The organism is Pseudomonas sp. 51_B, from assembly GCF_017491595.1.
In the GTDB taxonomy this organism is placed as follows: Bacteria; Pseudomonadota; Gammaproteobacteria; order Pseudomonadales; family Pseudomonadaceae; genus Aquipseudomonas; species Aquipseudomonas promysalinigenes.
The window spans coordinates 1-55,012 of sequence record NZ_JAFGYW010000015.1; the positions used below are offsets into that span (position 1 = coordinate 1).

Consider the following 55,012-nt stretch of genomic DNA (forward strand, 5'->3'; position numbering starts at 1 on the left):
TTCATACGACGCTATCTCGCGCCATGCACCAAGGCGTCCGCGCGCAAATCCCGCAGGATCAATTGGCCCGAAACAAACGTAGGAGCGAGCGCAGCTCGCGATGCGCCGCGCGGGCGGCGCTCGATCTACGCCACACCACAGTCCTCGAACGATTCACCCTCGCACGATTCACCCCCGAGCATTCCCCCGTCCCCGGCACGGCTATTGCTACAACCCTGGCATCACACCGTTTTTATGACGGTCAGCCACGCGAGAGAGCAAGATGCCCCAGGCCGCCCACTTTTCCCGAGCCCCCGATCAGCAGTCGAGTACCCCGGTCGAGCAGGAGAGTCGACAAGGCCTTGAGCAGGCATTTGCCCTGTTCAATCAGGTATCCAGCCAGCTCAACCAGTCTTACGGCATGCTCGAAGCCCGGGTCAGTGAGCTCAAAGGCGAGTTGGCGGTGGTCGGTGCACAGCGCATAGCCGAGCTGAACGAAAAGGAGCGCCTGGCCAACCGCCTGCAAAATCTGCTCGACCTGCTGCCAGGTGGGGTGATTGTGATCGATGACCAAGGCAGAGTGCGAGAGGCCAACCCGGCGGCCTGCCAAATGCTCGGTGAGCCTGTGGTCGGCCAGTTGTGGCGCCAGGTGATTGCGCGCAGCTTCGCCCCGCGCAAGGACGATGGCCACGAGGTCTCGCTGCGCGATGGCCGCCGCCTGTCTATCGCCACCCGCTCGCTGGACGCCGAGCCGGGCCAACTGGTGTTGCTCAACGACCTCACTGAAACCCGCCGCCTGCAAGACCAACTGGCCCGGCACGAGCGCCTGTCTTCCCTGGGGCGTATGGTTGCTTCGCTGGCGCACCAGATTCGCACGCCGCTGTCGGCGGCCATGCTCTATGCCAGCCACCTGGCCGATGGCGAGCGCGAGCTCGCGCCAGAAACCCGCCAGCGCTTTGCTGGCAGCCTCAAGGAGCGGCTGCACGAATTGGAACACCAGGTGCGCGACATGCTGGTGTTTGCCCGTGGTGAACTGCCACTGGTGGATCGGTTGACCCCCAAGGCTCTGTTCCAGGCCCTGCAGCAGGCGGCTCAGCCTCATGTGCAAGGGCATGCCGTGCGCTGGCAGTGCGATAGCCACCTGGGGGAGTTGCTGTGCAACCGCGACACCCTGGTGGGCGCTTTGCTCAATCTGATCGAAAACGCACTACAAGCCAGTGACAATCCGGCGCGGCTCAAGGTGCACCTGTTCCGCCGCGAGCGCACCTTGCATTTGAGCATCAGCGATGCCGGCAGTGGCATCGATGCCGAGCTGCTGGGGCGCTTGGGCGAGCCATTCCTGACCACCAAGGCCACCGGAACCGGGCTTGGGCTGGCGGTGGTCAAGGCCGTTGTGCGTGCCCATCAAGGTTCATTGCACCTGCGCTCCAAGGTTGGGCGTGGCACCTGTGTGAAGGTTGAATTGCCGTTGATCGACGGGCAGGCAACGGAGGTTATGTAATGGCGATCAAGGTGCTGCTGGTCGAGGATGACCGCGTATTGCGCCAGGCCCTGGGCGATACCCTGGAAATCGGTGGCTTCGCATTCGATGCAGTGGGCAGCGCCGAGCAGGCGCTGGAGGCGGTGGCCGGTGAGGTTTACAGCCTAGTGGTCAGTGACGTGAACATGCCGGGTATGGACGGCCATCAATTGCTGGTGCAGCTGCGCCGTCATCATCCTCAATTACCAGTGTTGCTGATGACCGCCCACGCCGCTGTGGAGCGGGCCGTGGAGGCCATGCGCCAAGGGGCCGTGGATTATCTGGTCAAGCCGTTCGAGCCACAGGCCTTGCTGAGCCTGGTCGAACGCCACGCCGCCGGGCGTTTGACGGTGGCCGACGATGAGGGGCCGGTAGCGTGCGAACCCGCCAGCCTGCAGCTGTTGGAGCTGGCAGCACGGGTAGCTCGCAGCGATTCGACCGTGCTGATATGTGGTGAGTCAGGTACCGGCAAGGAAGTGCTTGCCCGTTACATCCATCAGCAGTCGCCACGTGCAGCGCAGCCATTCGTGGCGATAAACTGCGCGGCCATTCCGGACAACATGCTCGAGGCCACGCTGTTTGGTCACGAGAAAGGCGCCTTCACCGGGGCAATCGCGGCCCAGGCTGGCAAGTTCGAACAGGCCGAAGGCGGTACCTTGCTGCTCGACGAGATCTCCGAAATGCCCCTTGGCTTGCAGGCCAAACTATTACGTGTACTGCAGGAGCGCGAAGTGGAACGGGTAGGGGGGCGCAAGCCCATCGCGCTGAATATCCGCGTTTTGGCTACCAGCAACCGGGATATGGCGAGCGAAGTGGCAGCAGGGCGTTTTCGCGAGGACCTTTACTACCGGCTGTCGGTGTTCCCACTGGCGTGGCAACCGTTGCGCGAGCGCCGTGGCGATATTCTGCCGCTGGCAGAGCGCTTGCTGGCGCGGCACGCTGCGAAGATGCAGCATGCGCCAGTACGCTTGTCTGTCCAGGCGCGTGATTGCCTGCTGGCGCACACGTGGCCGGGTAATGTGCGAGAACTGGACAACGCGCTGCAGAGGGCGTTAATTCTGCAGCAGGGCGGCGTCATTGAGGCGGCGGATTTTTGTCTGGCGGGCGCCATTCCATTGTCGGCGCTGGGCCAGGCTGCTGCACCGCCACTGCCTGCTGAAGGGCTTGTCGAGTCCGCAGGCCTGGGCGACGACATGCGTCGCCATGAGTTTCAGAAAATCATCGATACCCTGCGCGCCGAGCGTGGGCGGCGCAAGGAGGCAGCCGACAAACTCGGCATCAGCCCGCGTACCCTGCGCTACAAGCTCGCGCAGATGCGTGAAGCCGGGCTCGATGTGGAGGCCAGCCTGTTCGGCTGAAACATTCATTTAAGAGTTGGCGCTGCGGGCTGGCACACGTGTTGCTAGTTCAGGGCTATCCGCCGCATGACTGTCAAAAAAATGCGGCCGCCGGAGAGAGAAGTTCATGAGCCAAGGTGTTGAATTCAACCGTCTGATGCTGGACATGCGGGCCATGCAGGCCGATGCCATGTCGCTGCCTAAAGCCACCGCCGCCGCCGAGCTGGCGCCTGGCCAGAGCACCTTTGCCGATATGCTCGGCCAGGCCATCGGCAAGGTCAATCAGACCCAGCAGGCATCGAACCAGCTGGCCAACGCCTTTGAAATCGGCAAGAGCGGTGTGGACCTCACTGACGTGATGATCGCCTCGCAGAAGGCCAGCGTGTCCATGCAGGCCTTGACCCAGGTGCGCAACAAGCTGGTTCAGGCGTACCAAGACATCATGCAGATGCCGGTTTGAGGGCGGAAGTAAGTCATGGCTGATGCAGTCGTCGATAACGCACCTGCCAAGAGCGGCGCGTCAGGTTCCAAACCGCCACTGTTGAACATGGCGTTTCTGGAAAACATCTCGCAGATGCCCATGCTGCGTCAGGTCGGCCTGCTGGTCGGCTTGGCGGCGAGCGTGGCGATCGGCTTTGCCGTGGTGCTCTGGTCGCAGCAGCCTGACTACCGGCCGCTGTATGGCAGCCTGGCCGGCATGGATACCAAACAGGTCATGGATACCCTGGCCTCTGCAGATATTCCCTACCGTGTCGAGCCCAACTCCGGTGCGTTGCTGGTCAAGGCCGACGACCTCTCCCGTGCGCGCCTGAAGCTGGCAGCGGCAGGCGTGGCGCCGAGCGATGGCAATGTCGGCTTCGAGTTGCTCGACAAAGAACAAGGCCTGGGCACCAGCCAATTCATGGAGGCCACCCGCTATCGCCGCAGCTTGGAAGGCGAGTTGGCGCGTACCGTTTCGAGCCTGAACAATGTGAAGGCCGCGCGCGTGCACCTGGCCATCCCAAAGAGTTCGGTGTTCGTGCGCGACGAGCGCAAGCCCAGCGCTTCTGTGCTGGTAGAGCTCTACCCTGGCCGTTCGCTGGAAGCAGGCCAGGTCATGGCCATCGTCAACCTGGTCGCCACCAGCGTGCCTGAGTTGGACAAATCGCAAGTCACGGTGGTTGACCAGCGTGGCAACCTGTTATCCGAGCAGTTGCAGGACACAGCCCTGACCATGGCTGGCAAGCAATACGATTACAGCCGCCGCATGGAAGGTATGCTGACCCAGCGTGTGCACAACATCCTGCAACCGGTGCTGGGCAATGACCGCTACAAGGCCGAGGTGTCGGCCGACCTGGACTTCAGCGCGGTCGAGTCCACCTCCGAGCAGTTCAACCCCGACCAGCCGGCGCTGCGCAGCGAGCAGGCGGTCAACGAGCAGCGCGCCAGCAGTCAGGGCCCGCAGGGTGTACCAGGTGCGCTGAGCAATCAGCCGCCAGGCCCTGCTTCCGCGCCGCAGACCACCGGCGCTGCGGCAGGTGCGGCCGGAGCCATCCAGCCTGGTCAGCCGCTGGTCGATGCCAACGGTCAGCAGATCATGGACCCGGCCACCGGGCAGCCAATGCTGGCGCCGTATCCTTCCGACAAGCGCGAGCAGACCACCAAGAACTTCGAACTCGATCGCTCGATCAGCCACACGCGCCAACAGCAGGGTCGCCTGACTCGGCTGTCGGTGGCAGTGGTGGTCGATGACCAGGTCAAAGTCGATGCCAATGGGCAAACCACCCGCGCCCCATGGGGTGCCGAAGACTTGGCGCGCTTCACCCGCCTGGTGCAGGACGCGGTAGGCTTCGACGCCAGCCGTGGTGACAGCGTGACGGTAATGAACGTGCCCTTCGCCGCCGACCGTGGTGAAGAGATCGCCGATATCGCGTTCTATCAGCAGCCGTGGTTCTGGGACATCGTCAAGCAAGTGCTCGGCGTGCTGTTCATCCTGGTGCTGGTGTTCGGCGTGCTGCGTCCGGTGCTCAACAACATCACAGGTGGCGGCAAGCAAGCTGCTGCGGACAACGACACGGAACTGGGCGGGATGATCGGTCTGGATGGCGAGTTGGCCAACGACCGTGTCAGCCTCGGTGGCCCGTCAAGCATTCTGTTGCCGAGCCCCAGCGAGGGCTACGAAGCACAGCTCAACGCAATCAAAGGCCTGGTGGCCGAAGACCCAGGCCGCGTGGCCCAGGTCGTGAAAGAGTGGATCAACGCCGATGAGTGACAATCGAGCCATTACCGCCAAGCTGAGCCGTGTCGACAAAGCCGCGATCCTGCTGCTGTCGCTCGGTGAAACCGATGCTGCGCAAGTGCTGCGGCACATGGGCCCCAAAGAAGTGCAACGGGTCGGTGTGGCCATGGCGCAAATGGGCAATGTGCACCGCGAGCAGGTCGAGCAGGTGATGAGCGAGTTCGTCGAAATCGTCGGCGACCAGACCAGCCTGGGCGTGGGCTCCGATGGCTATATCCGCAAGATGCTCAATCAGGCGCTTGGCGAGGACAAGGCCAACGGCCTGATCGATCGCATCCTGCTAGGTGGCAATACCAGTGGCCTGGACAGCCTCAAGTGGATGGAGCCCCGGGCCGTGGCCGACGTGATCCGCTACGAGCACCCGCAGATTCAGGCCATCGTGGTCGCATACCTGGACCCCGACCAGGCCGGTGAAGTGCTGAGCAACTTCGACCACAAAGTGCGCCTGGACATTATCCTGCGTGTCTCTTCGCTCAATACCGTGCAGCCTGCGGCCCTGAAGGAGCTGAACCAGATCCTCGAGAAGCAGTTCTCGGGCAACTCCAATGCCGCGCGCACCACCTTGGGTGGTATCAAGCGTGCCGCCGATATCATGAACTTCCTCGACAGCTCCGTGGAAGGCGCGCTGATGGATTCGATCCGCGAGATCGACAATGACCTGTCGGAGCAGATCGAAGACTTGATGTTCGTCTTCAACAACCTGGCCGACGTAGACGACCGTGGTATCCAGGCGCTGCTGCGTGAAGTATCGTCCGACGTGCTGGTGGTGTCGCTCAAAGGCGCGGACGAGCGGGTAAAGGACAAGATCTTCAAGAACATGTCCAAGCGTGCCTCGGAGCTTCTGCGCGACGACCTCGAAGCCAAGGGCCCGGTGCGGGTCAGCGATGTGGAGACGGCGCAGAAGGAAATCCTCACCATCGCCCGTCGCATGGCCGAGGCCGGCGAGATCGTGCTCGGTGGCAAAGGTGCCGAGGAAATGATTTAAGGCCACCGCTTGCTCCCCACTGGCTGCCCGTTGTGGGAGCGGGTTCACCCGCCAAGCCTCGGTGCGGGATATCGCGATTGTCGCTGCCGACGCATTGGCTGATACATCCGCGCTGACAAGCGTTGGCCTCGGCTGAACAGGGTTTTGAGAACAACACAGCATGCCCAGCAAAGAATCCCACCCTAGCGATCTGATCCGCGCCCGCGACCTAGAGGGCGTGGACGTCTGGGCGCTGCCCAGCTTCGACCCGCAGCCTGAGCCTGAACCTGAGCCGCAAGTGCTCGAGGAAGAAGTCGAGGAAGTGCCGCTGGAGGAAGTTCAGCCTCTGACCCTGGAAGAGCTCGAAGCAATCCGCCAGGAAGCCTACAACGAGGGCTTCGCCACCGGGGAGCGCGAGGGCTTTCACAGCACCCAACTGAAAGTGCGCCAGGAAGCCGAAGAAGCGCTCAGCGCCAAGCTGGCGAGCCTGGAGCAGTTGATGCAGCACCTGATGGAGCCGATCGCCGAACAGGACACGCAGATCGAACGCAGCCTGGTACACCTGGTCGCGCACATGGCGCGCCAGGTCATCGGCCGCGAACTGCGCAGCGACTCAAGCCAAATCACCCGTGTGCTGCGTGAAGCGCTGAAGCTGCTGCCGATGGGCGCCGACAATATTCGCATTCACCTCAACCCACAGGATTTCGAGCAAGCGCTGGCCCTGCGCGAGCGTCATGAGGAGCGCTGGAAGCTGCTTGAGGACGAAGCCTTGTTGCCCGGCGGTTGCCGGATCGAAACGCTGCACAGCCGCATCGATGCGACCATGGAAACACGTATCGACAAAGCTGTAGCGCAGCTGTTCGATCAGTTGCACGATCAGGCGCTGCACCCGGCGGCTGCGGACCTTTCGGTTGAGTTGGACAGCAACGATGCGCCTTGACCGCACCAGCTTCGCCAAGCGCCTGGGCGGCTACGCCGACGCGATCACGCTGCCGGTGCAGCCGGTGGTCGAAGGCCGCCTGCTGCGCATGGTCGGCCTGACCCTTGAAGCCGAAGGCCTGCGTGCGGCGGTAGGTGGGCGCTGCCTGGTCATCAACGACGACAGCTACCACCCGGTGCAGGTCGAGGCCGAGGTGATGGGCTTTGCTGGCAACAAGGTATTCCTCATGCCGGTGGGCAGCATTGCCGGCATCGCGCCAGGGGCGCGGGTGGTACCACTGGACGACAGTGGTCGTTTGCCCATGGGCATGAGCATGCTTGGCCGCGTGCTCGACGGCGCCGGGCGCGCCCTCGATGGCAAGGGTGGCATGCGCGCAGAAGACTGGGTGCCGATGGATGGGCCGATCATCAACCCGCTTAATCGTGACCCAATCAGTCAGCCGCTGGATGTGGGCATTCGCAGTATCAATGGCCTGCTGACCGTCGGCCGTGGCCAGCGCCTGGGCCTGTTCGCCGGTACCGGTGTGGGCAAATCAGTGTTGCTGGGCATGATGACTCGCTTCACCGAGGCGGACATCATCGTGGTCGGGCTGATCGGCGAGAGGGGCCGGGAAGTCAAAGAGTTCATCGAGCACATCCTCGGCGAGGAAGGGCTCAAGCGGTCGGTGGTAGTCGCCTCGCCCGCTGACGACGCACCGCTGATGCGTCTGCGTGCAGCCATGTACTGCACCCGGATTGCCGAATATTTCCGTGATAAAGGCAAGAACGTCTTGCTGCTGATGGACTCATTGACCCGTTTCGCCCAAGCTCAGCGCGAAATCGCGTTGGCTATCGGCGAGCCCCCGGCTACCCGTGGCTACCCTCCATCGGTGTTCGCCAAACTGCCCAAACTGGTGGAGCGCGCCGGTAATGGTGAGCCCGGTGGCGGGTCGATCACCGCGTTCTACACCGTGCTTTCCGAAGGGGATGACCAGCAGGACCCTATTGCCGACTCGGCTCGGGGTGTGCTCGACGGTCACTTTGTGTTGTCCCGGCGGCTGGCCGAGGAAGGCCATTATCCGGCAATCGACATCGAAGCCTCGATCAGCCGGGTCATGCCCCAGGTGGTGGATGCCGACCACCTGCGCCAGGCGCAGAAGTTCAAGCAGCTGTGGTCACGGCTATCGCAAAGCCGCGACCTGATCAGCGTGGGTGCCTACGTCGCCGGTGGCGATCCGGAAACCGACCTGGCAATTGCTTTGCAGCCTCGGCTGGTCGACTTCCTGCGCCAGGGGCTGGATGAAAATGTCGGCATGCAGCAAAGCCGCAGCGAGCTGGCGGCGATCTTCACGCCTCCGGCCAAGGGCTGATGAGCCATGAGCCTGCCCGGACGCGCTGCCCGCCTGGCCCCTGTGGTCGACATGGCCGAAGAGGCCGAACGCAAAGCTGCTCAGCGCGTGGGGCACTTCCAGCAGCAGGTGGTACAGGCCCAGGCCAAACTGGCTGAGCTGGAGTCGTTCCGCGAAGGCTATCAAGCGCAGTGGATCGACCGCGGCGGGCAGGGTGTGAACGGTAGCTGGCTGCTCAACTACCAGCGCTTTCTGGCCCAGCTGGAAACTGCCATGACCCAGCAGCGCCAGAGCCTGATCTGGCACGAAAACAACCTCAAAAACGCCCGAGGCACCTGGCAGCAGGCCTACGCTCGGGTCGAGGGCCTGCGCAAGCTGGTGCAGCGCTACATGGACGAGGCTCGCCGCGCCGAAGACAAGCGCGAGCAGCGGTTGCTGGATGAGTTGTCGCAGCGGTTGCCCAGGCAAGGTCATTTGTAGCCTGGGCCGCGCGTCGCGCTATTAGCGAAGTGCCGTCCTCCTCGCGGCTTAAACCTCTACCACAGGTTTGAGCTCACATCCGAGTGAGGCGGGTGGACCCGCGAACAAGCCGCTGCAGGCTAGCTTGCTACCCCTGCGTTGGCCTGCTAAACCTTGAAGAGTTGCATTCGCCATCATCGAAGGAATCGCTAGCATGGCAGTCGAGACTGATTTTTCGCAGGACGGCAAAAAACTCACGATCAAGGTCAAGGGCCGTTTCGACTTCGGCAAGCATCAAGAATTTCGTGATGCCTACGAACGTCAACCGCAAAAGCCCGACTCTGTGGTGGTAGACCTCAAGGATGCTACCTACTTGGACAGCTCTGCGCTGGGCATGCTGCTGTTGCTGCGCGACCACGCCGGCGGTGACGATTCGGACGTGCGTGTGGTGCATGCCAGTTCCGATGTTCGCAAGATCCTGGCCATCTCCAATTTCGAAAAATTGTTCGATATCAGTTGAGTGCCCAGATGCCGGCCGAACAGGCGTTGACCGTGCTGGTGGCAGAGGATGGAGCAGTCGATCGTCTGCTGCTGGCACAGATTGTCCGTCGCCAGGGCCACCAGGTATTCACCGCGGAAAATGGTGAACAAGCCGTCGCGCTGTTTGCCCAGCAGCGCCCGCAGCTGGTGCTGCTCGATGCTCTCATGCCGGTGATGGACGGTTTTGAGGCCGCGCGGCAGATCAAGGCACTGGCGGGCGAAGCGTTGGTGCCGATCATCTTCCTGACCTCCCTCAGCGAGGAGGACGCCCTGGTGCGATGCCTGGAGGCCGGCGGTGACGACTTCATGGCCAAGCCCTACAGCGCAGTGATTCTGGGCGCCAAGATCCGCGCGATGGACCGCCTGCGCCGCCTGCAGGCCACAGTTCTGGAGCAGCGCGACCAGATCGCTCGCCACCATCATCACCTGCTCAACGAGCAGCGGGTGGCCAAGGCAGTTTTCGACAAGGTCGCACACTCCGGCTGCATCACCGCGCCGAACATCCGTTACCTACAGTCGCCCTATGCTTTGTTCAATGGTGACCTGCTGCTGGCCGCGTTCACCCCAGCCGGTGACATGCACGTGCTGCTCGGCGATTTCACCGGCCATGGGTTGCCCGCCGCTGTCGGGGCAATGCCACTGGCTGAAGTGTTCTACGGCATGACCGCCAAGGGCTACGGCCTGGCGCAGATGCTGCGGGAGATGAATGCCAAGCTCAAGCGCATTTTGCCGGTCGACATGTTCTGCTGTGCGCTGTTGCTCAGGATGAGCGTGCAGCGCGGCGCGGTCGAGGTATGGAATGGCGGCATGCCCGATGGTTACCGGCTGTCGGCCGATGGCGCGTTGCTTGGGGCGATGGCCTCGCGGCACTTGCCGCTGGGCATTTTGCCGCCTGAGCGCTTTGACGATAGCACCGAAGTGCTACCGCTTGCTGCAGGGGAGCGGCTATTGCTGCTCTCCGACGGTGTGGTCGATACCGCCGATGAGCACGACCGGCTTTTCGGCGTCGAGCGCCTGCGTGATGTGCTGGCCGCCAACCGCGTTCCGGCCCAGCTGTTCAACGAGGTGATGCAGGCGCTGGAGCAGTTCGGCGGGCGCCCCCGGGATGACATCAGCCTGTGCGACATTGCCATGTTCACGGCGCAAGACCGAGTGCCAGCGCCGACCTTGTACTCCGACAGTGGCCGTTCCAGTCCGCTGGACTGGTCGCTCGGCTTCGAACTGCGCGGCGAGAGCCTCAAACGGTTCAACCCGGTACCCTACCTGGTGCAGTTGTTGCAGGAGATTCACGGTCTACGGCCCAGCACCGGTGCCTTGCACAGCGTGCTCAGTGAGCTGTACTCCAATGCCCTGGAGCACGGTGTGCTAGAGCTCGACTCGCGGTTGAAACGTGATGTGCAAGGCTTCGCCGACTACTATCAAGAGCGTGCCCGGCGCTTGGCCGAGCTGACGCACGGGTTTGTGCGCATCGAACTTAAAGTTGAACCGCTAGGCGCAGGTGGGCGTCTGACCATCGAGGTGCGGGACAGTGGTGCAGGGTTTGATGTGTGCGGTGAATTGTCGCGCCCAGAAGCGGATCAGCAACTGAGCGGACGCGGGCTGAAACTGGTGCAGCGCCTGGGCAGGAACGCTAAATGGAGCGACGGTGGCCGCTGTGCCTGCGTCCATTTCGAGTGGTGAAGCGGCTGGAGAGCCGCCGCACGGCTCAGGCATAATCTGGCTTGATCAGGGAGTGAACAAGTGACTGACATGCATATTGACCACAAAGTACTCAGCGATTTGCAAGAGGTCATGGAAGATGGCTACTTGCAGTTGCTGGAAACCTTTCTGGAAGACTCCGAGCGGCGTCTCAGCCAGCTGCACGAGGCCAAGAGTGCCGACGAGCTGGGCATGGCTGCGCATAGCTTCAAAGGCAGCAGTAGCAACATGGGCGCGGTGGGCCTGGCCGACTTGTGCCAACAACTGGAGGAGCGGGTTAAGGTGCGCCCTTTGTATGGTATCGAAGACCTGATCAATCGGATCGATCTCGAATACCTCGAAGTGCAACACTTCTATCGCGCGGAGCGTGAACGGGTTTCAGCCAGCCAACTGTAGTTGGCGCGACTTTTGCCTATCTGTAGCCAGACAATAGTCCAGTTTCTGGCGCGGAGACCGTTTCATGCCTGTCGCACCCAACCCTTTGCTGCAAACCAACACCCCAAGCAAGCCTACAGGTGCTGGTGCCCCTCGGGCAGACAAAGCCCTGCAGCCGGTGGGTGAGCCAGGTGGCGGGTTCGATCAGGTCATGGCCCGGCAAAGCCACGAGCCTGTGTCTTTGCGTAAAGACAAGGCTGTGCAGGCCGGCCCCAAGGACAAGCCCGACTTCGCAAAAGATGGCAAGCCGCAGGCTGCCGACAAGCCAGCAATTGCCGATGACGGCAATAAGTTGCCGGCTGACGATGCGGCCCAAGCCGCTGCTGATCCTGCGCCCGCCAATGACTCAGGGTCGCTCGATGCCAATCTGGTCGCGGGCCAGGTAACCGATGCCCAACCTGGCGCACAATTGCTGCAGGCTCAAGCCGAAACCGTAGCGCCCATGTTGCAGGCCGCCAACCAAGCGCCAGCGGCTGACATCGCCGAGCCGTTGCCGGAGCAAGCCGAAACAGAGGCCTTTGACCCGGATGCCGACCCGCTGGCTAATCTGCCAGGGCTGCGCCTTGCCCTTGAACAAAATGCACAGGCCAAAGGCACCTCATCGGCGCATGCTAGCGATGGAGCCAGAGCACAGGGTCAGGAGACTCAGGCCGGCGTCAATCCATTGGCGACCTTGGTCGACAACATCGAAGAGCAAGCCGGTAAATCCGAAACTGGCGACAAGGCTTTTGGCGCCCTGCTCGAGGATGGGCTCAAAGACACCAAAACCGCCAGTAGCGATACTCGGGTCGATGACTTCGCCAACCGCCTCGCCAATCTGACCCAGGCCGTGACAGCCAAGGCTGCCAATGCGCTGCCGGCAAGTGCCAATCCGTTGCATCAGCCACTGCAAATGAACCAGAGCGCCTGGGCTGAAGGTTTGGTCAACCGGGTAATGTACTTGTCGAGCCAAAACCTCAAGTCGGCGGACATCCAGCTGGAGCCCGCCGAGTTGGGTCGGCTGGATATCCGCGTGAACGTTGCGACTGACCAATCCACCCAGATCACCTTCGTCAGCGGCCATGCCGGTGTGCGAGATGCTTTGGATAGCCAGGTGCACCGTTTGCGCGAGCTGTTCGCCCAGCAGGGGTTGGCGCAGCCAGACGTCAATGTGGCCGATCAGTCGCGCCAGCAACAGCAGCAGGCGCAGCAAGATGCCTCGCAACTTTCGGGGGTGGCCGCACGCCGTGCCCAAGTTGGTGGGGGCGAGCAGGGCGAGCTTGGTGAAACGGGCCGGCCGGTCGAGCAACAGGTGGTCATTGGTGACAGCGCTGTGGACTACTACGCCTAAGCAGACTATTGCCGGCTCAGGCTTCCTCTTGGGTAAACCCCCGCACAGGTTAGCCATCACCTAAAGCATGTGCTGGCTCAGTGTCAGCGGGTTTATCGGTGAAATCGCCATCACCGTAAAGCACTTGGTTATAGATCTGGCATAACACTTGCTCAAGCCACGTCATCCTCCTTTGAAACCCCGATGGACGACGGATTATTGGCATGGCGAAGAGCGAAGCAGTGAAAGACCCCGCCGCAAAAGGCAAACTCAAGTTGATCCTGCTGCTGGTACTGGCGCTGCTGCTGGCGGTCGGCCTGTCGGTGGGGGCCACCTGGTTCATCATGCACAAAAGTGAACCGGCCCCGGCCGCCGAAGCGGCTGCTTCCAACGTCAAGGCTCCCGCGATCTACGTGCCCTTGGCTCCGGCCTTCGTGGTCAACTTCAATCAGAACGGCCGTCAGCGCTACATGCAGCTGAGCATCACCCTGCAAGGCCGTAATCAGGCCGATCTGGATGCGCTCAGCGTGCATATGCCGGTGATCCGCAACAACCTGGTGATGATGTTCTCCGGTCAAGGTTTCGACACGTTGTCCGCCAGTTCGGTGGGCCAGGAGATGCTGCGTCAGAAAGCCACCGCAGTGGTCCAGGAAGTGGCGCAGAAAGAAGTCGGCAAGCCGGTGATCGACCAGTTGCTGTTCACCAATTTCGTATTGCAGTAGGAGTCCGCAATGGCCGTACAGGACCTGCTGTCCCAGGATGAGATCGACGCCCTGTTGCACGGCGTCGACGATGGGCTGGTACAGACCGAGAGCGTTTCCGAGCCTGGCAGCATCAAGAGCTATGACCTGACCAGCCAGGATCGGATCGTGCGTGGTCGCATGCCGACCCTTGAGATGATCAACGAGCGCTTCGCCCGCTATACCCGCATCAGTATGTTCAACCTGCTGCGCCGCTCAGCGGATGTGGCGGTCGGCGGGGTGCAGGTGATGAAGTTCGGCGAGTACGTGCACTCGCTGTACGTGCCGACCAGCCTGAACCTGGTCAAGATCAAGCCGCTGCGCGGCACCGCGCTGTTCATTCTCGACGCCAAGCTGGTGTTCAAGCTGGTGGACAATTTCTTCGGCGGTGACGGCAGGCATGCCAAGATCGAAGGCCGTGAATTCACCCCCACTGAACTGCGGGTGGTGCGCATGGTACTGGACCAGTGCTTCGTCGACCTCAAGGAAGCCTGGCAGGCGATCATGCCGGTCAATTTCGAGTACATGAACTCCGAGGTCAACCCGGCCATGGCCAATATCGTTGGCCCAAGCGAGGCGGTGGTGGTCTCGACCTTCCATATCGAACTGGACGGCGGCGGCGGCGACCTGCACGTGACCATGCCGTATTCGATGATCGAGCCCGTGCGGGAAATGCTCGATGCAGGCTTCCAGTCCGACCTCGACGACCAGGACGAGCGCTGGGTCAAAGCATTGCGTGAGGACGTGTTGGACGTCTCCGTGCCGCTGACCGCCACGGTTGCGCGCCGTCAGCTGAAGCTGCGCGACATCCTGCACATGCAAGCCGGTGACGTGATCCCGGTGGAGCTGCCCGAGCACCTGGTGTTGCGCGCCAACGGTGTGCCGTCGTTCAAGGCGCGCCTGGGTTCGCATAAAGGCAACCTGGCCCTGCAGATCATCGACCCGATCGAACGCCGCTAACGGCGTGCCGGTCGCTCTTTCCGAATTGAATGCCTGTCGAGGACATCATGGCTAACGAAAACGAGATCACTTCCCAGCAAGACCAGGCCTTGGCCGACGAGTGGGCCGCAGCCCTGGAAGAAACCGGTGATGCCGGGCAGGCCGACATCGATGCGCTGCTCGCTGCCGACAGCGGCAAACCGGGTGCCGGCCGCTTGCCCATGGAAGAATTCGCCAGCTCGCCGCGGCCCAACGAAAACGTCAGCCTCGAAGGGCCGAACCTGGATGTGATCCTGGACATTCCAGTGAACATTTCCATGGAAGTGGGCAGCACCGAAATCAATATCCGCAACCTGCTGCAGCTCAACCAGGGCTCGGTGATCGAGCTCGACCGCCTGGCAGGTGAACCGCTCGATGTATTGGTCAACGGCACACTGATCGCCCATGGCGAAGTGGTGGTGGTCAACGAGAAGTTCGGCATCCGCCTGACCGATGTGATCAGCCCCAGCGAACGTATCAAGAAGCTGCGCTGAGTGAAGAGCACGATGCGGGCCGTGATGGCATCAGCCGCGCTGCTGGCCAGCGAAGTGGCCATCGCCGCGGCAACGCCTTCTGCCAGCCCGGTGGCAACGCCAGCCGCTGCGCCCGGCAGTTTGGGTGGGCAACTGGCGCAAATGGTATTCGGGCTGTTGCTGGTAGTGGGGTTGATCTTCTTCCTGGCCTGGCTGCTGCGCCGCATGCAGGGCGCAGCGCCTAAGGGTGGGCAGGTGATCGAGGTGATCGGCAGTCGTGCCATCGGCCCGCGTGATCGGCTGTTGCTGGTGCAGGTCGGCAAGGAGCAGATTCTCATCGGCCATAGCCCAGGCAGTATCGAGGCCTTGCACGTGTTGGCCGAACCGGTCGACGTACCCGCCAGCGCCCGTCAGGCGACACCGGAGTTCGCCCAGCGCCTGATGGAGCTGATGGGCAAGGATCAGAAGGACAAGCAGTGATGACCCGCGCCTTGCGCCTGCTGTTGAAAACATCGTTCGGCACTTTGTTGCCCATTGCGCTGCTGTTGGCAGCCCCACTGGCCTTGGCCGCCGACCCGTTGTCGATCCCGGCCATAACCCTGTCAAACACCGCAGACGGGCAGCAGGAGTATTCGGTCAGCCTGCAGATTCTGCTGATCATGACGGCGCTGAGTTTCATCCCGGCGTTCGTCATTCTGATGACCAGCTTCACCCGTATCATCATCGTCTTCTCGATTCTGCGTCAGGCCCTGGGCTTGCAGCAGACACCTTCTAACCAGGTGCTGACCGGCATGGCGCTGTTTCTCACGCTGTTCATCATGGCGCCCGTGTTCGACCGGGTGAACCAGGATGCTCTGCAGCCCTACCTGAACGAGCAGATGACTGCTCAGCAGGCAATCGAGAAGGGCCAGGGGCCACTGAAAGACTTCATGCTGGCTCAGACCCGGCAGAGTGATTTGGACCTGTTCATGCGCCTGTCCAAGCGCACCGATATCGCCGGCCCCGATCAAGTGCCGCTGACGATACTGGTGCCGGCATTCGTCACGTCGGAGCTGAAAACCGCGTTCCAGATCGGCTTCATGATCTTCATCCCATTCCTGATCATCGACATGGTGGTGGCCAGTGTGCTGATGGCCATGGGTATGATGATGTTGTCGCCATTGATCATCTCGCTGCCGTTCAAGATCATGCTGTTCGTCCTGGTCGATGGCTGGGCGCTGATCATGGGCACATTGGCCGGCAGTTTCGGTGGCATTTGACGCCGCCAAGGGGAGCCCCGCATGACACCTGAAGTAGCTGTCGACCTGTTTCGTGATGCGCTATGGCTGACCACTTTGATGGTCGCCGTGCTGGTGGTGCCGAGCTTGCTGATCGGCTTGATCGTGGCGATGTTCCAGGCTGCCACGCAGATCAACGAACAGACCTTGAGCTTTCTGCCGCGCCTGCTGGTGATGCTAGTGACGCTGATCGTTGCAGGCCCGTGGCTGGTGCAGAAGTTCATGGAGTACATCACCGGCCTGTACACCAGCATCCCGCAGTTGATCGGTTGAGGCAGCCATGCTGGAACTGACCGATGCGCAGATTGGCACCTGGGTCGCCACCTTTCTGCTGCCGCTGTTCCGGGTGACCGCTGTGCTGATGACCATGCCGATCTTCGGCACGCGCATGCTGCCGGCACGCATCCGCCTGTATGTGGCCGTGGCCATTACCGTGGTGATCGTACCGGCACTGCCGCCGCTGCCCACGTTCGACCCATTGAGCTTGCGCGGCCTGCTGCTTTGCGGTGAGCAGATCATCGTCGGGGCACTGTTCGGCTTTTCCTTGCAGCTGCTGTTCCAGGCATTCGTGATCGCCGGGCAGATCATCGCCGTGCAGATGGGCATGGCCTTCGCCTCGATGGTCGACCCGGCCAACGGCGTGAACGTGGCAGTGGTGAGCCAGTTCATGACCATGCTGGTCAGTGTGTTGTTCCTGCTGATGAATGGGCACCTGGTGGTGTTCGAGGTGTTGACCGAGAGCTTCACGACCTTGCCGGTCGGTCAGGCGCTGGTGGTCAGTCATTTCTGGGAAATGGCAGGCCGCCTGGGGTGGGTGTTCGGGGCCGGCTTGCTGTTGATCCTGCCGGCGATCACCGCGCTCTTGGTGGTGAACATCGCTTTCGGCGTAATGACCCGTGCGGCACCTCAGCTGAACATATTTTCCATCGGTTTTCCGCTGACCCTGGTGTTGGGCATGGGTATCTTCTGGATCGGTTTGGCCGATGTGCTTTCGCACTATCAGGCCTTGGCCAGTGAAGCGTTGCAATGGCTGCGTGAGATGGCGAGGGCGCCCTGAGCATGGCTGAAAGCGAGAGCGGTCAGGACAAGACGGAAGACCCCACCGACAAACGTAAGCGCGACGCGCGCGAAAAAGGTGAGATCGCCCGTTCCAAGGAGCTCAATACCGTCGCCTCGACACTTGCCGGTGCCGGTGCGCTGCTGGCCTTCGGTGGCAACCTGGCGCAGACGTTGATGACGTTGATGCAGATGAACTTCTCCCTGAGCCGCGAGGTGCTGACCGACGAGCGCTCGATGGGCATGTTCCTGCTGGCTTCGGGAAAGATGGCGATCTGGGCAGTGCAGCCGATTCTGATGTTGCTGTTCGTGATTGCCTTCGTGTCGCCCATCGCCCTGGGCGGGTTCATTTTCTCGGGCAGTCTTTTACAGCCTAAATTCAGCCGCATGAACCCATTGTCAGGGATCAAGCGGATGTTTTCGCTGAACTCACTCACCGAACTGCTCAAGGCCATGGCCAAGTTTTTGGTCATTCTGGCGGTGGCACTGGTGGTTTTGAGCAACGACCGTCAGGCACTGCTGGCCATCGCTAACGAGCCTCTGGAGCAGGCGATCATCCATAGCGTCCAGGTGGTGGGCTGGAGCGCCTTGTGGATGGCCGCCGGCTTGCTGCTGATTGCCGCGGCAGACGTGCCGTACCAGCTGTGGCAAACGCAGAAGAAGCTGAAGATGACCAAACAAGAGGTCAAGGACGAATACAAGGACAGCGAGGGCAAGCCGGAGGTCAAGCAGCGCATCCGTCAATTGCAGCGTGAAGTGTCGCAGCGCCGCATGATGGCTGCCGTGCCCGAGGCCGACGTGATCATCACCAACCCCACCCATTACGCCGTGGCCTTGCAGTATGACCCGCAGAAGGGTGGGGTGGCGCCGTTGCTGGTGGCCAAGGGTACTGACTTCATCGCCTTGAAAATTCGTGAAATCGGCGCTGAGCACAAGATCCAGATTCTCGAATCGCCGGCCCTTGCGCGGGCCATCTACTACTCCACCGAGGTAGAGGGCGAGATTCCGGCAGGGCTGTACCTGGCGGTGGCGCAAGTGCTCGCCTATGTGTTCCAGATCCGACAGTACCGGGCAGGCAAGGGCAAGCGGCCGGAGCCGCTCAAAGAAGACCTGCCGATTCCTCAGGATTTGCGGCGTGACAGCTGACATAAGTTCGGTTACGGCAGGGGCCACGCTCTGCCCCTGAGGCTTCAAATCCCTGAAGGCCACCAAAGTTGGAAAGCTTCTTGCAAAGCCACGCCCAAGCGCTCCCTGGGCGTCAAAGTTTTGCATCAAGAGGACTCGCGGTGGATCGCACTCAGTTAATCAGCAATGCCCGCAACAACCTGGCCGGGCTCGGCCGGGGCAACCTGGGTGTGCCGTTGCTGCTGCTGGTGATGTTGGCAATGATGATGTTGCCGATACCGCCGTTCCTGCTCGACGTGTTCTTCACCTTCAACATCGCGCTGTCGATCGTGGTGTTGCTGGTCTGCGTGTACGCACTGCGCCCGCTGGATTTTGCCGCCTTCCCCACCATTCTGCTGGTCGCGACGCTATTGCGCCTGGCGTTGAACGTGGCATCCACCCGGGTGGTGATGCTCCATGGCCAGGAGGGCCATGGCGCCGCGGGTAAAGTCATCCAGGCATTCGGTGAGGTGGTCATCGGCGGCAACTATGTGGTCGGTGCCGTGGTGTTCGCCATCCTCATGATCATCAACTTCGTAGTGGTGACCAAGGGTGCCGGCCGTATTTCCGAAGTGAGCGCGCGCTTCACCCTGGACGCCATGCCCGGCAAGCAGATGGCCATCGATGCCGACCTCAACGCCGGCTTGATCGACCAGGCCCAAGCCAAGGCACGACGCTCCGAGGTGGCTCAGGAAGCCGAGTTCTACGGTTCGATGGACGGTGCCAGCAAATTCGTGCGCGGCGACGCGATTGCCGGCTTGCTGATCCTCTTCATCAACCTGCTAGGCGGCATGCTGATCGGCATGCTGCAACACAACATGTCGTTCAGCGATGCTGGCAAGGTCTACGCCTTGCTGACCATCGGTGACGGTTTGGTGGCGCAATTGCCATCACTGCTGTTGTCCACTGCCGCTGCGATCATGGTCACCCGTGCCTCGGGCTCCGAAGACATGGGTAAGCTGATCAATCGGCAGATGTTCGATTCGCCCAAGGCGTTGGGGGTGTCCGCCGCGCTGATGATCATCATGGGCCTGGTGCCCGGCATGCCGCATATCGCCTTCCTCAGCCTCGGCCTGCTGGCCGGCGGTGGGGCATACCTGGTTTGGAAGAAGCAGCAGAAGGCCAAGCTTGAGGCGCAGAAAGAGGCCCAGCGGCAACAGGACCTGCTGCCCTCACCGCAGCGCGCGCTGGACACCAAGGAATTGGGCTGGGACGACGTTACACCGATCGATATGATCGGCCTGGAAGTGGGCTATCGCCTGATTCCGCTGGTAGACCGCAACCAAGGTGGGCAGTTGCTGGCGCGGATCAAGGGGGTGCGCAAGAAGCTTTCCCAGGACCTGGGGTTTCTGATGCCTACCGTGCATATTCGCGACAACCTCGACCTGCAGCCCAGCGCCTACCGTTTGACGCTTATGGGCGTGATTCTGGCCGAAGCCGAAATCTACCCAGACCGCGAGCTCGCCATTAACCCAGGCCAGGTGTTCGGTAGCCTCAATGGCATCGCCGCGCGGGACCCGGCATTTGGCCTGGAGGCCGTGTGGATCGATATCGGCCAGCGTGCCCAGGCGCAATCACTGGGCTATACCGTGGTCGACGCCAGTACCGTGGTGGCAACCCACCTCAACCAGATTCTGCAGAAGCACTGCCATGAGTTGATCGGCCACGAAGAGGTCCAGCAACTGTTGCAGGTATTGTCCAAAGCATCGCCTAAACTTGCAGAGGAACTGGTGCCCGGTGTCATTTCCTTGTCGGGGCTGCTCAAGGTCCTGCAGGCGCTGTTATCCGAGCAGGTGCCGGTACGTGACATACGCAGCATTGCCGAGGCCATCGCCAACAACGCGAACAAGAGTCAAGATACCGCCGCGCTAGTTGCGGCAGTGCGCGTCGGATTGTGTCGCGCCATCGTGCAAAGCATTGTTGGCGTTGAGTCCGAGCTGCCTGTCATCACGCTTGAGCCAAGGTTGGAACAGATCTTGCTCAATAGTTTGCAAAGGGCCGGGCAAGGTCAGGAAGACGGTGTACTTCTTGAGCCAAGCATGGCCGAAAAGCTGCAGCGCTCGCTGATCGAAGCCTGCCAGCGCCAGGAGATGCAAGGCCAACCGGCCATCCTTCTGGTCGCTGGCCCGATCCGGGCAATGCTGTCGCGTTTCGGTCGCCTGGCTGTACCGAATTTGCATGTTCTGGCGTATCAGGAAATACCGGACAACAAGCAAGTTACCATCGTTGCCACAGTGGGCCCCAACGGCTGAGGTAGTGGGTTATGCAAGTCAAGCGTTTTTTCGCCGCCGATATGCGTCAGGCCATGAAGCTGGTTCGTGATGAGCTGGGCTCCGATGCCGCCATCATTGGCAACCGCCGCATCGCCGGTGGTGTCGAGCTGACCGCCGCGCTGGACTACAAGTTGTCCGCGCTGGCCCCGCGCGTGCCCAATGCGGAGCTCGAAGAGGAGCTGCGCAAGACTCAGTCGCGTATAGCCACTGCCCAGGCAGAGCTGGATAACCGCGCTGAGGCCAGCGAAGGTAATCGCCAATTGTTCGCCGGCCAGTCCTTGACCGCTGCCGAGCCTTTGATCGAGCCGCACGTCGACGTGCCGCCGCCAGCCCCGGCTGCAACGCAGCCGGCAGTCGACCCGCGCCTTTTCGATGCCATGCGTTCGGAGCTGTCTGGGCTGCGCGAGCTGCTGGAAGTGCAACTCGGTTCGCTGGCCTGGAACCAGCTGCAGGGCAGCAAGCCGGCCCAGGCCAACCTCTGGCGCCGCCTGCAACGCATCGGCCTGTCTGGCCCCATCGCCCGCGAGCTGCTCGAGCTGACCAATGGGATCGAAGAGCCCCGCCAGGCCTGGCGCATGCTGCTGGCGCACCTGGCGCGGATGATTGCCGTGCCGCAGGTCGAACCGATCGAGGAGGGTGGCGTCATCGCCATGGTCGGCCCGGCCGGCATGGGTAAAACCACTACCTTGGCCAAGCTGGCGGCGCGCTATGTGCTCAAGTACGGCCCGCAGAGCCTGGCGCTGGTGAGCATGGACAGTTTCCGCATCGGGGCTCAGGAACAACTTAAAACGTTGGGCCGCATCCTCAATGTGCCGGTCACCTACGTCGACCCGGGGCAGTCACTGGCCGCAGCGCTGGAGCCGCTGTTGCGCAAGCGTGTGGTGCTGATCGATACCGCCGGCCTGCAGGCCAGCGACCCCGCTCTGCGCATGCAGTTGGAAACCCTGGCTGGGCGTGGCATTGCTGCCAGGAACTACCTGGTACTGGCCACCACCAGTCAAAAGCAGGTGCTCACCGCTGCCTACCACAGCTACAAACGCTGCGGCCTGGCCGGCTGCATCCTGACCAAACTCGATGAAACGGCGAGCCTCGGCGACGTGCTGAGCCTGGCCATCAGTCATGAACTGCCCGTGGCCTACTTAACCGACGGCCCGCGTATTCCTGACGATCTGCACTTGCCGCGCCCCCACCAGTTGGTGACCCGCGCGGTCAATGTGCAGTTGCAGGACGAGCCCAGCGAGGAGGCTATGGCCGACATGTTCGCTGATCTCTACCACAATCCGCGGCGCGCGGGTTGAGGATGAAACGTATGCAAAGTACCTACATTTCGGGGGCTCAAGTGCTGCCCCGCGTGTGGCTTGGGACCAAGCGAAACAAGGTAAACAATAAACATGGGTAGCATGCATCCCGTACAGGTGATCGCCGTCACCGGTGGTAAAGGTGGCGTCGGCAAAACTAACGTTTCAGTGAACCTGTCTCTGGCGCTGGCCGAGCTCGGCCGCCGGGTGATGCTGCTGGACGCCGACCTAGGCCTTGCCAACGTCGACGTGCTGCTGGGCCTCACCCCGAAACGCACCCTGGCCGATGTCATCGAAGGGCGCTGCGAGCTGCGTGATGTGATTTTGCAGGGGCCTGGCGGTGTGCGCATCGTGCCGGCTGCCTCCGGCACCCAGAGCATGGTGCATCTGGCGCCGGCTCAGCATGCCGGGCTGATTCAGGCCTTCAGCGAGGTTGGCGACAACCTCGATGTGCTGGTGATCGACACTGCTGCAGGGATTGGTGACTCGGTAGTCAGCTTCGTCCGCGCCGCCCAGGAAGTGCTGCTGGTGGTGTGCGACGAGCCGACCTCGATCACCGACGCCTATGCACTGATCAAGCTGCTCAATCGCGACTACGGCATGAACCGCTTCCGGGTTTTGGCCAACATGGCGCAGAGCCCGCAGGAAGGGCGCAACCTGTTCGCCAAGTTGACCAAGGTCACCGACCGCTTCCTTGACGTAGCCCTACAATACGTGGGTGCCGTGCCTTACGACGAAAGCGTGCGCAAGGCGGTGCAGAAGCAACGCGCGGTTTACGAGGCCTTCCCTCGCTCCAAGTGCGCCCTGGCATTCAAAGCCATTGCGCAGAAGGTCGACAGCTGGCCGCTGCCAGCCAACCCGCGCGGGCACCTTGAGTTCTTCGTCGAGCGTTTGGTGCAGCCCACCAGTGCAGGGCCCGTGTTATGAATGCCAGCGGCTTCAAGATGTACAGCAAGGCGTCCAAGGATGCCCAGTTCGAACTGGTCGAGCGCTACGCGCCACTGGTCAAGCGCATTGCCTACCACTTGCTGGCAAGGCTGCCTGCCAGCGTCCAGGTCGAGGACCTGATCCAGGCCGGCATGATCGGGCTGCTGGAAGTGGCGAACAAGTACGACGCCAGCAAGGGGGCGAGCTTCGAAACCTACGCGGGTATTCGCATCCGCGGGGCGATGCTCGATGAGGTCCGCAAGGGCGATTGGGCACCCCGTTCGGTGCACCGCAATACGCGCATGGTCAGTGATGCGATGCGTGCCGTGGAAGCAAGAACTGGCCGTGACGCTAAAGATCATGAAGTTGCTGCCGAACTCCAATTGAGTCTCGATGATTACTACGGGATTTTGAACGATACCTTGGGAAGCCGACTGTTCAGCTTCGACGACCTGTTGCAGGACGGCGAGCATGAAGGGCTGCACGAGGACGGCGCCAGTGGCCAGATCGAGCCGTCGCGCGACCTTGAAGACGAGCGCTTCCAGGCTGCCTTGACCGATGCGATCGCCAACCTGCCGGAGCGTGAGCGGCTGGTGTTGGCGCTGTACTACGACGAAGAGCTGAACCTTAAGGAAATCGGCGAGGTACTGGGGGTCAGCGAGTCGCGTGTCAGCCAGTTGCACAGCCAATGCGCCGCGCGCCTGCGCAGCCGCCTGGGGGAATGGCGGGCGCGTTGAGCCCAGGTATCGTTGCAGTCGTTTCCACGTTGTACCGAATTAGATGAATACGCGTGCTCGGGGCCGAGCGCGTTTGAGACTGCTTGGAGGTCTACTTGAACAAAGACATGAAAATCCTCATCGTTGACGACTTCTCGACGATGCGGCGGATCATCAAGAACCTGTTGCGTGATCTGGGCTTCACCAACACCGATGAAGCCGATGACGGCACCACCGCGCTGCCGATGCTCGAAAGCGGCCATTACGACTTTCTGGTGACGGACTGGAACATGCCAGGTATGTCCGGCATCGACCTGCTGCGCAAAGTCCGGGCCCATGACCGCCTGAAAACCATGCCGGTGCTGATGGTGACCGCTGAAGCCAAGCGCGACCAGATCATCGAAGCGGCGCAGGCCGGCGTAAATGGTTACGTGGTCAAGCCGTTCACCGCCCAGGTGCTCAAAGAAAAGATCGAGAAGATCTTCGAACGCGTCAACGGCTGAGACACCTCAGGGGGGGCGCCATGGAATCAAAACAGTCGTCTTTGGGGGAGTTCGAATCGACCCTGAAGAAGCATGCCCAGGAATTGGTCGAGAGCCTGGAACGGGGCCGTTTCGGCGAGGCGGTGCAGCTGATCCATCAGCTCAACCAGACCCGCGATCGTGGCCTTTATCAGGAGGTCGGCAAGCTCACGCGTGAACTGCACAGCGCGATCGTCAGCTTCCAGATCGACCCGCGCATGCCGCAAGCCGAAGAAGTTTCGCAGATTACCGATGCCACCGAGCGCCTGTCCTATGTCGTCAAGCTGACCGAGGGCGCGGCCAACCGCACCATGGACCTGGTGGAGGAGAGCACCCCGGTGCTCAACGACCTGGCCAGCGAGGCTCAGAGCCTGAGCCTGGATTGGCAGCGCTTCATGCGCCGCGAAGTCGCCGCGCCTGAGTTCCGAGAGCTGGTCAAACGCGTCGACAGTTTCCTGACGCATAGCACCGAGGGTAACCGCAAAGTCGCAGGCCACCTGAACGACATTCTGCTGGCCCAGGACTATCAGGACCTGACCGGCCAGGTGATCAAGCGGGTGACGGCGCTGGTGACCGAAGTGGAAAGCAACCTGCTCAAGCTCGTGCTGATGGCCAGTCAGGTCGACCGGTTTGCTGGTATCGAACATGACCACCAGCAGCTTCGTGCTGAAAAAGATCAAGAAAAACATCCAACTCGGGGTGAAGGTCCGCAGATTCATGCCGATAAGCGTGAAGACGTGGTGTCCGGTCAGGACGACGTCGACGATTTGCTGTCCAGCCTGGGTTTTTAAGGAGCACGTTTAATGAGCTTCGGCGCCGATGAAGAAATCCTTCAGGATTTTCTGGTAGAAGCCGGCGAAATTCTTGAGCAACTGTCCGAGCAACTGGTCGAGCTGGAAAGCCGGCCTGACGATGCTGACCTGCTCAATGCAATTTTTCGCGGTTTCCACACTGTAAAAGGGGGCGCCGGCTTCCTTCAGCTGAACGAGCTGGTGGAGTGCTGCCATATCGCGGAGAACGTGTTCGATATCCTGCGCAAGGGTGAGCGCCGGGTCGACGCGGAACTGATGGATGTGGTGCTCGAAGCACTGGATACGGTCAACAGCATGTTCGGCCAAGTGCGTGAGCGCACCGAGGTGACACCGGCCACACCCGAACTGTTGGCAGCCTTGTCGCGCCTGGCCGAACCTGCCAGCGCCGATGCCCCTGCAGCGCCGGTGCCACAAGCAGCGCCCGAGCCCGAGCCTGCGGCCAGCGAAGCGGACATCACCGACACCGAGTTCGAACAGCTGCTCGACTCGCTCGACGCGGTGAAAGCCGAAGCTGCCGCCTTCGACGCACAGATGCAGGGCGAGACCTTGAGCAACTCGGGTGACGACATCACCGATGCCGAGTTCGAATCGCTGCTTGACCAGTTGCATGGCAAGGGCCAGTTCTCGCCAGAAGTTACCGCTACGCAATCGGTAGTCGTCGCCACGCAACCTGCGAGCGATGAGATCACCGACGAAGAATTCGAATCGTTGCTGGACCAGCTGCATGGCAAGGGCACCTTCCAGGCCGATGCCTTGCCAGCCGCCAGCGCTGGGGCACAGACCGCCAGTGCCGCCGCCGCTGGCGATGAGATCACCGAGCATGAGTTCGAAGCCCTGCTCGACCAACTGCACGGCAAGGGTAAGTTCACCGGCGAAACGGCTGCTGCCCAGGCACCTGCTGCGGTGGCTGCACCGGTTGCGCCCAAGGCGGCCAGCAAGCCGGTCGCCAAGCCTGCCCCAGCTGCGCCTGCCGAGGCCAAGCCTGCAGCTGCCGCGCCAGCTCGCTCCCCGGCACCGGTTGCAGATAAGCCTGCCAGCGAGGCGGAAACCACCGTGCGCGTCGATACCGCGCGCCTGGACGAAATCATGAACATGGTCGGCGAACTGGTGCTAGTGCGTAACCGCCTGGTGCGCCTGGGCCTGAACAGCGGCGACGAGGCCATGTCCAAGGCCGTGTCCAACCTCGATGTGGTCACTGCCGATTTGCAGACTGCGGTGATGAAGACCCGCATGCAGCCGATCAAGAAGGTCTTCGGCCGCTTCCCGCGCCTGGTCCGTGACTTGGCGCGGCAGCTTAAGAAAGAAATCAACCTTGAGCTGGTCGGCGAAGAAACCGACCTGGACAAAAACCTTGTCGAGGCCCTGGCCGACCCGCTGGTGCACTTGGTGCGCAACGCCGTCGACCATGGCGTCGAGATGCCGGACGAGAGGGAAGCTGCCGGCAAACCGCGTACCGGCCATGTGGTGTTGTCGGCCGAGCAGGAAGGTGACCACATCCTGTTGTCGATTTCCGACGACGGCAAGGGCATGGACCCGAATATCCTGCGCGCCAAGGCCGTGGAAAAAGGCCTGATGGACAAGGACGCGGCCGATCGCCTGAGCGAGTCGGACTGCTACAACCTGATCTTCGCCCCAGGCTTCTCGACCAAGACCGAGATTTCCGACGTGTCCGGCCGTGGCGTGGGCATGGACGTGGTGAAGACCAAGATCTCCCAGCTCAATGGCTCGATCAACATCTACTCGGCCAAGGGCCAGGGTTCGAAGATCGTCATCAAGGTGCCGTTGACCCTGGCGATCATGCCGACCTTGATGGTGATGCTGGGCAATCAGGCGTTCGCCTTCCCCCTGGTCAACGTCAACGAAATCTTCCACCTCGACCTTTCGCGCACCAACGTGGTGGACGGCCAGGAAGTGGTGATCGTGCGCGACAAGGCGCTGCCGCTGTTCTACCTCAAGCGCTGGCTGGTCCAAGGGCAGGTGCACGAGGAGCAGCACGAAGGCCATGTGGTGATTCTGTCGGTCGGTACCCAGCGCATCGGCTTTGTGGTCGACCAGCTGGTGGGCCAGGAAGAAGTGGTGATCAAGCCCCTGGGCAAGATGCTGCAGGGCACCCCGGGCATGTCTGGCGCCACCATCACTGGCGACGGCCGCATCGCGCTGATTCTTGACGTGCCGAGCATGCTCAAGCGTTACGCGGCACGGCGTATCTGATTTTCGGCGGAGCACCCTGGCCGGGTGCCCCGCCTAATGGAGTGTTTATGGCAGTCAAGGTCCTGGTGGTGGATGATTCCGGTTTCTTCCGCCGCCGCGTTTCGGAAATCCTCTCGGCGGACCCGACGATCCAGGTGGTCGGCACTGCGACCAACGGCAAAGAAGCGATCGACCAGGCACTGGCGCTCAAACCCGATGTCATCACCATGGACTACGAAATGCCCATGATGGATGGCATCACCGCCGTGCGGCATATCATGCAGCGCTGCCCCACGCCGGTGTTGATGTTTTCTTCGCTGACTCACGAAGGCGCGCGCGTCACCCTCGACGCGCTGGATGCCGGTGCGGTGGATTACCTGCCGAAGAACTTCGAAGACATCTCGCGCAATCCAGAGAAGGTCAAGCAGATGCTGTGCGAAAAGGTGCATACCATTTCGCGCAGCAACCGCCGTTTTGGCAGCTACGCAAGCCAAGCCCCAGCGGTCGCCGTGACATCTGCCAGTGCTCCGGCGCCGGCCAGCGTAGCGCCAGTGCGCAGCGCCATCCCCGCCCGTGCCCCGGCACCAGCTCCTGCTGCGGCGCATACCCCAGCGCCCAAGCGCAAGCCTTACAAACTGGTGGCGATCGGTACCTCCACCGGTGGCCCGGTGGCGCTGCAGCGCGTGCTGACTCAGTTGCCTGCTAACTTCCCGGCGCCCATCGTGCTGATCCAGCACATGCCTGCAGCGTTCACCAAGGCCTTCGCCGAACGCCTGGACAAGCTGTGCAAGATCAGTGTCAAGGAAGCTGAGGATGGCGACATGCTGCGCCCTGGGCTGGCGCTGCTGGCCCCAGGTGGCAAACAGATGATGATCGACGGCCGTGGCGCGGTGAAGATCTTGCCTGGCGACGAGCGCCTGAACTACAAGCCGTGCGTGGACATCACCTTCGGCTCGGCGGCCAAGTCCTATGGCGACAAGGTGTTGTCGGTGGTGCTTACCGGCATGGGTGCCGATGGCCGTGAGGGTGCCCGCCTGCTAAAGCAGGGCGGCAGCACCGTATGGGCTCAGGATGAGGCCAGCTGTGTGATCTACGGTATGCCCATGGCGATCGTCAAAGCCAACCTCGCCGATGCCGTGTACAGCCTGGACGAGATCGGCAAACACCTGGTCGAGGCGTGCGTCTGATGGACGTGCTGAGCCTGATTGGGCTGATTCTGGCCTTCGTCGCCATCGTCGGCGGCAACTTCCTCGAAGGCGGCCATGTCGGTGCCTTGCTCAATGGCCCGGCCGGGCTGATCGTACTTGGCGGTACACTGGCGGCGGCTTTGTTGCAGTCACCGCTGCCGGCGTTCAAGCGAGCGCTGCAGATATTGCGCTGGATTTTTTTTCCGCCGCGGGTCGACCTGGCTAGCGGCATCGACCGCGTGGTCAACTGGAGCCTGACGGCGCGCAAGGAAGGCCTGCTCGGCCTGGAAGGCGTGGCCGATGCCGAACCGGACCCCTATGCCCGCAAGGGCTTGCAACTGCTAGTCGATGGCGCCGAGCCTGAATCGATCCGTAGCATCCTTGAAGTCGACTTTCTGACTCAGGAGAGCCGCGATATACAGGCCGCCAAGGTGTTCGAGAGCATGGGCGGTTACGCGCCGACCATCGGCATCATCGGGGCGGTGATGGGCCTGATTCACGTGATGGGTAACCTGGCCGATCCTTCACAGCTGGGCAATGGTATCGCCGTGGCGTTCGTCGCGACCATTTACGGGGTGGCCAGTGCCAACCTGATCTTGCTGCCGATCGCCAACAAGCTCAAAGCCATCGTTTTGCGCCAGTCGCGTTATCGCGAAATGCTGCTCGAAGGCTTGCTGTCGATAGCCGAGGGTGAGAACCCGCGCTCGATCGAGCTGAAGCTGCAAGGCTTCATGGAGTAGCCATGCGCCGTCGCCGTCATACCGAGGAACATGAAAACCACGAACGCTGGCTGGTGTCGTATGCCGACTTCATCACCTTGCTGTTCGCCTTCTTCGTGGTCATGTACTCGATTTCCTCGATCAACGAAGGTAAGTACAAGGTCATATCCCAAGCGCTGCTTGGGGTGTTCAACGACCCCGAGCGAAGCATGAAGCCGATCCCGATCGGTGATGAGCAGCCGCTGAGCGTGAAACCGGCACAGCCATTGATCAAGGACAGCGAGCAGACCGATGCCGGGTTGGCGCAGACCAGCGTCGACCCGCTTAAGGCGATCAGCGAGGATGTGCGCGATGCCTTTGGCGACCTGATCAAGTCCGACCAGATGACCGTGCGTGGCAACGAGTTGTGGGTGGAGATCGAACTCAACTCCTCATTGCTGTTCGGCAGCGGCGATGCGATGCCCAGCGACCAGGCGTTCGACATCATCGAGAAGGTCGGCAACATCCTCAAACCGTTCGCCAACCCGGTGCATGTCGAGGGCTTTACCGACAACCTGCCGATCCGCACGGCGCAGTACCCGACCAACTGGGAGCTGTCAGCGGCGAGGGCGGCGAGTATCGTGCGGTTGTTGGCCATGCAGGGGGTCAACCCCGCGCGCATGGCCTCGGTGGGGTACGGCGAATACCAGCCGGTAGCCAGCAACGACACTGCTGAGGGGCGAGCGCGTAACCGCCGCGTGGTCCTGGTGATCTCCCGCAACCTTGAAGTGCGCCGCAGCCTGACCGGCTCGGGCACTGCCAATGCCACCCCGGATGCAGCGCTTCGCCGTGCTGGCACACAAAGTGCACCGCCAGCCCCAGCCGCGACGACGCGCCCGTGAGCCGTCAAATCTCTGTCATAGCAAACCAATTGGGGGCAGTTGTCTTGTTAGATTCATCGAAGCCTGCGCGATCATTGCGCGAGCGGGTTCATCGAGACGTCGAGCCGGTGCTTTCACAGGGGCCCTGCAACGCCTTTCAGACAAGAGTGGTGCCATGAGAGTCTGGGCAGTAGCCAATCAAAAAGGTGGCGTGGGCAAGACCACGACGACCATCGCCCTGGCCGGCCTGCTGGCCGAGGCCGGCAAGCGCGTGGTCGTCGTCGATCTCGACCCGCATGGCTCGATGACCAGCTATTTCGGGCACAACCCGGACGCGCTGGAGCACAGCTGTTTCGACCTGTTCCAGCACAAAGGCAGCGTTCCTGAAGGCCTGCCGGGGCAGTTGCTGTTGTCGACCAGCGATGAACGTATTTCGTTGTTGCCCTCTAGCACCGCGCTGGCTGTGCTGGAGCGCCAGTCGCCGGGGCAGAGTGGCCTGGGCCTGGTGATCGCCAAGAGTCTGGCGCAGTTGTGGCAGGATTTCGACTTCGCGTTGATCGACAGCCCGCCCTTGCTTGGCGTGTTGATGGTCAATGCCTTGGCGGCCAGCCAGCAGTTGGTGATTCCGGTGCAAACCGAGTTTCTCGCGGTCAAGGGCTTGGAGCGCATGATCGGCACCTTGGCCATGGTCAACCGCTCGCGCAAACAAGCGTTGCCCTACCAGATCGTGCCGACCCTGTTTGATCGCCGTACCCAGGCCTCGCTGGGCACGTTGAAGGTGCTTCGCGATACCTATGAGCAGCAAGTCTGGCAGGGTTACATCCCGGTCGACACGCGTCTGCGCGATGCCAGCCGCAATGGCGTCACGCCTTCGCAGTTCGACAACAAGAGCCGTGGTGTGATTGCCTACCGAGCACTGCTCAAGCATATGCTCACCTACAAGCCGGCCGCGCAGGTGGTTTCATGACTCTACTGGTTGGCACCAAGCCGCAAATGGCCCTGCAGTCCTACCTTGATGGGCTGTTGCAGGAGGCCACCGAGGCAGAGCAAGGCCTCGAACTGCCAGCGCTGGCCGAAGCGAGCCGCGCCGATGACGAATTTGCCGCAGCGGTGCGTGAAGAGCAGGCACGTGATGCCCGCCAGGCACCGCAGCTGGCGCCGCCTTTCGCCGAGCCCCAGCTAAGGGTGCTGCCCGCTGTGCTGCCGGTGCAAGAGCCGGTGGTGACAGTGGTCGAGGCCGACGTGCTGGCCGAGGCGAGCATTCCTGTGCTGACTGAAGTGCCTGAGCCTGCGCCGGTTGCGCCGCTGGTGGATGTGCACCTGCCGGCCGCGACCATGAACGACGCACCGATCCCGCCGGCCAGCGTCGATGGGCGCCCGGCCTGGGCCGCAGAGCCGTTCGAATGCCTGCTGTTCGACGTGGCCGGGCTCACCCTGGCGGTGCCGCTTGTGTGTCTGGGCTCGATCTACAGCCTGCAGGGCCAGGAGCTGACGCCGCTGTTCGGCCAGCCGGACTGGTTCCTCGGTATCCTCACCTGCCAGGCAGGCAACCTCAAGGTGCTGGACACTGCACGCTGGGTGATGCCCGACCGCTACCGCGAGGATTTCCGCCAGGGCCTCAATTATGTGATTTCCGTACAAGGCTACGAGTGGGGCCTGGCCGTGCATCAGGTCAGCCGTTCGCTGCGCCTGGACCCCGCTGAGATCAAGTGGCGCAGCCAGCGTGGCCAGCGGCCCTGGTTGGCCGGTACGGTCATCGAACACATGTGTGCACTGCTTGACGTCGCAGAACTGGCCGAGTTGATCGCCACCGGCGCGGTCAAGCAACTGCACGCCACACAGAAATAACTGCGAACACAACCGCCAACGGCGGATTAAGAGGGCTAGGGCAATGAAAAAGTCGTCTGGGCAAGGTTCTGAAGATCCGATCCTGCAATGGGTAACCTTCCGTTTGGACAATGAGTCCTACGGCATCAATGTGATGCAGGTGCAGGAAGTGTTGCGCTACACCGAAATCGCACCGGTGCCAGGCGCGCCGAGTTATGTGCTGGGCATCATCAACCTGCGCGGTAACGTGGTGACGGTGATCGACACCCGCCAGCGTTTCGGCCTGATGCCCTCGGATGTCACCGACAATACGCGCATCGTCATCATCGAGGCCGACAAGCAAGTGGTGGGCATCCTCGTCGACAGCGTCGCTGAAGTGGTGTACCTGCGTCAGTCGGAAATCGAGACGGCGCCGAACGTGGGTAACGAGGAGTCGGCCAAGTTCATTCAAGGTGTATGCAACAAGAATGGCGAACTGCTGATTCTGGTTGAGCTGGACAAGATGATGACCGAAGAAGAGTGGTCCGAGCTGGAGAACATCTGAGTTGATCTTCGAGGTAGCGGTGATCTTCCTGGCGCTGCTGTGGGCCCTGAGCCTGTGGTTCTTCCTCAACTACAGCAAACGCCAGCGTGAGCTGGCAGCGCAACAGGCCGTGGGCGACGCGCTGCGTGACCAGCGCATCAAGGACCTGGCCAAGCGCCTGGACGACTACCAGAACGGTACTGTGCGGATGGGGGAGGCCATCCATGAACTGCGTGCGACCGTGGCGCCACTGCCGGAAAAACTTCAGCAGCTGGAGCAGCGCGACCCCAGCAGCGCCACCTTTACCCAAGCCGCAAGGTTGGTGGGTATGGGCGCCAGCGTGGCAGAGCTCACCGAAACTTGCGGTTTGACCCAAGCTGAGGCTGAGCTGATGAGCAAATTGCATCGTGCCGATTGAGGCCGTACAAGGCGGCGTCATGCCGCCTTGTCATTGCTCGCCGAGAACGTCACGGCCTCAAGGCTTGGCCCACGAGTGGTTGCTGCCGATTTTGGCGATACCGTTCAGTGGCAAGTAGCGCTCCATGGCCGCTTTGTAGGCGGCGCGGTCGATGAATTGCTCAGCATTGATCGTCGATAGCGAGTCGAGGTTGGTGATTTGCCTGATCGTCTTGAGGTCAGGCAGCAGGCGGTCGGTCATGTCGGTGAGTAAAGTTGGCCCGGTCAGCCTGCTGAGGGTATTGGCGTAGCGTGCGAAACCCACCGGGTCGAGCATGGGGTCCGGCTTGCTGTTGTAGAAGTCAGGGTTGGCCTGGAACCGCGCATGCATTTCTTCGCTGATCGCCAGCAATGTCGGGTTATTGGCATGGCTGCCGATCAGGCTAGTGTTGTAGATACAGTGGATGTTCATCCGCTCGTTGGCGATCGGAGGGTACAGCAACAGCCCATCGGGTGTGGTTTGCAGGGAGGTGGCGTCTAGGGCCTTGGCCGGTGGCCCATAGTTACGGCCGTTGATGGTCACTGCATGCTCACCCTCGGCCAGCAGCCGGTCGTCGATGTCCATATACAAGCCCCCCTCATGGTTGAGCAAAGGGAAACGCAACACGTCCGCTGCGCTGGAGAAGTTGCGCCCGATGCCTCCATTGCCATCGATCGCGGCCCGATACTGAGGGTAGTTCGCACTTTCCCTGAACTGGGCATAGAACGGCTGCTCTTCCAGCGTCAGCACCCTGACATTGGGGGCGTGCTGGGCCAGGCGTTGCAGGTTGCGCGCATAAGCAACGGGTGACTCGTTGGAGAGGTACAGGCGCAGGCTGAAACGTGAACCGGCCACCGTCTGGCTATTTTTGGCGAGGTTGGCGAGCAGGTTGTCGGGTATCGCTCGGTCGCCCACCCAGATGCTGAGGATCTGCTCAGGGATTGTGCTGCTCGCTTGCAGCGGGAATTCTGGCACCGTTACCGGCAGTGGCAGATCCACACCCAGGGCGCGCAGGCTGGCCGTGCGCATTTGATCGGTTACCGCCCTGCCTTCGGGGACTCGCACCAGGTTTCTGCTGCCCACTTGGCCACGATACAGTGTCGGGTTTACCGCATTGCGGTCGCCGCGCTGTATGAACGCATCGGCCTGGACGTCATAAAGCATATCGGCCGTATAACCTGCGATCACTCCAGTCAGGGTGTCGGGTTCGCCGTTGAATCGCGTGAGGCGGATGATCGCGTCACGAGTGGCTTGGTCAGCACCTTCGAGCGGCGCGACGGGGTCTGGGAGTTGGAAATATTCCAGGGCCTGGTCGGCGGGCAAGACAGGTGGGTCCATCGGACTCAAGGGATAGCCCAATTGGCCATTGACCTCGCGCGGTGCAAGAAACCCCTCGGACTTGAACCGATACAGCGCCGGAGCCTTGGCCGCCCCGGCGATCAACAGCGGCAGGGCGTTGAGTACCCCGAACGAGGCTTCGCCGGCCCCAGCCGCCTGCTGGTCGACCCCCTTGGCATTGATGGCCGCATCCAGCCCTAGGCCGAACTGAGCAATGCCGCCCACAGCGAACAGCGGCGCCAGCTCCGGCAGCACGATCGCCAGCGGCCCAAGCAGGCTGAGGGCCGAGTTGAAGTAACCGCGCCAACGCCCTTTGCTGACCTCGCTGTCGTCGGTGATCAGCGTGTCGGCATCCTGATAGCTGCGCGCCCGCTGGCGGTCAGTCAGGGCCTGGAACAGATCGCCGGTGATGGCCGGGCTGTACTTGTCGGCTCGGTAGTTGACATAGGTGCGGGGCGACCAGACGCCGTTGGTAGTGAAACCAGGGCGGTTGGGGGACAGCCGGTAAACGGCCGGGTAAACGGCAAGGCCTTCCAGTGCCGTGTGCAGGCCGCTGAAGTCCAGGCCGTCAGGCCTGTCGGCGAGGGCAAAGTGCTCGGCCAGGGCGGTACGTTTGACGGGGTCTTTGCATTGCTCGGCCACCCAGTCCTTAAGGCCAGCAGGGCCGGCGACAGTGTGAAAGGGCGAGTCATTGCCTGGCACATACAGCAGAGCGTTGAGCATCTTCTTGTCGTACATGAACACCAAGTCGGTTGCACTGTAGCCATAGACGTTCAGCACGCGCATACCGAAATTGGCAGACCTGGGGAGTAGGCCTGCGGCCTGCCAGGCTAGCTGACGCCCGGTGTCGTCCAGGCTGCCTTCGCTTACCTGCTTGTTGCAGGCGGCGATGAAGGCCATTTTGGCCAAGGTCTGGTGGCTGTGGCCCGCCTCGGTCCAGTAGCGATCGAGCATGCTTTTGTAGGCGCTGTGAAAGTCCATGTTCCAGATGAACCGCTGCAGATCCTCGGCCGGAAGGCCCAGCAGGGTTTGGGGGCCATATACCTGTGGCACGGTGCGCCTGAAGACACCGTTGAACACCTGGTAATTGGCACCGGCTGCGTTCCATGCCGGCGGACGCAAGGCATCGACCACAGTGATAAGCCCTGGCAGATGCCCGGCCCACGGTTCGCCAAACAGACCACCGATCAGGTTGTTGTTCGACTCGCCCTGCCAATTGGAGAGCATCGCTTGGGTCAGCGTGCTTTTGGCCGTGATCACACCGTCGATATGTACTCGATCGGCGCTGGGCTGGTAGTGAAAGGTGACCACGTCGGTTTGATCGGGGTCAAGCGCTACGCCGCGGTTGCTTGCCCACTGTTTGAGCGCGTCGTGGGCAGCGCGGTCAGGCCGTGGGAAGAGGCTCAGGTGCTGGCGAGCGAACTGGATGCCAGCGTCATTGATGAAGGCGTTGGTCATGGCTGTGGCCTTTGCTTGCGTAAGGAGCCGCAAAGGTGCCTAGCTCGGCCTTGCACGGGGTACTAAACATGTACCGGCTGCACTCAGCGTGGATGCGGCAAGCCGTTCAAGGCCGGGGTGATGTCGCGCTCTTCGGGAGGGCAGTCGACGAAGTCCACCGGGACCCTGCCGCGTAGTTGCCAGGCGAAAGCAATGATCTCGGCGATGGTCAGGTACAGTGCTTCAGGAATCTGCTCACCCAGTTCCAGGCGTGCCAAAAGGCGCACCAGGTCCGCATTCTCGTAGATCGGCACTTCGTGTTCGCGGGCCAGTGCCAGAATGGCTTCGGCCAGTTCGTCGTCGCCTTTGGCGCTGAGGGTGGGTGCCTGTTGGCCATCGTAGCTAAGGGCAATGGCCTGGCGCGGTTGCTTGCTGCTCATGCGGTTTCGTCCACCCAACGTTGCTCCACCCGCGTGCGCGGGCCCTGTGGTGGGATGCCGGTATGGCACGCTAGCTCGCCAACGTCCAGGCCGCGTGCCAGCAGGCGGGCGCGTAGGTCGCCAAGCTGGTGGTCGATCAGTTGGGCAGTTTGCTCACGCTCGGCCCAAAGCTGGCCTGATAACCGGCCCTGACTCAGTTGTGCCTGCACCTGTAACGGCCCCAGCGGTGCCAGGTCGAATGCCAGGTCGATGCGCCAGAGTGCTTGCAACGGATCATTCTGCTCGCGTTGCTGGCGCTCGGCTTGTTGATCCGGGGTTTCTTCGCGCTGCAGCTTTACCTGCAAGGGCACGAACTCCTGGCCGTGGCGGATGGGCACTTCGGTTTGCCATGTGCTTTGCATGTTGCCGTTATCCAGTGTGCCCGATTGCTGCAGGCTGCTCAGGGCATGGCTTTGCAGGCGCGAGATGGCAGCGGCGGCCAGGCGCAGCAGTTGTTGCAAGTCGCCTTCGTCCTCCATTGCCTGCAACAGCCGCGACGGTAGCGGAAAGGCGCCGGGCGGTGTTCTGGGGCTTACTCTATCGAGCATGCCCAACGCGCTGCGGGCCATGGCTGGCAGGGCCTGGGCCAGCGGGCTTGCTGCTGTCAGCGGGGTGCCCGGTGCATTGACCGAAGCCTGCGCCACCAGCCGCAACAACTGGGCTTTAAGGTCAGTGGCGACGTTGGCACCCAGGCCGCCGAGCAGCTTGGCTTCGAGGAAAGCACCGCTGTTGTTCAGGGCCTGGGCCAGCGTTTTGCCGTCAGCCAGCTGGCGGGCATCTGGCAGGCTGGCCAACAGGCTGCTGGCAGTGCTGCGCAGCTCACCATCGTTGCCCTGGCTGTCGGCCATTTGCTGCAGGGCAGCGAGCAGGCCGGGCAGGGAGGCCTGGCGGCCTTGTTGCGCCGGCAACTGCTGGGCGATGCTCAATTGATCCTGGCGACCGCTGAGCGGCACGAAGCGCAGCGACTGGTCGCCCTGCACTAAAGCGCTGAGCAGACTGCCGATCGGCAAGGGTCGCGGGCTGTCGATTGTGAGGGTGGCGCCAGCCTGGGCGGTGTTGAGCAAGCTGACCAACGAACGAAAGCTGGCCGCTTCGCCAACTGCCTGGGGCAATGCTTGGTTGGTCAGCACCTTGCCCTGCAGCAACGTGCCAATCGGCACCTTGCTGGTATCGAGCTGGGTGAGGGTGGCGACGTTGCTGGCAGTGGCCTGTTGCACCATGATCGCCAGGCGGTTGCTTTCAGGCTGGCTGACGGTCAATTGGCTGCCTTGTGCGAGGGGCTGGCTGGCAGTGGCCTGCAGTTGGGTCTGGCTGCCGTTGGCCTGAATCACTTGCAACACCAACTGAAAGCTCGTGCCGGTCTGACGCATCGTTAGCACTTGGGCCTGAGCCGTCTCGCCCGGCTTGAGCAGGCCAGGTTGCGCCTGGGTCAGCTTGAGCAGTTCACCGGTCAGTTGGGCCTTGATCGCTTGTGAATTGATGGCGGTTTGTGCGCCGAGACTATTGATTTCAGTCATGATTGTATACAACCTGTGGGGCCCGCCCTCTTGGCAGCGTGGCAGCACATGCAATAATGCCTGCCGCCTGTCACTGCCAGTATAACGGCAGCAACGTTGGCGACTTGAGACGCATATAGATAAGGCGATACCGTGACCCTTCACCTCCAAGCCGCGGGCCTGGCCTGCGAGCGCGACTGGCGCCTGCTGTTCGAGCACCTCGATTTCGAGCTGCGCCCCGGCGACATGCTGCAGATCAGCGGCCCCAACGGCAGTGGCAAGACCAGCCTGCTGCGCCTGTTGGCGGGCCTGATGCAGCCCACTGCCGGGCAGATCCTGCTGGCAGGTCGGCCTCTGGGTGAGCAGCGCCATGCCTTGGCTAGCATTCTGCTGTGGATTGGCCACGCCGCCGGCATCAAGGACCTGCTCACCGCCGAGGAAAACCTTACCTGGCTTTGCGCACTGCATCAGCCTGCTACCCGCGATGCCATCTGGGGGGCATTGCAAGCGGTAGGCCTGCGCGGTTTCGAAGACGTTGCCTGCCATACCCTGTCTGCCGGCCAGCAGCGCCGTGTGGCGTTGGCCCGGCTGTACCTGCCCGGCCCGCCACTGTGGATTCTCGACGAACCTTTCACCGCCCTCGACAAGCAGGGCGTGGCCCAACTGGAAGCACACCTTGCGGCGCATTGTGAACAGGGCGGTACGGTGGTGCTGACCACGCACCACACCCTGAAGCGCAAGCCTTGCGGTTACCGCGAATTGAACCTGGGGCAGTGGGCGGCATGAGCGTATTCATCCTATTGCTGCGCCGTGAAGCACGCCTGCTGTTCCGTCGCCCTGCGGAGCTTGCCAACCCGTTGGTATTCTTTGCCATCGTGGTCGCGTTGTTTCCTTTGGCGGTAGGCCCGGAAAGCCAGTTGTTGCAAACCTTATCGCCAGGGCTGGTGTGGGTTGCGGCCTTGCTGGCCGTGCTGCTGTCCCTCGATGGCCTGTTTCGCAGCGATTTCGAAGACGGGTCGCTTGAGCAGTGGGTGCTGTCACCCCACCCGCTGGCCATGTTGGTGCTGGCCAAGGTGCTGGCGCACTGGATCTTTTCCGGCTTGGCGCTGGTATTGTTGGCGCCATTGCTGGCCTTGATGCTGGGTTTGCCCAGCCATTGCCTACCGGTGCTGCTCGGCTCGCTGCTGCTGGGTACGCCGGTGCTGAGCTTGCTGGGTGCGGTGGGCGCTGCGCTGACGGTTGGCCTCAAGCGCGGTGGTTTGTTACTGGCATTGCTGATTCTGCCGTTGTATATCCCAGTATTGATCCTGGGCAGTGGTGCCTTGCAGGCTGCGTTGCAGAATATGCCGGCCACCGGCCAGCTGCTCTGGCTGGCCAGTCTGGCCGCCCTTGCCGTCACTCTGGCCCCCTTTGCGATCGCCGCCGGCCTAAAGATCAGCGTTGGCGAATAACGAGTCCCGGGCTACCAAGCCCGGCCAATACCGGATGCACCTGATGAAAATAAGCTGGACGTGGTTCCACAAACTGGGTTCGCCTAAATGGTTCTATGCCATCAGCGGCCGCATGCTGCCCTGGTTGGCCATTTCGGCTGCCCTGTTGCTGGTAACAGGCGTGGTCTGGGGCCTGGCCTTCGCCCCTGAGGACTACCAGCAGGGCAACAGTTTCCGCATCATCTATATCCACGTGCCGGCGGCGATGCTGGCGCAGTCCTGCTATGTGTTGCTGGCCGTGGCTGGTGCGGTTGGGCTGGTGTGGAAGATGAAACTGGCCGATGTCGCCCTGCAGTGCGCAGCGCCCATTGGCGCCTGGATGACGGCCGTGGCGCTGGTGACCGGGGCCATCTGGGGTAAACCGACCTGGGGCAGCTGGTGGGTATGGGACGCCAGGCTGACTTCGATGCTGATTCTGCTGTTCCTGTACTTCGGCATCATCGCCCTGGGCCAGGCCATCAGCAACCGCGACAGCGCCGCCAAGGCCTGCGCGGTGCTGGCCATCGTCGGGGTGATCAATATTCCGATCATCAAGTATTCGGTGCAGTGGTGGAACACGTTGCATCAAGGTGCGACCTTCACCCTCACGGAAAAACCTGCAATGCCCGCCGAGATGTGGCTGCCGCTGCTGTGCACGGCACTGGGCTTCTACTGCTTTTTTGGCGCCGTACTGCTGCTGCGTATGCGCCTGGAAGTGCTCAAGCGCGAAGCCCGTGCCAGCTGGGTCAAGGATGAGGTGTTGAACAGCCTCAAGCGCAGGGCCGTACGATGAGTTTCGCAAGCTTGGGCGACTTTCTCGCCATGGGCCATCATGGCCTGTATGTCTGGTCGGCTTATGGTATTTGCCTGGCGGTGCTGGCGGTCAATGTCGCCGCCCCGCTGTTGGCCCGGCGCCGCTACCTGCAAGAAGAGGCGCGCCGTTTGCGCCGGGAGAACAACCAGTGAATCCGCAGCGCAAGAAACGTCTGTTCCTGATCCTCGGCCTGCTGGTCGGGGTTGCGGTCGCCGTGGGCTTTGCCCTGAGCGCCTTGCAGCAGAATATCAACCTGTTCTACACCCCGACCCAGATCGCCAACGGCCAAGCGCCGCTGGACACACGCATCCGTGCAGGCGGTATGGTCGAAAAGGGCTCTGTGCAGCGCTCCCAGGATTCGCTGGACGTGCGTTTCGTGGTCACCGATTTCAACAAATCGGTGCCGATTACCTACCGCGGTATTCTGCCGGACCTGTTCCGTGAGGGGCAGGGCATCGTTGCCCTTGGCAAGCTCAATAGCGAGGGTGTGGTAGTGGCCGACGAGGTGTTGGCCAAGCACGACGAGAAGTACATGCCACCTGAAGTCACCAAGGCCCTGAAAGAAAGCGGCCAGGCGGCCAGCGGCGCGGAGGCCAGGCCATGAATGCGGCATTGGTGATTCCTGAACTTGGTCAGTTGGCGATGATCCTGGCGATCTGTTTCGCCGCCGTGCAGGCCACGGTGCCACTGCTCGGCGCCTGGCGCGGCGACAGCCTATGGATGGGGCTGGCGCGGCCCGCAGCCTGGGGCCAGTTCACCTTCCTGGCATTGGCCTTCGCCTGCCTGACCCACGCCTTCATGACCGACAACTTTTCGGTTGCCTACGTTGCCAGCAACTCCAACAGTGCTTTGCCTTGGTACTACAAATTCAGTGCAGTGTGGGGCGCCCATGAGGGGTCGCTGCTGTTGTGGGCGTTGATTCTCGGTGGCTGGACCTTCGCCGTGTCGATCTTCTCGCGCCAGTTGCCGCAGGTGATGCTGGCCCGGGTGCTGGCGGTCATGGGCATGATCAGCGTCGGTTTCCTGAGCTTTCTGATCATCACGTCCAACCCGTTCCAGCGCCTGTTGCCGCAAGTGCCGGCCGACGGTCGTGACCTCAACCCGCTGTTGCAGGACTTTGGCCTGATCGTCCACCCGCCGATGCTGTACATGGGCTACGTAGGCTTTTCGGTGGCCTTCGCCTTCGCCATTGCCGCGCTGCTTGGTGGGCGCCTGGATGCAGCCTGGGCCCGCTGGTCGCGGCCTTGGACCATCGTGGCCTGGGCTTTTCTGGCGGTCGGCATCACCCTGGGGTCGTGGTGGGCTTACTATGAACTGGGCTGGGGTGGCTGGTGGTTCTGGGACCCGGTGGAGAACGCCTCGTTCATGCCATGGCTGGTGGGCACTGCACTGATTCACTCGCTGGCGGTGACCGAAAAGCGCGGGGTGTTCAAAAGCTGGACGGTACTGCTGGCGATCGCCGCCTTCTCACTGAGCCTGCTTGGGACCTTCCTGGTTCGCTCCGGCGTGCTGACTTCCGTGCATGCCTTCGCTGCCGATCCGGCGCGTGGGGTGTTCATCCTGATCTTCCTGCTGGTGGTGGTCGGCGGCTCGCTGACGCTCTTCGCTTTGCGTGCCCCGGTGGTCAAGAGCCAGGTGGGCTTTGGCCTATGGTCCCGTGAAACACTGTTGCTGGCTAACAACCTGGTGTTGGTGGTGGCGGCCTCGATGATCCTGCTTGGCACCCTTTACCCATTGGTGCTCGATGCTCTGACCGGGGCCAAGCTCTCGGTTGGCCCGCCTTATTTCAATGCCTTGTTCCTACCATTGATGGCGCTGCTGATGCTGGTGCTGAGCCTGGGGGTGGTGGTGCGCTGGAAAGACACACCTGGTCGATGGCTGGCCAGCATGATGACCCCGGTCCTGCTGGGCAGTGCGGTGCTGGCGCCAATTGCAGGCCTGCTGGTGGACGACTTCGACTGGCCGGTGTTGAGCGCATTCGCCCTGGCGGCCTGGGTGGTGCTCGGTGGCCTGCGCGACATTCTCGACAAGACCCGCCATAAAGGCTTGGCCAAGGGTGTGGGTGGCCTTACGCGCAGCTACTGGGGCATGCAGCTGGCGCACCTGGGGCTGGCGGTATGTGCCCTGGGCGTGGTGCTATCGAGCAACAACAGCGCCGAACGCGATTTGCGCATGGCGCCGGGGGAGAGCGTAGAACTTGGCGGCTATCACTTCCTGTTCGAAGGCGCCAAACACTTCGAGGGCCCGAACTTCATCTCCGACAAGGGCAGCATCGTCGTCACCCGCCAAGGCCGCGAGGTGACCACCCTGCATCCGGAGAAACGCCTGTACACCGTTCAGCAGTCGATGATGACCGAGGCTGGCATCGACGCCGGCTTCACCCGCGACCTTTACGTGGCGCTGGGCGAACCGTTGGAAAATGGCGCCTGGGCTGTGCGCGTGCATATCAAACCTTACGTCCGTTGGATCTGGCTGGGCGGTCTGCTGACCGGCCTGGGTGGGTTGCTGGCGGCCTGCGACCGGCGCTATCGCGTCAAGGTCAAGACCCGGGTGCGTGAGGCCCTGGGCGTGTCTGGAGCTGCTGCATGAAGCGTTGGATCATGGTGGTGCCACTGGCGGTATTCCTGCTGATGGCGGTTTTTCTCTACAAAGGGCTGTTCCTCAAGCCCGACGAGCTGCCATCGGCGATGATCGGCAAGCCGTTCCCGGCCTTCGCCCTGGCCAACACCCAAGGCGACCGCAACCTGACCGAGGCTGACCTAAAGGGGCGGCCGGCGCTGGTCAACGTCTGGGCCACCTGGTGCCCGTCGTGCAAGGTCGAACACCCGTACCTGAATCAGCTGGCCCAGCAGGGCGTGGTGATCCACGGTATCAACTACAAGGATGACAACGCCGCCGCGCAGAAGTGGCTGGCCGAGTTCCATAACCCCTACCAGCTGGACATTCGTGACGAGCAGGGCAGCCTGGGGCTGGATCTGGGCGTTTATGGCGCACCTGAAACTTTCCTCATCGACGCCAAGGGCATCATCCGTTACAAACACGTCGGTATCGTCGATGCCACTGTGTGGCGCGAGCAACTGGCGCCGCTCTATCAGGGCTTGATCGATGAGGCCAAGCCATGAAGCGCTGGCTGGTAGCTGCCGCGCTGGGCTTGAGCGTGACCTGCGTGGCCAAGGCAGCCATCGACACCTACCAGTTCCGAGATGACGCCGAGCGCGCGCGTTATCAGCAGCTGACCAAGGAACTGCGCTGCCCCAAGTGCCAGAATCAGGACATCGCCGACTCCAACGCACCGATCGCTGCCGACCTGCGCCGTGAAATCTTCCGCATGCTCGGCGAGGGCAAGAGCAACCGTCAAATCGTCGACTTCATGGTCGATCGCTATGGCGACTTCGTGCGCTACAAGCCGGCGCTTAGTGGCCGCACCTGGCTGCTGTGGTTCGGCCCTGGCATTTTGCTGGTCGGTGGTTTCGTTGTGCTGGCGGTAATTGTCCGCCGGCGCCGCGGCGCTGCAGCACTGGGAGCTGCGCAACTGTCCGTCGAAGAACGCGAACGTCTCGCCAAACTGCTGGAAAAAGAACAGACCCATGACTGAATTCTGGCTTAGCGCGGGCCTGATGCTGCTCGCCGCCCTCGGCTTTTTGCTGATCCCGACCCTGCGTGGCCGCCGCCAGCAGCAGGAAGAAGACCGCACCGCCCTGAACGTGGCCCTTTACCAAGAGCGCATCGCCGAATTGTCTGCCCAGCAGGCTGCTGGCGTGTTGGACCAACGGCAACTGGCCATGGGGCGTGACGAAGCGGCTCGTGAGTTGCTGGCCGATACCGAAGGTGCCGAACCTGCGCGTCAGAGGCAATTGGGCAAGGCGCTGCCTCTGCTTGCCGCAATACTGGTGCCAGCCCTGGCGCTGGGGCTTTACCTGCACTTCGGTGCATCAGACAAGGTCGAGTTGACCCAGGAATTCGCCGCTGCGCCAAAAACCATGGAGGAGATGACCTCCCGGCTTGAGCGTGCCGTACAAGCGCAGCCGGACTCGGCCGAGGGTTTGTATTTCCTGGGGCGGGCCTACATGGCGCAGCAGCGTCCGGCAGATGCGGCACGTACCTACGAGCGCGCGGTGGCCTTGGCCGGTCGCCAGCCTGAACTGCTCGGCCAGTGGGCACAGGCGCTGTACTTCGCGGCGGACAAAAAGTGGAGCCCAGAGGTCCAGGCACTGACGGACGAGGCACTCAAGGCCGACCCCAACGAAGTCACCAGCCTTGGCCTACGGGGCATCGCGGCGTTCGAAGGTGAGCGCTATCAAGAAGCCATCGACTACTGGAACCGTCTGCTGACGCAACTGCCTGAAGGCGATGCGTCGCGCGCAGCGCTGCAAGGCGGTATCGACCGCGCCGCAGAGCGCCTTGGCCAGCCTCAGACCCAGGCTATTGCGCCGGTTCAGCTCAAGGTCCGGGTGGAACTGGCGGCTGCGCTCAAAGACAAGGTCAAACCTGACGACACCGTGTTTATCTTCGCCCGCGCCAGTAATGGCCCGCCGATGCCCCTGGCGGCCAAGCGGGTGACCGTGGCGCAATTGCCTCTTGAGGTGGAACTGACCGATGCGGACGCGATGCTGGCGCAGATGAAACTGTCGCAGTTCGCCGAAGTCCAACTTGTTGCACGTGTTTCCCGGGCTGGGCAGCCGACCCGCGGGGAGTGGATAGGCCAAAGCCCGCCGTTGGCCAACACCACTCAGGGCACCCAGCACCTGACCATCGACAGCCCTGACCAGTAAGAGAACAATGCCATGCATAGCGCCGTCCGCCTGACCCTGATGACCCTAGCCCTGGGTTTGTCCGCGTGTACCGTGCATCAACCGAACCAGGAGCCGTCGCCGCCGATCGAAACCGTGCCGCCGCGTCAGGGCCCGGTGGTCAAACCGCTGCCTGGTGGCCAGCCATCGACCCAGCCGAGCAAGCCTAGCGCTCCAGCCAAGCCGGTACCGCGCACCTCCGCCAGCTTCGCGCCACCGCCTGGCGGGGCGAGCCACTGGGACCCGAAGCTTGGGGTATATGTGTTGGACAACAAGACCAACGTGTTCTACCGCCAGCGCACCTACTACCGTTATGACAATGGCTGGAGCTGGTCGCTCAAGCCAGATGGCCCATGGCAGGACACCGACAGCAGCGGCGTGCCAGGGGGCCTGGGGCGCGCATTCAGCCAATAGCGGTCCTAGGGCGCATCCCTGCGGTGAGCACTGCTAGGGATGCGCCGCTACTAGGCTCTACCAATACAGTACAGTTGATCTCTATTTAATCGATTGACTGTACCGCTCACCTTCCCCGCATAATGCCTCTCCCTTACCTGAGGAGTCGGCATGAACAAGACCGTCTTGGTGCTGGTAGAAACGGTAGATGATTATCTGCCGCTGCTTGAACAGGCAGGTTATCGGCTGATTCGCGCACCCACCGCGCAACTGCGAGCCGACGCTATCGAGCACCGTGGCGCCGAGATCGACGCCGTACTCACCCGCGGCCCGCTGGGCCTGAGCGCCACCGAGATTGCCGCACTGCCCAAGCTGCAAATCATCTGTGTGATTGGTGCAGGTTACGAGCAAGTCGATTTGGCTGCAGCTGCTGCGCGTAGCATCACCGTCACCAATGGGGCAGGCGCCAACGCTACAGCCGTTGCCGATCACGCCATGGCCATGTTGCTGGCGCTGCTGCGCGACATCCCCCGCGCCGACGCCAGCACCCGCCAGGGTGAGTGGCGTCGCGTGATCAGCCCTTCGGTCAGCGGCAAGCGCCTGGGCGTGCTCGGCCTAGGCGCGGTTGGCCTGGCGATTGCCAAGCGCGCCAGCCAGGGCTTCGACATGCCTATCAGCTACCATAACCGCACCCGCCGCGCGGACGTTCCCTACACTTGGTACGCCACCGCCCAGCAGTTGGCTGAAGCGGTCGACATTCTGGTGGTTGCCACCCCCGGTGGTGCCGCTACTCGCCATCTGGTCGATGCCCAGGTCATCGCAGCCTTGGGTGCCGAGGGCTACCTGGTCAATATCGCCCGCGCCAGTGTCGTCGATACCCAAGCTCTGGTAACTGCCTTGCAGCAAGGCCAGCTCGCTGGCGCTGCGCTGGACGTGTTCGATGAAGAACCCACAGTAGCGCCGGCCCTCAAGGCATTGAGCAATACGCTGCTCACTCCCCATGTGGCGGGCCAGTCGCCGGAGGCTGCACGTGACACGGTGAGCCTGGTACTACGTAATCTGCAGGCTTTTTTTGCCGGTGAGCCAGTGCTCACGCCGGTCCATGCATAGGTCTGTTCATGACATACGCCGGCCCTGCCGGATCACAAGGAGCGTTTGATGCAACTCGAAATCTTCCAGGTCGATGCCTTTAGCACCGAGCCCTTCGGTGGCAACCCGGCAGCGGTCGTGCCGTTACAGAGCTGGCTGCCAGACGCTGTGCTGCAGCGTATCGCCGAAGAGAACAATCTTTCCGAAACGGCTTATTTCGTGCCCAACGGCCAGTCTTACGACTTGCGCTGGTTCACCCCGGCCGTCGAAGTCGACCTGTGCGGCCACGCAACCCTGGCGTCTGCCTATGTGCTGTTCGAACAGCTCGGGGAGCAAGCCCAGGTGCTGCGCTTTAACACCCGAAGTGGCGAGCTACGGGTCAGCCGGGGGGCTGATGGCCTGCTGGCCATGGACTTCCCGGCCAAGCAACCGCAAGCGCTGGACGCTCCGGCCGGTTTGCTCCAAGCGCTTGGCCTGAGCCAGGCGGCAGCGGTGTATCGCTCTGACGATTATGTGGTAGTGGTTGATGACGCCGCGTTGCTCGACCCACTCAAACCTGATTTCGCCGCACTGTCGGCCTTCGACGTGCGCGGTATCGCGGTCACTGCAGCCGGACGGGGGTTCGACTTCGTTACCCGGTGGTTTGGCCCGAGGGTGGGGGTCAATGAAGACCCGGTCACAGGTTCGGCGCACACTTCCCTGGCGCCACTGTGGGCCGAGCGCCTGGGCAAGACGGCGCTGACCTGCGAGCAGGGCGGGGCGCGCAAGGGGCAGTTGCACTGTGAAGTGCCTGGTAATGGGCGGGTGATCATCAGCGGGCGTGCGGCGCTGTACCTGCGCGGTAGCATCTACATCTGATCACTTGCCAAATTTGTACATTCCTGAGAAAAGGGCGGCTTTGTCTTTAACGATGGAGCCTGCCCATGAGCAGCGAACTGCAGATCACCGACCTGATCGAAGGCCAAGGTAAAGCCGCTGTCAAAGGTGCCCTGATCACCACCCAGTACACCGGCTGGCTGGCCGACGGCAGCGAGTTCGATTCGTCCTGGTCGCGGGGCAAGCCGTTTCAATGCGTCATCGGCACTGGCCGAGTCATCAAAGGTTGGGACCAGGGGCTGATGGGCATGCGCGTGGGCGGCACACGCAGGCTGCAAGTGCCGGCTCACCTGGGGTATGGCGAGCGCAGCATGGGCTCGATCCCACCGAATTCGGACCTGACTTTCGAAATCCAGTTGCTCGAGGTGCTGACCCGGGATGAATGACATTAGTGGCACCAAGGGTGACACATTCTTGCAACACGCCGGCGCTAAGTTCACCCATGCCTAGGGAACGGCATGCACGTCCAGGGAGGAACCAAACGGGATCGGGGCACTCTTAGTCCTGCTCGTTGCCATGGATGGCAATCACTGCACCGATGCCCCTGGCACATCCCGTAGGGCAATGTGGCGAGTGACCCGCTACTTTTTGCCACAAGAGCCCGCCTACATGCAGTTGCCCGCTTTCTTTCGACGTCGTCGCCATTTACTGGCCAGCTTGGCCTTGGTCGCCGCAGCCGTCCCTGTGGCCTTGGTAGTGCTGGACAGCCGTTCTCAACCGGTCGACGGTACCCAGACCTTGGTGTTTCTGCGCCATGCCGAAAAGCCCGGGGAAGGCCTGGGGCAACTGAATTGCCAGGGCCTGAATCGTGCGATCGACCTGGCCACCTTGCTGCCACAGCGTTTCGGTAAAGCGGATTACGTGTTTGCGGCCAACCCGACTCGGCATGTAGAGGAGGGTAGCGAGGATCAGAGTTACAGCTATATCCGCCCGCTGATGACCATCACCCCAAGCGCCATCCGCCTGGGGTTGCCAGTCAATATCGACTATGCGGCCAACGACACCGACGAGCTTGCCGCTGAGCTGGTCAGCGAGAAATACCGCAATGCCACGGTCTATACCGCCTGGTCCCATGGTTACCTGCCAGCATTGATCAATGCCGTGGCCGGCAAGGCGTTGGGCGATCAGCGGGTAATCACCGAGGACTGGGACGGCGACGATTTCGATACGCTGTATGTGCTGACCCTGACTTGGCATGACGGTAAAGCCAGCTTACTGAGCCGCAATGTCCGCCAGGGCCTGAACGGTGGGGAGCACCACTGCCCGACCTGATCCGAGCAAGCCGGGCAGTGGTTGGCGTTATTTGGCTGCCTTGCACGCCGGCAAGGGCTGGGGCGGCGCTTAACGCCCGAACTTCATCGGCCAGCCCAACACCTTCTTCGGCCGTGGTGTAGCGAAGGTGCGCACCTTGGACGTACTCAGCCCCATCCGCACCAACGACTCGGCAATGGTCACCGCGGCGCTCACTCCATCGATCACCGGCACTCCAGTGCGCTGGCGGATCAGTTCGTCCAGCCCGGCCATGCCACCACAGCCCAGGCAGATTACCTCCGCCTTGTCTTCACGCACGGCGCGTTCGGCTTGCTCGACAATAGCCTCGACAGCGCGCTCAGGGTGCTCTTCCAATTCCAGCACCGCCAAGCCACTGGCCCTGACCGAGGCGCAGCGGTCGTACAGGCCGGAGAGCTTCAGTCGGTCCTCGATCAGCGGTACGGTGCGGTCCAGGGTGGTGACCACCGAATAGGCGTGGCCCAGGTACATCGCCGTGCTGGCGGCGGCATCGGTTATGTCCACCACCGGCACCTCGAGCAACTCCTGCAACCCTTCGCGGCCATGCTCGCCGTACCCTGCTTGGATCACTGCATCATAAGGGCCTTCATAAGCCAGTACACGGTCCATCACGGCGATGGCGGCCAGGTAGCTTTCGAAATTACCCTCTACCGATTCGGCCCCGAACCAGGGTGTCAGGCCGATGATCTCAGTGCCTGGCGCGGCCACGCTACGCGCTTGCTCGGCGATGGCCTGGGTGATGGTTTCGGTCGTGTTCACGTTCGCGATAAGAATACGCATGGGGAAGTCTTCCTTGATCAATGGCTGCTGTGGTCGACGGCGATGCACTCGCCGCTGACATCGTGGTACTGGCGGTTACGCGGGGCGATCAGCAGGTACACCGCAGCGGCGATGCCCGCACCGATCAGCCAGGAAAACGGCGCGATGACATGGAAGCTAGGCACCAGCGCGAGGATGATCGCCAACAGCGCCGCAGGCCCGAATGCGACCAAGGCGCGCAGGTTGATGCCTTTGCTGTAGTGGTAGGCGCCTGCAGGGTGCTCGGTGTACAGCTCGGGTACGTTGATCCGGCCTTTGCGCAGCAACCAGTAGTCGGCCATGATCACCCCGTACAGCGGGCCAAGCAGTGCGCCCAGGCCCGACAGGAAGTACACGATCACCAGCGGGCTGTTGTAGAGATTCCACGGCAAGATCAGCACCGCCAGGGTTGCGCTGATCAGCCCGGCGCGGCGGAAGTTCAGATGACGCGGCGCCAGGTTGCTCAGCACGAAAGCCGGTGCCACGAAGTTGGCCATGATGTTCACCGCCACGGTAACGATCAGAAAAGCCAGGCAGCCGAGTACCAAAAATGCTGTGCTGGGGATGCTGGCGACGATTTGGGTAGGGCTGTCGATGATCTGGCCGTTGATCTGGAACTGCGCGCCGCACAGCACCACGGTGATCACGGCGAACACCAGGATGTTCACCGGCAGGCCCCAGAAGTTGCCGACGCGAATGGTCTTGGAGCACGGCGAGGAACGGGCGAAGTCACAGAAATTCAGCACCAGGGTGCCGTAGATCGCCAGCCAGAGCGCGCCACCGGCGAAAATGTTGCGCCACATCTCATAGCCGGCTAACGGCTCGGCAACCGACCAGGCGATACGTGCATCGGCCTTGAAGTACATGAATACCGCCAGGCTAGCGACGGTGAGCAGTATCACCGGGCCGGCGAAAGCTTCGTAGCGACGAACCATTTCCATGCCGTAGGCAAGGATCACTAATTGCACCAGCCAGATCGCCACGAAGCACACCCATCCCAGGCTGGACAGCCCCAGAATGCTGTCATGGTCATAAGCGGCCACCTGGGGCCATACGGCAGTCAAGAGCACGCGCAGCACTACCGAGGCCAAGTAGGTCTGGATGCCGAACCAGGCGATGGCGATCACCGCGCGGATCAGCGCCGGTAACTGCGCGCCGTGGATGCCAAAGGCAATGCGGCTGATAACTGGGAAGGGCACGCCGGTCTTCTGCCCCATGTACCCAGAAAGGTTCATGAAGAAGTACACCAGCGCTGCGCCGATTGCTAGCGACAGCAGAACTTGCCAGCCCCCAAGGCCCAGGGCAAACAAGCCCATGGCGAAGGAGTAGTTGGCAATGTTGTGCACATCATTGGTCCATAACGCGAAGATGCTGTAGCGGCCCCAGCGCCGGCCCTGTAGTCGCGTCGGCGCCAAGTCCCGGTTGTGCAGGCGTGGGCTGAGCGCCAAGGGCGGCATCCCGTCGATTTGAGTGGAGGATGGGCTAATGCTGGCAACGGAAAGTTCAGGGGCAAGATCGATGCTGGTACTCATTCCGGCAGGCTCCTGATGCACGTGGACTGCGATGAGCGGGCATGCGCACGGGCTCGCCATCTCGTCGGTGCAGCTTGGCATCACTGGGTTCTGGGCGCAGCTGCCGGTATCGAGCCGACGCTGCGGGTTATTGTGTATTTATGTTTTGTTGGTCTTGTATACAAAACACAAGCACACAAAAGCGAGTTCCATGCCAGTGTGGATACGGATTTGCGGAATCGAACTTGGCTACTAGTTCTATATGGAAGTTAAGTGGCTGTTATTGATCAAATATAAGTTGACCAATTAATCAGCTTTATTTTTCAGGAAGTAAGATTTTTTGATCGTTCGGTCAAAGTTAGGTGTCTGGGGTGTGTCACTTAACGGGGCATTGAACTGTAATCTTGCACACAAAAATGGCACCTATGGTGACATTTGTGTGTACAAAAAAAGATCTGTAAATCGATTTTATGCATACACTCAGTCCATCGGCGGCAGTCGACGTTTGACTGAGGTTTTCTTGATGATCGCGGTGTTGGTGACCGCGAGCACATTGATTCGGTCGAGCAGAATGTCGAGTTGCTCCATCGAGCGCACGTGCAGACGAGCGATGAAGCAGTCCTCGCCAGTCACCTTGTCGCATTCAGTGAATTCAGGGATCGCGATGATTTGCCGCTCCACTTCCTGCAACTGGCCCGGCAATGGGCGAATGCGCACGATCGCTTGAAGCTGATAGCCGAAACTGCGCGGGTCGACATCCACCGTATAGCCGCGCAGGACCCCACGTTCCTCCAAGCGTCGCAAGCGCTCGCTGACACTGGGGGCGGAAAGGCCGCTGATCTGCGCCAGTGCTTTAAGCGAGCGGCGTGAGTCTTCCATCAGTGCGTCGATCAACAGCTGGTCGATTGTGTCAGTCATGCTTTTCTCAGTAGGCACTTTGGTCAATGTGCCTTGATAGTAAAGGTGAAATCGCTAAAGCGCCTTGTTTATCCGCTGGATGGCCTGGGGTAGCCCTGCGCATACTAATGCCCTCATCCAAAGGAGGTGCGAGATGGACAGTTCATTACGTCGGGGCTCGTTGGAGATGGTCGCAGCCATGCTCATTTCCGGCACCATCGGCTGGTTCGTGCTGGTGTCGGGGCAAGCGGTGCTGGACGTGGTGTTCTGGCGCTGTGTATTCGGGGCGGGCACCTTGCTACTGATCTGCGCGGCGCTCGGCTTTCTCAGGCCGGGTGTCGTAACGGGCAAGGCAGTGCTGCTGGCGATTGTCAGTGGCATGGCCATCGTCGGTAACTGGGTGCTGCTGTTCGCCTCCTATTCGAAAGCTTCTATCGCTATTGGTACGGCGGTTTACAACGTACAGCCGTTCATGCTGGTTGGGCTGGCGGCGTTGTTCCTGGGTGAGAAAATCACTGCCGCCAAGTTGACTTGGTTGATGGTCGCTTTCTTGGGAATGCTGGCGATCATCGGTGCCCATGGTGCAGGGCAGGGCAGTGGTGAGGACTACCTGCAGGGTGTCGGCCTGGCGCTTGGCGCTGCGTTCTTGTATGCAGTTGCGGCCCTGATCATCAAACGCCTCAGCGGCACACCGCCACATCTGATCGCGCTCATTCAGGTCGCCACCGGCGTGCTGCTGCTGGCCCCCTGGGCCAGGGTGAGCGCTTTGCCGAGTGACCCAGCGGCGCTGGCAAGCCTGGTGACCCTGGGCATGGTTCATACCGGTGTCATGTATGTGCTGCTGTACAGCGCCATTCAGCGCCTGCCCACGGCGCTTACCGGTGCGTTGTCGTTCATCTACCCGATTGCAGCGATTCTGGTCGACTGGCTGGCTTTCGGTCACAGGCTCACGCCGCTGCAATGGTCAGGGGTGGCCTTGATTCTGCTGGCGGCGGCAGGTATGCAGCAGGGCTGGTGGTTTCGTTCGGCGCAGGTGGCGGTCAGAGAGTAGAATGCCTGTTTTATTGCTTGCGACCTGCCATGACCTCGCCGATACAGACCCTCGAGAAACACCTGCTCACCGCCCTTGACCCTGCTCCGGCGCAAACCCGCCGCCTGTTCCACGGCCGCGGGCGGTGCTGGGAGGGTCTTGAGCAAGTCACTGTGGACTGGCTGCAAGGGGTGCTGTCGGTCGCCCTGTTTCGCGAGCCGCCCGCAGGGCAATTGCCAGCGCTCGAAGCCATGTTGCTCAGCCTGGCCGAGCGCCCGCAGTGGACGGGCCAGGCGATTCTGATTCAGCACCGGTACCTGCCCGACAGTCCAGGCCAGTGGCTGCTTGGTGAGCCCTGCCAGCAGCGCGAGGTGATCGAAGATGGTCTGACTTACCTGCTCGATCTGGGCGTGCGGCAGAACAACGGCCTGTTCCTGGACATGCGCTACGGTCGGCGATGGGTGCGCGAGCAGGCAGCGGGCAAGCGTGTACTCAATCTGTTCGCCTATACCTGCGGCTTTTCGGTAGCGGCGATCGCAGGCGGCGCCGAGCAGGTTGTGAATCTGGACATGGCCAAGTCGGCACTGGCCAGAGGCAGGGACAACCACCGCCTTAACGGGCACGATGCCTCAAGGGTCGCCTACCTTGGGCACGAGTTATTCAAGTCTTGGGGCAAGGTGCGCAAGTACGGGCCCTACGACCTGATCATCATCGACCCGCCGACCTTCCAGCGTGGCAGTTTCGTGCTGACTCAGGACTACGCCAAGATCCTGCGGCGGCTGCCGGAGCTGCTCAACGAGGGTGGCACGGTGCTGGCTTGCGTCAACGATCCTGGGGTTGGACCGGCGTTTCTGATCGACGGGATGGCCGAGCACGCGCCTGAGCTGGGCTTTGTCGAGCGGCTCGAAAATCCGCCGGAATTTCCCGATGCCGACCCTGAAGGCGGACTCAAGGCGCTGGTGTTCCGCCAGCGGTCAAACCAGGCGCTGGGTGAAGGCTGCTTACTGGTCTAGCTGCTCCGGGCTCTTCGCGGCTGAAGCCGCTCCAACAGGTCACCTCATACAGGTGCAATCCTTTTGGGGGCTTTAGCCACGAACAGGCCCGTAGCATTGTTTGCGATTACTGCTGGTTGGTGTAGATCTGGTCGAACACGCCACCATCGTTGAAGTGTGTCTTCTGCACGGTACGCCAGTCACCGAAGGTTTTTTCTACCGACAGGAAGTCGACTTTCGGGAAACGGTCGGTGTACTTGGCCAACACGGTCGCGTCGCGCGGGCGCAGGTAGTTCTGCGCGGCAATTTCCTGGGCGGCTGGCGACCACAGGTATTTCAGGTACTCTTCGGCCACAGCCTGAGTACCTTTCTTGGCTACTACCTTGTCGACCACGCTCACCGGTGGCTCGGCCTCGGCCGACACACTCGGATAGACCACTTCGAACTGGTCGCGGCCAAACTCGCGGGCAATCATTTCCGCTTCGTTTTCGAACGTCACCAGCACGTCACCGATCTGGTTGGTCATGAACGTAGTGGTGGCAGCACGGCCACCGGTGTCGAGCACTGGCGCCTGTTTGAACAATTTGCCGACGAATTCGCGAGCCTTGTTTTCGTCGCCACCTTGCTTGAGCACATAACCCCATGCCGAGAGGTAGGTGTAGCGCCCGTTACCCGAAGTCTTGGGGTTGGGCACGATTACCTGCACACCGTCCTTGAGCAAGTCTGGCCAGTCTTTGAGCGCCTTGGGGTTACCCTTGCGCACGATGAACACGGTGGCCGAAGTGAACGGCGCGCTGTTGTTGGGCAGGCGGCTCACCCAGTTGTCCGGTACCAGTTTGCCGTTGTCGGCCAGGGCGTTGATATCGGTCGCCATGTTCATGGTGATGACGTCTGCCGGCAGGCCATCGATCACTGCCCGTGCCTGCTTGCTCGAGCCGCCGAAGGACATCTGCAGGTTGACCTTCTCGTTGTGTTCGGCTTCCCAGTGCTTCTGGAAGGCTGGGTTGTAGTCCTTATAGAAGTCGCGCATCACGTCGTAGGAAACGTTGAGCAAGGTAGGTGCAGCCTGGGCCAGGTTACCCATGGCCAGGCCTGCGGCGAGCAGTGAGGCGGTGACGAGTTTTTTCACGAAGCGTTCCTTGTCGTAAGGCAGCAATTTGGCAATGTGCCAGCGACTATAGCGTTTCGGCGACGAGCGTTTAAAGACCCAATCGGTCTTTGCTTATGCTTTGGGTATTAAGTATCTAGCGGGGTTTGCCAAGCAGCGCTGGCTACCCTCACGGGCTCTTTTCCTGGAGCCCGAGACCATGCATAACCTACCTGCTCATCCGTCCATCGCATCAGCGTTGGAACGCCATGCACAGGCGTTTCATGACCGCTTCATCGAAGGCCGATTGCCAGCCTGGCTCAAAGCCGCCAGCCCCGAGCAGCTGCCTGGTCTGTGCCAGGCGTTGCAGCGCAGCCTTGGCCTGCGCCATCAACTGAGCGCTACCCTGGCCGGTATCGAGGGAATCGAACGTTTTGCCCAGCAGCGGCTAGAGGCGGCCTTGC

The 55,012-nt window shown here is 61.8% G+C and carries 58 protein-coding genes (1 of these 58 cut by a window edge); 51 read left to right on the top strand and 7 right to left on the bottom strand.

Going from position 1 to position 55,012, the window contains the following annotated elements; genetic code table 11:
- The first annotated feature begins 262 nt into the window (after nucleotides 1–262).
- From J5M56_RS16250 to J5M56_RS16415, 34 genes are all read left to right on the top strand, one after another.
- On the top strand, nucleotides 263–1,480 hold the full coding sequence (locus J5M56_RS16250; protein WP_207937298.1) for an ATP-binding protein: 1,218 nt from the start codon (nucleotides 263–265) through the stop codon (nucleotides 1,478–1,480).
- Complete coding sequence (locus J5M56_RS16255; RefSeq protein WP_207937299.1) at nucleotides 1,480–2,856, top strand: sigma-54 dependent transcriptional regulator; 1,377 nt, start codon at nucleotides 1,480–1,482, stop codon at nucleotides 2,854–2,856. The genes J5M56_RS16250 and J5M56_RS16255 overlap by 1 nt, the downstream gene beginning before the upstream one ends.
- Before the next feature lie 106 nt (nucleotides 2,857–2,962).
- Complete coding sequence (gene fliE, locus J5M56_RS16260) at nucleotides 2,963–3,295, top strand: flagellar hook-basal body complex protein FliE (RefSeq protein ID WP_060476924.1); 333 nt, start codon at nucleotides 2,963–2,965, stop codon at nucleotides 3,293–3,295.
- Between the two features lie 15 nt (nucleotides 3,296–3,310).
- On the top strand, nucleotides 3,311–5,086 hold the full coding sequence (fliF, locus tag J5M56_RS16265; protein WP_207937300.1) for a flagellar basal-body MS-ring/collar protein FliF: 1,776 nt from the start codon (nucleotides 3,311–3,313) through the stop codon (nucleotides 5,084–5,086).
- Entirely contained in the window at nucleotides 5,079–6,098 is a 1,020-nt protein-coding gene (gene fliG / locus J5M56_RS16270) for a flagellar motor switch protein FliG (RefSeq protein WP_027921181.1), read from the top strand. The genes fliF and fliG overlap by 8 nt, the downstream gene beginning before the upstream one ends.
- A 160-nt stretch (nucleotides 6,099–6,258) precedes the next feature.
- The gene (gene fliH / locus J5M56_RS16275; RefSeq protein ID WP_186478508.1) at nucleotides 6,259–7,017 is read left to right on the top strand and encodes a flagellar assembly protein FliH; all 759 of its coding nucleotides are present in this window, start codon (nucleotides 6,259–6,261) and stop codon (nucleotides 7,015–7,017) included.
- Entirely contained in the window at nucleotides 7,007–8,365 is a 1,359-nt protein-coding gene (gene fliI / locus J5M56_RS16280; protein WP_207937301.1) for a flagellar protein export ATPase FliI, read from the top strand. Before fliH ends, fliI begins: the two co-directional genes overlap by 11 nt.
- A gap of 6 nt (nucleotides 8,366–8,371) precedes the next feature.
- Nucleotides 8,372–8,824: a flagellar export protein FliJ gene (fliJ, locus tag J5M56_RS16285; RefSeq protein WP_186478506.1), complete on the top strand. Its 453-nt coding sequence runs from the start codon at nucleotides 8,372–8,374 to the stop codon at nucleotides 8,822–8,824.
- Between the two features lie 193 nt (nucleotides 8,825–9,017).
- Nucleotides 9,018–9,323: an STAS domain-containing protein gene (locus J5M56_RS16290; protein WP_060476918.1), complete on the top strand. Its 306-nt coding sequence runs from the start codon at nucleotides 9,018–9,020 to the stop codon at nucleotides 9,321–9,323.
- A gap of 8 nt (nucleotides 9,324–9,331) precedes the next feature.
- Nucleotides 9,332–11,023: a fused response regulator/phosphatase gene (locus J5M56_RS16295; protein WP_207937302.1), complete on the top strand. Its 1,692-nt coding sequence runs from the start codon at nucleotides 9,332–9,334 to the stop codon at nucleotides 11,021–11,023.
- 60 nt (nucleotides 11,024–11,083) lie between these two features.
- On the top strand, nucleotides 11,084–11,437 hold the full coding sequence (locus tag J5M56_RS16300; protein ID WP_060476916.1) for an Hpt domain-containing protein: 354 nt from the start codon (nucleotides 11,084–11,086) through the stop codon (nucleotides 11,435–11,437).
- 64 nt (nucleotides 11,438–11,501) lie between these two features.
- Nucleotides 11,502–12,806 carry a flagellar hook-length control protein FliK gene (locus J5M56_RS16305; protein WP_207937303.1) on the top strand — a complete coding sequence of 435 codons (1,305 nt, stop codon included), beginning with the start codon at nucleotides 11,502–11,504 and terminating at the stop codon, nucleotides 12,804–12,806.
- A 203-nt stretch (nucleotides 12,807–13,009) separates the two neighbouring features.
- Nucleotides 13,010–13,507, top strand: a complete 498-nt coding sequence (gene fliL, locus J5M56_RS16310) for a flagellar basal body-associated protein FliL (protein WP_186478503.1) — start codon at nucleotides 13,010–13,012, stop codon at nucleotides 13,505–13,507.
- A gap of 9 nt (nucleotides 13,508–13,516) precedes the next feature.
- On the top strand, nucleotides 13,517–14,485 hold the full coding sequence (gene fliM / locus J5M56_RS16315; protein WP_060476913.1) for a flagellar motor switch protein FliM: 969 nt from the start codon (nucleotides 13,517–13,519) through the stop codon (nucleotides 14,483–14,485).
- Nucleotides 14,486–14,532: 47 nt separating this feature from the next.
- Nucleotides 14,533–14,997: a flagellar motor switch protein FliN gene (gene fliN, locus J5M56_RS16320; protein WP_060476912.1), complete on the top strand. Its 465-nt coding sequence runs from the start codon at nucleotides 14,533–14,535 to the stop codon at nucleotides 14,995–14,997.
- 12 nt (nucleotides 14,998–15,009) lie between these two features.
- Nucleotides 15,010–15,456: a flagellar biosynthetic protein FliO gene (gene fliO / locus J5M56_RS16325; protein WP_207937338.1), complete on the top strand. Its 447-nt coding sequence runs from the start codon at nucleotides 15,010–15,012 to the stop codon at nucleotides 15,454–15,456.
- Nucleotides 15,456–16,235, top strand: coding sequence for a flagellar type III secretion system pore protein FliP (fliP, locus tag J5M56_RS16330; RefSeq protein WP_060476910.1), 780 nt, complete (start codon nucleotides 15,456–15,458; stop codon nucleotides 16,233–16,235). Before fliO ends, fliP begins: the two co-directional genes overlap by 1 nt.
- A gap of 21 nt (nucleotides 16,236–16,256) precedes the next feature.
- The gene (gene fliQ, locus J5M56_RS16335) at nucleotides 16,257–16,526 is read left to right on the top strand and encodes a flagellar biosynthesis protein FliQ (protein WP_186478502.1); all 270 of its coding nucleotides are present in this window, start codon (nucleotides 16,257–16,259) and stop codon (nucleotides 16,524–16,526) included.
- 7 nt (nucleotides 16,527–16,533) lie between these two features.
- A complete protein-coding gene (gene fliR / locus J5M56_RS16340) occupies nucleotides 16,534–17,310 on the top strand; it encodes a flagellar biosynthetic protein FliR (RefSeq protein ID WP_207937304.1) in 777 nt (258 codons plus the stop codon).
- Nucleotides 17,311–17,312: 2 nt separating this feature from the next.
- Nucleotides 17,313–18,455 (top strand): flagellar biosynthesis protein FlhB, encoded by a 1,143-nt coding sequence (flhB, locus tag J5M56_RS16345; protein ID WP_186478500.1) that lies wholly within the window; start codon nucleotides 17,313–17,315, stop codon nucleotides 18,453–18,455.
- 140 nt (nucleotides 18,456–18,595) lie between these two features.
- On the top strand, nucleotides 18,596–20,725 hold the full coding sequence (flhA, locus tag J5M56_RS16350) for a flagellar biosynthesis protein FlhA (protein WP_060476907.1): 2,130 nt from the start codon (nucleotides 18,596–18,598) through the stop codon (nucleotides 20,723–20,725).
- An 11-nt stretch (nucleotides 20,726–20,736) separates the two neighbouring features.
- Nucleotides 20,737–22,044 carry a flagellar biosynthesis protein FlhF gene (flhF, locus tag J5M56_RS16355; protein WP_060476906.1) on the top strand — a complete coding sequence of 436 codons (1,308 nt, stop codon included), beginning with the start codon at nucleotides 20,737–20,739 and terminating at the stop codon, nucleotides 22,042–22,044.
- Nucleotides 22,045–22,137: 93 nt separating this feature from the next.
- Complete coding sequence (gene fleN, locus J5M56_RS16360; protein ID WP_060476905.1) at nucleotides 22,138–22,971, top strand: flagellar synthesis regulator FleN; 834 nt, start codon at nucleotides 22,138–22,140, stop codon at nucleotides 22,969–22,971.
- Nucleotides 22,968–23,708 (top strand): RNA polymerase sigma factor FliA, encoded by a 741-nt coding sequence (gene fliA, locus J5M56_RS16365; RefSeq protein ID WP_060476904.1) that lies wholly within the window; start codon nucleotides 22,968–22,970, stop codon nucleotides 23,706–23,708. Before fleN ends, fliA begins: the two co-directional genes overlap by 4 nt.
- Before the next feature lie 107 nt (nucleotides 23,709–23,815).
- Nucleotides 23,816–24,190, top strand: coding sequence for a chemotaxis response regulator CheY (locus J5M56_RS16370; protein WP_103446503.1), 375 nt, complete (start codon nucleotides 23,816–23,818; stop codon nucleotides 24,188–24,190).
- A 20-nt stretch (nucleotides 24,191–24,210) separates the two neighbouring features.
- Nucleotides 24,211–24,999 carry a protein phosphatase CheZ gene (locus tag J5M56_RS16375; RefSeq protein ID WP_060476903.1) on the top strand — a complete coding sequence of 263 codons (789 nt, stop codon included), beginning with the start codon at nucleotides 24,211–24,213 and terminating at the stop codon, nucleotides 24,997–24,999.
- Between the two features lie 12 nt (nucleotides 25,000–25,011).
- Nucleotides 25,012–27,231, top strand: a complete 2,220-nt coding sequence (locus J5M56_RS16380) for a chemotaxis protein CheA (protein WP_207937305.1) — start codon at nucleotides 25,012–25,014, stop codon at nucleotides 27,229–27,231.
- A 47-nt stretch (nucleotides 27,232–27,278) separates the two neighbouring features.
- Nucleotides 27,279–28,397 (top strand): chemotaxis response regulator protein-glutamate methylesterase, encoded by a 1,119-nt coding sequence (locus J5M56_RS16385; protein ID WP_186478498.1) that lies wholly within the window; start codon nucleotides 27,279–27,281, stop codon nucleotides 28,395–28,397.
- On the top strand, nucleotides 28,397–29,137 hold the full coding sequence (locus J5M56_RS16390; RefSeq protein WP_060476900.1) for a flagellar motor protein: 741 nt from the start codon (nucleotides 28,397–28,399) through the stop codon (nucleotides 29,135–29,137). The genes J5M56_RS16385 and J5M56_RS16390 overlap by 1 nt, the downstream gene beginning before the upstream one ends.
- 2 nt (nucleotides 29,138–29,139) lie before the next feature.
- Nucleotides 29,140–29,997, top strand: coding sequence for a flagellar motor protein MotD (motD, locus tag J5M56_RS16395; protein WP_060476899.1), 858 nt, complete (start codon nucleotides 29,140–29,142; stop codon nucleotides 29,995–29,997).
- A gap of 154 nt (nucleotides 29,998–30,151) precedes the next feature.
- A complete protein-coding gene (locus tag J5M56_RS16400; RefSeq protein WP_186478497.1) occupies nucleotides 30,152–30,943 on the top strand; it encodes a ParA family protein in 792 nt (263 codons plus the stop codon).
- A complete protein-coding gene (locus J5M56_RS16405) occupies nucleotides 30,940–31,824 on the top strand; it encodes a CheW domain-containing protein (protein WP_207937306.1) in 885 nt (294 codons plus the stop codon). The genes J5M56_RS16400 and J5M56_RS16405 overlap by 4 nt, the downstream gene beginning before the upstream one ends.
- A gap of 43 nt (nucleotides 31,825–31,867) precedes the next feature.
- The gene (locus tag J5M56_RS16410; RefSeq protein ID WP_060476896.1) at nucleotides 31,868–32,347 is read left to right on the top strand and encodes a chemotaxis protein CheW; all 480 of its coding nucleotides are present in this window, start codon (nucleotides 31,868–31,870) and stop codon (nucleotides 32,345–32,347) included.
- A gap of 1 nt (nucleotide 32,348) precedes the next feature.
- Nucleotides 32,349–32,744 carry a DUF2802 domain-containing protein gene (locus tag J5M56_RS16415; RefSeq protein WP_060476895.1) on the top strand — a complete coding sequence of 132 codons (396 nt, stop codon included), beginning with the start codon at nucleotides 32,349–32,351 and terminating at the stop codon, nucleotides 32,742–32,744.
- A 57-nt stretch (nucleotides 32,745–32,801) separates the two neighbouring features.
- Here the strand turns inward: J5M56_RS16415 and J5M56_RS16420 are convergent, their stop codons facing one another.
- The 3 genes from J5M56_RS16420 to J5M56_RS16430 form a co-directional block, all read right to left on the bottom strand.
- Nucleotides 32,802–35,558 (bottom strand): DUF6543 domain-containing protein, encoded by a 2,757-nt coding sequence (locus J5M56_RS16420; RefSeq protein ID WP_207937307.1) that lies wholly within the window; start codon nucleotides 35,556–35,558, stop codon nucleotides 32,802–32,804.
- A gap of 83 nt (nucleotides 35,559–35,641) precedes the next feature.
- A complete protein-coding gene (locus J5M56_RS16425; protein WP_060476893.1) occupies nucleotides 35,642–35,977 on the bottom strand; it encodes an EscU/YscU/HrcU family type III secretion system export apparatus switch protein in 336 nt (111 codons plus the stop codon).
- On the bottom strand, nucleotides 35,974–37,533 hold the full coding sequence (locus J5M56_RS16430; protein ID WP_207937308.1) for a flagellar hook-length control protein FliK: 1,560 nt from the start codon (nucleotides 37,531–37,533) through the stop codon (nucleotides 35,974–35,976). The genes J5M56_RS16425 and J5M56_RS16430 overlap by 4 nt, the downstream gene beginning before the upstream one ends.
- Nucleotides 37,534–37,665: 132 nt before the next feature.
- On the opposite strand from J5M56_RS16430, the gene ccmA reads away from it, so the two are divergent.
- The 14 genes from ccmA (at nucleotide 37,666) to J5M56_RS16500 (ending at nucleotide 48,215) form a co-directional block, all read left to right on the top strand.
- Complete coding sequence (gene ccmA, locus J5M56_RS16435) at nucleotides 37,666–38,298, top strand: cytochrome c biogenesis heme-transporting ATPase CcmA (RefSeq protein WP_207937309.1); 633 nt, start codon at nucleotides 37,666–37,668, stop codon at nucleotides 38,296–38,298.
- Nucleotides 38,295–38,963, top strand: a complete 669-nt coding sequence (gene ccmB / locus J5M56_RS16440; protein WP_060476976.1) for a heme exporter protein CcmB — start codon at nucleotides 38,295–38,297, stop codon at nucleotides 38,961–38,963. The genes ccmA and ccmB overlap by 4 nt, the downstream gene beginning before the upstream one ends.
- A gap of 43 nt (nucleotides 38,964–39,006) precedes the next feature.
- Nucleotides 39,007–39,774, top strand: coding sequence for a heme ABC transporter permease (locus J5M56_RS16445; protein WP_186478492.1), 768 nt, complete (start codon nucleotides 39,007–39,009; stop codon nucleotides 39,772–39,774).
- Nucleotides 39,771–39,947 carry a heme exporter protein CcmD gene (ccmD, locus tag J5M56_RS16450; RefSeq protein ID WP_060476890.1) on the top strand — a complete coding sequence of 59 codons (177 nt, stop codon included), beginning with the start codon at nucleotides 39,771–39,773 and terminating at the stop codon, nucleotides 39,945–39,947. The genes J5M56_RS16445 and ccmD overlap by 4 nt, the downstream gene beginning before the upstream one ends.
- Nucleotides 39,944–40,399: a cytochrome c maturation protein CcmE gene (ccmE, locus tag J5M56_RS16455; RefSeq protein WP_060476889.1), complete on the top strand. Its 456-nt coding sequence runs from the start codon at nucleotides 39,944–39,946 to the stop codon at nucleotides 40,397–40,399. The genes ccmD and ccmE overlap by 4 nt, the downstream gene beginning before the upstream one ends.
- 11 nt (nucleotides 40,400–40,410) lie before the next feature.
- Nucleotides 40,411–42,384, top strand: a complete 1,974-nt coding sequence (locus tag J5M56_RS16460; RefSeq protein ID WP_207937339.1) for a heme lyase CcmF/NrfE family subunit — start codon at nucleotides 40,411–40,413, stop codon at nucleotides 42,382–42,384.
- Complete coding sequence (locus J5M56_RS16465) at nucleotides 42,381–42,917, top strand: DsbE family thiol:disulfide interchange protein (RefSeq protein ID WP_060476887.1); 537 nt, start codon at nucleotides 42,381–42,383, stop codon at nucleotides 42,915–42,917. The genes J5M56_RS16460 and J5M56_RS16465 overlap by 4 nt, the downstream gene beginning before the upstream one ends.
- Entirely contained in the window at nucleotides 42,914–43,390 is a 477-nt protein-coding gene (locus J5M56_RS16470) for a cytochrome c-type biogenesis protein (protein WP_207937310.1), read from the top strand. Before J5M56_RS16465 ends, J5M56_RS16470 begins: the two co-directional genes overlap by 4 nt.
- Nucleotides 43,383–44,567: a c-type cytochrome biogenesis protein CcmI gene (ccmI, locus tag J5M56_RS16475; protein WP_186478490.1), complete on the top strand. Its 1,185-nt coding sequence runs from the start codon at nucleotides 43,383–43,385 to the stop codon at nucleotides 44,565–44,567. The genes J5M56_RS16470 and ccmI overlap by 8 nt, the downstream gene beginning before the upstream one ends.
- Nucleotides 44,568–44,579: 12 nt before the next feature.
- On the top strand, nucleotides 44,580–44,999 hold the full coding sequence (locus tag J5M56_RS16480) for a hypothetical protein (RefSeq protein WP_186478489.1): 420 nt from the start codon (nucleotides 44,580–44,582) through the stop codon (nucleotides 44,997–44,999).
- Between the two features lie 150 nt (nucleotides 45,000–45,149).
- Nucleotides 45,150–46,088: a 2-hydroxyacid dehydrogenase gene (locus J5M56_RS16485; protein ID WP_207937311.1), complete on the top strand. Its 939-nt coding sequence runs from the start codon at nucleotides 45,150–45,152 to the stop codon at nucleotides 46,086–46,088.
- Nucleotides 46,089–46,136: 48 nt separating this feature from the next.
- On the top strand, nucleotides 46,137–46,925 hold the full coding sequence (locus J5M56_RS16490) for a PhzF family phenazine biosynthesis protein (RefSeq protein WP_186478487.1): 789 nt from the start codon (nucleotides 46,137–46,139) through the stop codon (nucleotides 46,923–46,925).
- A gap of 65 nt (nucleotides 46,926–46,990) precedes the next feature.
- Nucleotides 46,991–47,329, top strand: a complete 339-nt coding sequence (locus J5M56_RS16495; protein ID WP_060476881.1) for an FKBP-type peptidyl-prolyl cis-trans isomerase — start codon at nucleotides 46,991–46,993, stop codon at nucleotides 47,327–47,329.
- A gap of 223 nt (nucleotides 47,330–47,552) precedes the next feature.
- The gene (locus J5M56_RS16500) at nucleotides 47,553–48,215 is read left to right on the top strand and encodes a histidine phosphatase family protein (RefSeq protein ID WP_207937312.1); all 663 of its coding nucleotides are present in this window, start codon (nucleotides 47,553–47,555) and stop codon (nucleotides 48,213–48,215) included.
- Between the two features lie 69 nt (nucleotides 48,216–48,284).
- Here the strand turns inward: J5M56_RS16500 and J5M56_RS16505 are convergent, their stop codons facing one another.
- The 3 genes from J5M56_RS16505 to J5M56_RS16515 all read right to left on the bottom strand — a co-directional run bounded on the left by J5M56_RS16505 (nucleotide 48,285) and on the right by J5M56_RS16515 (nucleotide 51,460).
- Complete coding sequence (locus J5M56_RS16505; protein WP_060476879.1) at nucleotides 48,285–49,013, bottom strand: aspartate/glutamate racemase family protein; 729 nt, start codon at nucleotides 49,011–49,013, stop codon at nucleotides 48,285–48,287.
- A gap of 17 nt (nucleotides 49,014–49,030) precedes the next feature.
- Nucleotides 49,031–50,563: an NCS1 family nucleobase:cation symporter-1 gene (locus tag J5M56_RS16510; protein WP_207937313.1), complete on the bottom strand. Its 1,533-nt coding sequence runs from the start codon at nucleotides 50,561–50,563 to the stop codon at nucleotides 49,031–49,033.
- A gap of 459 nt (nucleotides 50,564–51,022) precedes the next feature.
- Nucleotides 51,023–51,460, bottom strand: a complete 438-nt coding sequence (locus tag J5M56_RS16515) for an Lrp/AsnC family transcriptional regulator (protein ID WP_207937314.1) — start codon at nucleotides 51,458–51,460, stop codon at nucleotides 51,023–51,025.
- A 133-nt stretch (nucleotides 51,461–51,593) separates the two neighbouring features.
- On the opposite strand from J5M56_RS16515, the gene J5M56_RS16520 reads away from it, so the two are divergent.
- Both J5M56_RS16520 and J5M56_RS16525 read left to right on the top strand, forming a co-directional pair.
- On the top strand, nucleotides 51,594–52,490 hold the full coding sequence (locus J5M56_RS16520; protein ID WP_207937315.1) for a DMT family transporter: 897 nt from the start codon (nucleotides 51,594–51,596) through the stop codon (nucleotides 52,488–52,490).
- Nucleotides 52,491–52,519: 29 nt separating this feature from the next.
- Entirely contained in the window at nucleotides 52,520–53,482 is a 963-nt protein-coding gene (locus J5M56_RS16525; RefSeq protein WP_207937316.1) for a class I SAM-dependent methyltransferase, read from the top strand.
- A gap of 106 nt (nucleotides 53,483–53,588) precedes the next feature.
- Here J5M56_RS16525 and J5M56_RS16530 read toward each other — a convergent pair whose 3' ends face one another.
- Nucleotides 53,589–54,590: a sulfate ABC transporter substrate-binding protein gene (locus J5M56_RS16530; RefSeq protein WP_186478481.1), complete on the bottom strand. Its 1,002-nt coding sequence runs from the start codon at nucleotides 54,588–54,590 to the stop codon at nucleotides 53,589–53,591.
- Nucleotides 54,591–54,768: 178 nt separating this feature from the next.
- Here J5M56_RS16530 and J5M56_RS16535 point away from each other — a divergent pair, with 178 nt between their 5' ends.
- On the top strand, nucleotides 54,769–55,012 hold the 5' end (the start) of the coding sequence (locus J5M56_RS16535) for an NEL-type E3 ubiquitin ligase domain-containing protein (protein ID WP_207937317.1). It continues 4,271 nt past the right edge of the window; 244 of the gene's 4,515 nt are visible here — the first part of the coding sequence; the start codon lies at nucleotides 54,769–54,771; its stop codon lies off the right edge, out of view.

What these genes read in the sequence shown, in the direction of transcription:
- J5M56_RS16430 (WP_207937308.1), bottom strand. Translation starts at nt 37,533, where the DNA reads ATGACTGAAATCAATAGTCTCGGCGCACAAACCGCCATCAATTCACAA.
- J5M56_RS16295 (WP_207937302.1), top strand. Translation starts at nt 9,332, where the DNA reads ATGCCGGCCGAACAGGCGTTGACCGTGCTGGTGGCAGAGGATGGAGCA.
- J5M56_RS16375 (WP_060476903.1), top strand. Translation starts at nt 24,211, where the DNA reads ATGGAATCAAAACAGTCGTCTTTGGGGGAGTTCGAATCGACCCTGAAG.
- fliP (WP_060476910.1), top strand. Translation starts at nt 15,456, where the DNA reads ATGACCCGCGCCTTGCGCCTGCTGTTGAAAACATCGTTCGGCACTTTG.
- fleN (WP_060476905.1), top strand. Translation starts at nt 22,138, where the DNA reads ATGGGTAGCATGCATCCCGTACAGGTGATCGCCGTCACCGGTGGTAAA.
- J5M56_RS16445 (WP_186478492.1), top strand. Translation starts at nt 39,007, where the DNA reads ATGAAAATAAGCTGGACGTGGTTCCACAAACTGGGTTCGCCTAAATGG.
- J5M56_RS16480 (WP_186478489.1), top strand. Translation starts at nt 44,580, where the DNA reads ATGCATAGCGCCGTCCGCCTGACCCTGATGACCCTAGCCCTGGGTTTG.
- J5M56_RS16305 (WP_207937303.1), top strand. Translation starts at nt 11,502, where the DNA reads ATGCCTGTCGCACCCAACCCTTTGCTGCAAACCAACACCCCAAGCAAG.
- J5M56_RS16495 (WP_060476881.1), top strand. Translation starts at nt 46,991, where the DNA reads ATGAGCAGCGAACTGCAGATCACCGACCTGATCGAAGGCCAAGGTAAA.
- J5M56_RS16250 (WP_207937298.1), top strand. Translation starts at nt 263, where the DNA reads ATGCCCCAGGCCGCCCACTTTTCCCGAGCCCCCGATCAGCAGTCGAGT.
- flhB (WP_186478500.1), top strand. Translation starts at nt 17,313, where the DNA reads ATGGCTGAAAGCGAGAGCGGTCAGGACAAGACGGAAGACCCCACCGAC.
- J5M56_RS16290 (WP_060476918.1), top strand. Translation starts at nt 9,018, where the DNA reads ATGGCAGTCGAGACTGATTTTTCGCAGGACGGCAAAAAACTCACGATC.
- fliI (WP_207937301.1), top strand. Translation starts at nt 7,007, where the DNA reads ATGCGCCTTGACCGCACCAGCTTCGCCAAGCGCCTGGGCGGCTACGCC.
- ccmD (WP_060476890.1), top strand. Translation starts at nt 39,771, where the DNA reads ATGAGTTTCGCAAGCTTGGGCGACTTTCTCGCCATGGGCCATCATGGC.
- J5M56_RS16515 (WP_207937314.1), bottom strand. Translation starts at nt 51,460, where the DNA reads ATGACTGACACAATCGACCAGCTGTTGATCGACGCACTGATGGAAGAC.
- J5M56_RS16370 (WP_103446503.1), top strand. Translation starts at nt 23,816, where the DNA reads ATGAAAATCCTCATCGTTGACGACTTCTCGACGATGCGGCGGATCATC.
- flhF (WP_060476906.1), top strand. Translation starts at nt 20,737, where the DNA reads ATGCAAGTCAAGCGTTTTTTCGCCGCCGATATGCGTCAGGCCATGAAG.
- fliR (WP_207937304.1), top strand. Translation starts at nt 16,534, where the DNA reads ATGCTGGAACTGACCGATGCGCAGATTGGCACCTGGGTCGCCACCTTT.
- J5M56_RS16255 (WP_207937299.1), top strand. Translation starts at nt 1,480, where the DNA reads ATGGCGATCAAGGTGCTGCTGGTCGAGGATGACCGCGTATTGCGCCAG.
- J5M56_RS16425 (WP_060476893.1), bottom strand. Translation starts at nt 35,977, where the DNA reads ATGAGCAGCAAGCAACCGCGCCAGGCCATTGCCCTTAGCTACGATGGC.
- J5M56_RS16490 (WP_186478487.1), top strand. Translation starts at nt 46,137, where the DNA reads ATGCAACTCGAAATCTTCCAGGTCGATGCCTTTAGCACCGAGCCCTTC.
- motD (WP_060476899.1), top strand. Translation starts at nt 29,140, where the DNA reads ATGCGCCGTCGCCGTCATACCGAGGAACATGAAAACCACGAACGCTGG.
- fliA (WP_060476904.1), top strand. Translation starts at nt 22,968, where the DNA reads ATGAATGCCAGCGGCTTCAAGATGTACAGCAAGGCGTCCAAGGATGCC.
- ccmB (WP_060476976.1), top strand. Translation starts at nt 38,295, where the DNA reads ATGAGCGTATTCATCCTATTGCTGCGCCGTGAAGCACGCCTGCTGTTC.
- fliG (WP_027921181.1), top strand. Translation starts at nt 5,079, where the DNA reads ATGAGTGACAATCGAGCCATTACCGCCAAGCTGAGCCGTGTCGACAAA.
- J5M56_RS16380 (WP_207937305.1), top strand. Translation starts at nt 25,012, where the DNA reads ATGAGCTTCGGCGCCGATGAAGAAATCCTTCAGGATTTTCTGGTAGAA.
- J5M56_RS16390 (WP_060476900.1), top strand. Translation starts at nt 28,397, where the DNA reads ATGGACGTGCTGAGCCTGATTGGGCTGATTCTGGCCTTCGTCGCCATC.
- J5M56_RS16510 (WP_207937313.1), bottom strand. Translation starts at nt 50,563, where the DNA reads ATGAGTACCAGCATCGATCTTGCCCCTGAACTTTCCGTTGCCAGCATT.
- J5M56_RS16485 (WP_207937311.1), top strand. Translation starts at nt 45,150, where the DNA reads ATGAACAAGACCGTCTTGGTGCTGGTAGAAACGGTAGATGATTATCTG.
- fliM (WP_060476913.1), top strand. Translation starts at nt 13,517, where the DNA reads ATGGCCGTACAGGACCTGCTGTCCCAGGATGAGATCGACGCCCTGTTG.
- J5M56_RS16465 (WP_060476887.1), top strand. Translation starts at nt 42,381, where the DNA reads ATGAAGCGTTGGATCATGGTGGTGCCACTGGCGGTATTCCTGCTGATG.
- fliH (WP_186478508.1), top strand. Translation starts at nt 6,259, where the DNA reads ATGCCCAGCAAAGAATCCCACCCTAGCGATCTGATCCGCGCCCGCGAC.
- ccmI (WP_186478490.1), top strand. Translation starts at nt 43,383, where the DNA reads ATGACTGAATTCTGGCTTAGCGCGGGCCTGATGCTGCTCGCCGCCCTC.
- fliN (WP_060476912.1), top strand. Translation starts at nt 14,533, where the DNA reads ATGGCTAACGAAAACGAGATCACTTCCCAGCAAGACCAGGCCTTGGCC.
- fliE (WP_060476924.1), top strand. Translation starts at nt 2,963, where the DNA reads ATGAGCCAAGGTGTTGAATTCAACCGTCTGATGCTGGACATGCGGGCC.
- fliJ (WP_186478506.1), top strand. Translation starts at nt 8,372, where the DNA reads ATGAGCCTGCCCGGACGCGCTGCCCGCCTGGCCCCTGTGGTCGACATG.
- J5M56_RS16405 (WP_207937306.1), top strand. Translation starts at nt 30,940, where the DNA reads ATGACTCTACTGGTTGGCACCAAGCCGCAAATGGCCCTGCAGTCCTAC.
- J5M56_RS16470 (WP_207937310.1), top strand. Translation starts at nt 42,914, where the DNA reads ATGAAGCGCTGGCTGGTAGCTGCCGCGCTGGGCTTGAGCGTGACCTGC.
- J5M56_RS16505 (WP_060476879.1), bottom strand. Translation starts at nt 49,013, where the DNA reads ATGCGTATTCTTATCGCGAACGTGAACACGACCGAAACCATCACCCAG.
- J5M56_RS16410 (WP_060476896.1), top strand. Translation starts at nt 31,868, where the DNA reads ATGAAAAAGTCGTCTGGGCAAGGTTCTGAAGATCCGATCCTGCAATGG.
- J5M56_RS16420 (WP_207937307.1), bottom strand. Translation starts at nt 35,558, where the DNA reads ATGACCAACGCCTTCATCAATGACGCTGGCATCCAGTTCGCTCGCCAG.
- J5M56_RS16500 (WP_207937312.1), top strand. Translation starts at nt 47,553, where the DNA reads ATGCAGTTGCCCGCTTTCTTTCGACGTCGTCGCCATTTACTGGCCAGC.
- fliL (WP_186478503.1), top strand. Translation starts at nt 13,010, where the DNA reads ATGGCGAAGAGCGAAGCAGTGAAAGACCCCGCCGCAAAAGGCAAACTC.
- J5M56_RS16385 (WP_186478498.1), top strand. Translation starts at nt 27,279, where the DNA reads ATGGCAGTCAAGGTCCTGGTGGTGGATGATTCCGGTTTCTTCCGCCGC.
- fliO (WP_207937338.1), top strand. Translation starts at nt 15,010, where the DNA reads ATGCGGGCCGTGATGGCATCAGCCGCGCTGCTGGCCAGCGAAGTGGCC.
- J5M56_RS16520 (WP_207937315.1), top strand. Translation starts at nt 51,594, where the DNA reads ATGGACAGTTCATTACGTCGGGGCTCGTTGGAGATGGTCGCAGCCATG.
- J5M56_RS16525 (WP_207937316.1), top strand. Translation starts at nt 52,520, where the DNA reads ATGACCTCGCCGATACAGACCCTCGAGAAACACCTGCTCACCGCCCTT.
- fliF (WP_207937300.1), top strand. Translation starts at nt 3,311, where the DNA reads ATGGCTGATGCAGTCGTCGATAACGCACCTGCCAAGAGCGGCGCGTCA.
- fliQ (WP_186478502.1), top strand. Translation starts at nt 16,257, where the DNA reads ATGACACCTGAAGTAGCTGTCGACCTGTTTCGTGATGCGCTATGGCTG.
- J5M56_RS16400 (WP_186478497.1), top strand. Translation starts at nt 30,152, where the DNA reads ATGAGAGTCTGGGCAGTAGCCAATCAAAAAGGTGGCGTGGGCAAGACC.